This window comes from Streptomyces sp. NPDC090025 (assembly GCF_044748125.1).
Taxonomy (GTDB): Bacteria; Actinomycetota; Actinomycetes; order Streptomycetales; family Streptomycetaceae; genus Streptomyces.
In genome coordinates, this window is sequence record NZ_JBIVFL010000007.1 from 183,453 (window position 1) to 239,130 (window position 55,678).

50 protein-coding genes and 1 riboswitch (1 of these 51 running past the window's edge) are annotated in these 55,678 nt (G+C 73.1%); of the genes, 14 read left to right on the top strand and 36 right to left on the bottom strand.

What is annotated here, in order from left to right; genetic code table 11:
• From ACIPXM_RS18750 to ACIPXM_RS18760, 3 genes are all read left to right on the top strand, one after another.
• Positions 1 to 601: the 3' portion of a hypothetical protein gene (locus tag ACIPXM_RS18750; RefSeq protein ID WP_401656562.1), read on the top strand. Its footprint begins 269 nt before the window's first position; only the last 601 of its 870 coding nucleotides appear in the window; the start codon falls outside the window, past its left edge; it ends in the stop codon at positions 599 to 601.
• A gap of 36 nt (positions 602 to 637) precedes the next feature.
• Positions 638 to 1,096: an RrF2 family transcriptional regulator gene (locus tag ACIPXM_RS18755; RefSeq protein WP_401656564.1), complete on the top strand. Its 459-nt coding sequence runs from the start codon at positions 638 to 640 to the stop codon at positions 1,094 to 1,096.
• An 88-nt stretch (positions 1,097 to 1,184) separates the two neighbouring features.
• Positions 1,185 to 2,372, top strand: coding sequence for a globin domain-containing protein (locus ACIPXM_RS18760; RefSeq protein WP_401656566.1), 1,188 nt, complete (start codon positions 1,185 to 1,187; stop codon positions 2,370 to 2,372).
• Positions 2,373 to 2,459: 87 nt separating this feature from the next.
• Here the strand turns inward: ACIPXM_RS18760 and ACIPXM_RS18765 are convergent, their stop codons facing one another.
• The 12 genes from ACIPXM_RS18765 to ACIPXM_RS18820 all read right to left on the bottom strand — a co-directional run bounded on the left by ACIPXM_RS18765 (position 2,460) and on the right by ACIPXM_RS18820 (position 14,835).
• Positions 2,460 to 2,831 carry a peptidase inhibitor family I36 protein gene (locus ACIPXM_RS18765; protein WP_401656568.1) on the bottom strand — a complete coding sequence of 124 codons (372 nt, stop codon included), beginning with the start codon at positions 2,829 to 2,831 and terminating at the stop codon, positions 2,460 to 2,462.
• Positions 2,828 to 3,598 (bottom strand): hypothetical protein, encoded by a 771-nt coding sequence (locus tag ACIPXM_RS18770; protein ID WP_401656570.1) that lies wholly within the window; start codon positions 3,596 to 3,598, stop codon positions 2,828 to 2,830. The genes ACIPXM_RS18765 and ACIPXM_RS18770 overlap by 4 nt, the downstream gene beginning before the upstream one ends.
• 405 nt (positions 3,599 to 4,003) lie before the next feature.
• A complete protein-coding gene (locus ACIPXM_RS18775) occupies positions 4,004 to 4,813 on the bottom strand; it encodes a polysaccharide deacetylase family protein (RefSeq protein WP_401656572.1) in 810 nt (269 codons plus the stop codon).
• A 206-nt stretch (positions 4,814 to 5,019) separates the two neighbouring features.
• Entirely contained in the window at positions 5,020 to 5,397 is a 378-nt protein-coding gene (locus ACIPXM_RS18780; RefSeq protein WP_401656574.1) for a hypothetical protein, read from the bottom strand.
• Positions 5,398 to 5,462: 65 nt separating this feature from the next.
• A complete protein-coding gene (locus ACIPXM_RS18785) occupies positions 5,463 to 7,031 on the bottom strand; it encodes an ATP-dependent DNA ligase (protein WP_401656576.1) in 1,569 nt (522 codons plus the stop codon).
• Between the two features lie 148 nt (positions 7,032 to 7,179).
• Positions 7,180 to 8,349, bottom strand: a complete 1,170-nt coding sequence (locus tag ACIPXM_RS18790) for a DUF6397 family protein (RefSeq protein ID WP_401656578.1) — start codon at positions 8,347 to 8,349, stop codon at positions 7,180 to 7,182.
• Between the two features lie 63 nt (positions 8,350 to 8,412).
• Positions 8,413 to 8,823, bottom strand: coding sequence for a roadblock/LC7 domain-containing protein (locus ACIPXM_RS18795; RefSeq protein ID WP_401656580.1), 411 nt, complete (start codon positions 8,821 to 8,823; stop codon positions 8,413 to 8,415).
• Positions 8,824 to 9,124: 301 nt separating this feature from the next.
• Positions 9,125 to 9,802: a GTP-binding protein gene (locus ACIPXM_RS18800; protein WP_401656582.1), complete on the bottom strand. Its 678-nt coding sequence runs from the start codon at positions 9,800 to 9,802 to the stop codon at positions 9,125 to 9,127.
• Positions 9,783 to 10,220 (bottom strand): DUF742 domain-containing protein, encoded by a 438-nt coding sequence (locus ACIPXM_RS18805; protein ID WP_401656584.1) that lies wholly within the window; start codon positions 10,218 to 10,220, stop codon positions 9,783 to 9,785. Before ACIPXM_RS18805 ends, ACIPXM_RS18800 begins: the two co-directional genes overlap by 20 nt.
• Before the next feature lie 21 nt (positions 10,221 to 10,241).
• A complete protein-coding gene (locus tag ACIPXM_RS18810) occupies positions 10,242 to 10,676 on the bottom strand; it encodes a roadblock/LC7 domain-containing protein (RefSeq protein ID WP_401656586.1) in 435 nt (144 codons plus the stop codon).
• Positions 10,673 to 13,753: a nitrate- and nitrite sensing domain-containing protein gene (locus ACIPXM_RS18815; RefSeq protein ID WP_401656588.1), complete on the bottom strand. Its 3,081-nt coding sequence runs from the start codon at positions 13,751 to 13,753 to the stop codon at positions 10,673 to 10,675. The genes ACIPXM_RS18810 and ACIPXM_RS18815 overlap by 4 nt, the downstream gene beginning before the upstream one ends.
• A gap of 167 nt (positions 13,754 to 13,920) precedes the next feature.
• The gene (locus ACIPXM_RS18820; protein ID WP_401656590.1) at positions 13,921 to 14,835 is read right to left on the bottom strand and encodes an MHYT domain-containing protein; all 915 of its coding nucleotides are present in this window, start codon (positions 14,833 to 14,835) and stop codon (positions 13,921 to 13,923) included.
• 205 nt (positions 14,836 to 15,040) lie between these two features.
• On the opposite strand from ACIPXM_RS18820, the gene ACIPXM_RS18825 reads away from it, so the two are divergent.
• The 3 genes from ACIPXM_RS18825 to ACIPXM_RS18835 all read left to right on the top strand — a co-directional run bounded on the left by ACIPXM_RS18825 (position 15,041) and on the right by ACIPXM_RS18835 (position 19,110).
• Positions 15,041 to 15,643 (top strand): class I SAM-dependent methyltransferase, encoded by a 603-nt coding sequence (locus ACIPXM_RS18825; RefSeq protein ID WP_401656592.1) that lies wholly within the window; start codon positions 15,041 to 15,043, stop codon positions 15,641 to 15,643.
• A gap of 270 nt (positions 15,644 to 15,913) precedes the next feature.
• A complete protein-coding gene (locus ACIPXM_RS18830; protein WP_401656594.1) occupies positions 15,914 to 18,112 on the top strand; it encodes a reprolysin-like metallopeptidase in 2,199 nt (732 codons plus the stop codon).
• Positions 18,113 to 18,246: 134 nt separating this feature from the next.
• Positions 18,247 to 19,110 (top strand): hypothetical protein, encoded by an 864-nt coding sequence (locus ACIPXM_RS18835; protein WP_401656596.1) that lies wholly within the window; start codon positions 18,247 to 18,249, stop codon positions 19,108 to 19,110.
• A 57-nt stretch (positions 19,111 to 19,167) separates the two neighbouring features.
• On the opposite strand, the gene ACIPXM_RS18840 is transcribed toward ACIPXM_RS18835, so the two are convergent.
• A complete protein-coding gene (locus tag ACIPXM_RS18840; protein ID WP_401656598.1) occupies positions 19,168 to 19,815 on the bottom strand; it encodes an MOSC domain-containing protein in 648 nt (215 codons plus the stop codon).
• A gap of 58 nt (positions 19,816 to 19,873) precedes the next feature.
• On the bottom strand, positions 19,874 to 20,809 hold the full coding sequence (locus ACIPXM_RS18845; protein WP_401656600.1) for a fatty acid desaturase family protein: 936 nt from the start codon (positions 20,807 to 20,809) through the stop codon (positions 19,874 to 19,876).
• 581 nt (positions 20,810 to 21,390) lie between these two features.
• Between ACIPXM_RS18845 and ACIPXM_RS18850 the strand changes: the two genes are divergently transcribed.
• The gene (locus ACIPXM_RS18850; RefSeq protein ID WP_401656603.1) at positions 21,391 to 24,660 is read left to right on the top strand and encodes a DEAD/DEAH box helicase; all 3,270 of its coding nucleotides are present in this window, start codon (positions 21,391 to 21,393) and stop codon (positions 24,658 to 24,660) included.
• A 53-nt stretch (positions 24,661 to 24,713) separates the two neighbouring features.
• Entirely contained in the window at positions 24,714 to 26,183 is a 1,470-nt protein-coding gene (locus ACIPXM_RS18855; protein WP_401656920.1) for an SWF or SNF family helicase, read from the top strand.
• Positions 26,184 to 26,246: 63 nt separating this feature from the next.
• Here the strand turns inward: ACIPXM_RS18855 and ACIPXM_RS18860 are convergent, their stop codons facing one another.
• A complete protein-coding gene (locus tag ACIPXM_RS18860) occupies positions 26,247 to 27,203 on the bottom strand; it encodes a hypothetical protein (protein ID WP_401656606.1) in 957 nt (318 codons plus the stop codon).
• A 257-nt stretch (positions 27,204 to 27,460) separates the two neighbouring features.
• The gene (locus tag ACIPXM_RS18865; protein ID WP_401656608.1) at positions 27,461 to 28,315 is read right to left on the bottom strand and encodes a bifunctional 5,10-methylenetetrahydrofolate dehydrogenase/5,10-methenyltetrahydrofolate cyclohydrolase; all 855 of its coding nucleotides are present in this window, start codon (positions 28,313 to 28,315) and stop codon (positions 27,461 to 27,463) included.
• A 29-nt stretch (positions 28,316 to 28,344) separates the two neighbouring features.
• A riboswitch (ZMP/ZTP riboswitch) is annotated at positions 28,345 to 28,453 on the bottom strand.
• A gap of 227 nt (positions 28,454 to 28,680) precedes the next feature.
• On the opposite strand from ACIPXM_RS18865, the gene ACIPXM_RS18870 reads away from it, so the two are divergent.
• The 3 genes from ACIPXM_RS18870 to ACIPXM_RS18880 all read left to right on the top strand — a co-directional run bounded on the left by ACIPXM_RS18870 (position 28,681) and on the right by ACIPXM_RS18880 (position 32,317).
• Positions 28,681 to 30,087 (top strand): GAF domain-containing protein, encoded by a 1,407-nt coding sequence (locus ACIPXM_RS18870; RefSeq protein WP_401656611.1) that lies wholly within the window; start codon positions 28,681 to 28,683, stop codon positions 30,085 to 30,087.
• A 67-nt stretch (positions 30,088 to 30,154) separates the two neighbouring features.
• Positions 30,155 to 31,678, top strand: coding sequence for an aldehyde dehydrogenase family protein (locus tag ACIPXM_RS18875; RefSeq protein ID WP_401656613.1), 1,524 nt, complete (start codon positions 30,155 to 30,157; stop codon positions 31,676 to 31,678).
• A 450-nt stretch (positions 31,679 to 32,128) separates the two neighbouring features.
• Positions 32,129 to 32,317, top strand: a complete 189-nt coding sequence (locus ACIPXM_RS18880) for a chaplin (RefSeq protein WP_401656615.1) — start codon at positions 32,129 to 32,131, stop codon at positions 32,315 to 32,317.
• A 104-nt stretch (positions 32,318 to 32,421) separates the two neighbouring features.
• On the opposite strand, the gene ACIPXM_RS18885 is transcribed toward ACIPXM_RS18880, so the two are convergent.
• From ACIPXM_RS18885 to ACIPXM_RS18895, 3 genes are all read right to left on the bottom strand, one after another.
• On the bottom strand, positions 32,422 to 32,766 hold the full coding sequence (locus ACIPXM_RS18885; RefSeq protein WP_401656617.1) for a 4a-hydroxytetrahydrobiopterin dehydratase: 345 nt from the start codon (positions 32,764 to 32,766) through the stop codon (positions 32,422 to 32,424).
• Positions 32,763 to 33,647, bottom strand: a complete 885-nt coding sequence (locus ACIPXM_RS18890) for a phenylalanine 4-monooxygenase (protein WP_401656619.1) — start codon at positions 33,645 to 33,647, stop codon at positions 32,763 to 32,765. The genes ACIPXM_RS18885 and ACIPXM_RS18890 overlap by 4 nt, the downstream gene beginning before the upstream one ends.
• A gap of 247 nt (positions 33,648 to 33,894) precedes the next feature.
• Positions 33,895 to 35,337, bottom strand: coding sequence for an amino acid permease (locus ACIPXM_RS18895; RefSeq protein ID WP_401656621.1), 1,443 nt, complete (start codon positions 35,335 to 35,337; stop codon positions 33,895 to 33,897).
• A 131-nt stretch (positions 35,338 to 35,468) separates the two neighbouring features.
• Between ACIPXM_RS18895 and ACIPXM_RS18900 the strand changes: the two genes are divergently transcribed.
• The gene (locus tag ACIPXM_RS18900; protein ID WP_401656623.1) at positions 35,469 to 36,050 is read left to right on the top strand and encodes a GNAT family N-acetyltransferase; all 582 of its coding nucleotides are present in this window, start codon (positions 35,469 to 35,471) and stop codon (positions 36,048 to 36,050) included.
• Between the two features lie 125 nt (positions 36,051 to 36,175).
• Here ACIPXM_RS18900 and ACIPXM_RS18905 read toward each other — a convergent pair whose 3' ends face one another.
• From ACIPXM_RS18905 to ACIPXM_RS18935, 7 genes are all read right to left on the bottom strand, one after another.
• A complete protein-coding gene (locus ACIPXM_RS18905) occupies positions 36,176 to 36,739 on the bottom strand; it encodes a signal peptidase I (RefSeq protein ID WP_401656625.1) in 564 nt (187 codons plus the stop codon).
• Positions 36,740 to 36,785: 46 nt separating this feature from the next.
• Positions 36,786 to 37,436, bottom strand: a complete 651-nt coding sequence (locus tag ACIPXM_RS18910; RefSeq protein WP_401656627.1) for a hypothetical protein — start codon at positions 37,434 to 37,436, stop codon at positions 36,786 to 36,788.
• 528 nt (positions 37,437 to 37,964) lie between these two features.
• Positions 37,965 to 39,005: an SPFH domain-containing protein gene (locus ACIPXM_RS18915; RefSeq protein WP_401656629.1), complete on the bottom strand. Its 1,041-nt coding sequence runs from the start codon at positions 39,003 to 39,005 to the stop codon at positions 37,965 to 37,967.
• Positions 39,006 to 39,078: 73 nt separating this feature from the next.
• Entirely contained in the window at positions 39,079 to 40,041 is a 963-nt protein-coding gene (locus tag ACIPXM_RS18920) for a peptidoglycan-binding protein (protein WP_401656631.1), read from the bottom strand.
• A gap of 96 nt (positions 40,042 to 40,137) precedes the next feature.
• Positions 40,138 to 40,599 carry an SsgA family sporulation/cell division regulator gene (locus ACIPXM_RS18925; RefSeq protein ID WP_401656633.1) on the bottom strand — a complete coding sequence of 154 codons (462 nt, stop codon included), beginning with the start codon at positions 40,597 to 40,599 and terminating at the stop codon, positions 40,138 to 40,140.
• A 160-nt stretch (positions 40,600 to 40,759) separates the two neighbouring features.
• On the bottom strand, positions 40,760 to 41,443 hold the full coding sequence (locus ACIPXM_RS18930; RefSeq protein ID WP_401656635.1) for a response regulator: 684 nt from the start codon (positions 41,441 to 41,443) through the stop codon (positions 40,760 to 40,762).
• Between the two features lie 99 nt (positions 41,444 to 41,542).
• Positions 41,543 to 42,781, bottom strand: a complete 1,239-nt coding sequence (locus tag ACIPXM_RS18935) for a sensor histidine kinase (protein WP_401656637.1) — start codon at positions 42,779 to 42,781, stop codon at positions 41,543 to 41,545.
• Between the two features lie 306 nt (positions 42,782 to 43,087).
• On the opposite strand from ACIPXM_RS18935, the gene ACIPXM_RS18940 reads away from it, so the two are divergent.
• Complete coding sequence (locus ACIPXM_RS18940; protein ID WP_401656639.1) at positions 43,088 to 43,840, top strand: hypothetical protein; 753 nt, start codon at positions 43,088 to 43,090, stop codon at positions 43,838 to 43,840.
• A 1,119-nt stretch (positions 43,841 to 44,959) separates the two neighbouring features.
• Here the strand turns inward: ACIPXM_RS18940 and ACIPXM_RS18945 are convergent.
• The 7 genes from ACIPXM_RS18945 to ACIPXM_RS18975 form a co-directional block, all read right to left on the bottom strand.
• The gene (locus ACIPXM_RS18945; RefSeq protein ID WP_401656641.1) at positions 44,960 to 46,009 is read right to left on the bottom strand and encodes a hypothetical protein; all 1,050 of its coding nucleotides are present in this window, start codon (positions 46,007 to 46,009) and stop codon (positions 44,960 to 44,962) included.
• A gap of 516 nt (positions 46,010 to 46,525) precedes the next feature.
• Positions 46,526 to 47,083 carry a DUF998 domain-containing protein gene (locus tag ACIPXM_RS18950; protein ID WP_401656643.1) on the bottom strand — a complete coding sequence of 186 codons (558 nt, stop codon included), beginning with the start codon at positions 47,081 to 47,083 and terminating at the stop codon, positions 46,526 to 46,528.
• Positions 47,080 to 47,928, bottom strand: coding sequence for a trypsin-like serine peptidase (locus ACIPXM_RS18955; RefSeq protein ID WP_401656645.1), 849 nt, complete (start codon positions 47,926 to 47,928; stop codon positions 47,080 to 47,082). The genes ACIPXM_RS18950 and ACIPXM_RS18955 overlap by 4 nt, the downstream gene beginning before the upstream one ends.
• Positions 47,925 to 48,878 (bottom strand): hypothetical protein, encoded by a 954-nt coding sequence (locus ACIPXM_RS18960; protein ID WP_401656647.1) that lies wholly within the window; start codon positions 48,876 to 48,878, stop codon positions 47,925 to 47,927. Before ACIPXM_RS18960 ends, ACIPXM_RS18955 begins: the two co-directional genes overlap by 4 nt.
• 255 nt (positions 48,879 to 49,133) lie before the next feature.
• Positions 49,134 to 50,051: a serine hydrolase gene (locus tag ACIPXM_RS18965; RefSeq protein WP_401656649.1), complete on the bottom strand. Its 918-nt coding sequence runs from the start codon at positions 50,049 to 50,051 to the stop codon at positions 49,134 to 49,136.
• Between the two features lie 95 nt (positions 50,052 to 50,146).
• Positions 50,147 to 51,274 (bottom strand): hypothetical protein, encoded by a 1,128-nt coding sequence (locus ACIPXM_RS18970; protein ID WP_401656650.1) that lies wholly within the window; start codon positions 51,272 to 51,274, stop codon positions 50,147 to 50,149.
• A 178-nt stretch (positions 51,275 to 51,452) separates the two neighbouring features.
• Positions 51,453 to 52,190 (bottom strand): C39 family peptidase, encoded by a 738-nt coding sequence (locus ACIPXM_RS18975; RefSeq protein WP_401656652.1) that lies wholly within the window; start codon positions 52,188 to 52,190, stop codon positions 51,453 to 51,455.
• Between the two features lie 268 nt (positions 52,191 to 52,458).
• Here ACIPXM_RS18975 and ACIPXM_RS18980 point away from each other — a divergent pair, with 268 nt between their 5' ends.
• Positions 52,459 to 52,689: a chaplin gene (locus ACIPXM_RS18980; protein WP_401656654.1), complete on the top strand. Its 231-nt coding sequence runs from the start codon at positions 52,459 to 52,461 to the stop codon at positions 52,687 to 52,689.
• Positions 52,690 to 52,780: 91 nt separating this feature from the next.
• Here ACIPXM_RS18980 and ACIPXM_RS18985 read toward each other — a convergent pair whose 3' ends face one another.
• From ACIPXM_RS18985 to ACIPXM_RS18995, 3 genes are all read right to left on the bottom strand, one after another.
• Positions 52,781 to 53,122 carry a 4a-hydroxytetrahydrobiopterin dehydratase gene (locus tag ACIPXM_RS18985; RefSeq protein ID WP_401656656.1) on the bottom strand — a complete coding sequence of 114 codons (342 nt, stop codon included), beginning with the start codon at positions 53,120 to 53,122 and terminating at the stop codon, positions 52,781 to 52,783.
• Positions 53,116 to 54,021, bottom strand: coding sequence for a phenylalanine 4-monooxygenase (locus ACIPXM_RS18990; protein WP_401656658.1), 906 nt, complete (start codon positions 54,019 to 54,021; stop codon positions 53,116 to 53,118). Before ACIPXM_RS18990 ends, ACIPXM_RS18985 begins: the two co-directional genes overlap by 7 nt.
• Positions 54,022 to 54,240: 219 nt before the next feature.
• Complete coding sequence (locus ACIPXM_RS18995) at positions 54,241 to 55,578, bottom strand: amino acid permease (protein ID WP_401656922.1); 1,338 nt, start codon at positions 55,576 to 55,578, stop codon at positions 54,241 to 54,243.
• Between the last annotated feature and the right edge of the window lie 100 nt (positions 55,579 to 55,678).

A 55,678-nucleotide genomic window follows, 5' to 3' on the forward strand; every position in this document is an offset into this window, starting at 1 on the left:
CCGGGACCCGGTGGATCCGGAGCGGGCGGCCGAACTGCTGGTACTTCAGGGGGTGTACGGGGAGGTGGACGACGCCCGGGCCGCGCTCGCCCGGGAACCGGCGCGGGGACCGGCGGAAGGTCGGAGCGGGAAGCGCAGGCCGGGGCGGATCGCGGCGCTGTGGGATCTGAGTCTGCGGATGGCGCGGCTGCTCGGGGTGCTCACGCCGTCGGGCGACGGGGTGGGGCGGTGGCGGCAGCTCGGCCAGTGGGCGCTGTCGGGTGCGGTGTTCCTGGTGGGTCTGGTGGCGCCGCTGGTGTGGCTGCCGTATCTGGCGTACACCTATCGCCGTTCGACGCTCCGGCTGACCGACCGGGCGGCGCTGTTCTACGCGGGTGCGACGGTGCCGCGGCGGAGCACCCGGCTCGATCCGGCGACCATCCTGGCGCTGGGGCGGACGCTGCTGTCGTTGCTCGTACCGGTGGTGGCGGTGGCCTGGGTGGTGTTCACGGACGCGCGGATCGCGGGCGGGCGGTGGCCGGTGCTCGGGATCGCGCTGTTCACGTCGTCGGTGGCGGTCGGCGGCTGGTGGGTGTGGCGGCACTGGGTCAGCCGACCTTAATACGAACTTCACATGCGTCTTTGATACGGTCGACGGGTGCGGCTGACGAAATTCACCGATCTGGCACTGCGGGCCGTGATGCGCCTGGCGGTCTCCGGTCCTGACGACACCCCCACGACCCGCGAGGTGGCGGAGTCGATGGCGGTCCCCCACGCCCATATGGCGAAGGTGGTCACCCGGCTCCAGCATCTGGGGGTCGTGGAGGCCCGGCGCGGCCGGGGCGGCGGGCTCACGCTCACCGACCTGGGGCGGCGCTCCTCGGTCGGCTGGCTGGCCCGGACGCTTGAGGGTGAGGACGAGGTGGTGGCCTGCGAGGGCGATCCGCCGTGTCCGCTGCGGACGGCCTGCCGGCTGCGGGGCGCGCTGCGCGAGGCGCAGGAGGCGTTCTACCGGTCGCTGGACCCGCTGACGGTGGCCGATCTGGTCGGCTCGCCGACGGGGCCGGTGCTCGTGGCGCTCGCCGGCCGTTCCGCCCCGCCCCCACCCCTGCCGTAGGCCGCGAGGGGCTCGACGAACGCCCCGGCAGTCGGGGTGCCCCCCTTCCCTTAAATACGTAGATCATCTACCACTTTGGAGTTCCGTCATGCTGTCCGAGCAGTCCGTACCGGTCGTCCGCGCCACCCTGCCCGCCGTCGGGGGTGCCCTCGACGAGATCACCGAGCGTTTCTACGCGGGGATGTTCGCCGCCCACCCGGAGCTGCTGCGGGACCTGTTCAACCGCGGCAACCAGGCCACCGGCGACCAGCGCAAGGCACTCGCCGGTTCGATCGCCGCCTTCGCGGGCGCGCTGCTCGAACACCCCGGGACCCGCCCGGACGCGATGCTGGCGCGGATCGCGCACAAGCACGCCTCGCTCGGGGTGACCTCGGAGCAGTACAAGGTGGTGCACGAGCACCTGTTCGCCGCGATCGCCGCCGTCCTCGGCGACGCCGTGACGCCGGAGGTCGCGCGGGCCTGGGACGAGGTGTACTGGCTGATGGCGAACGCCCTGATCGCCGTCGAGGCCCGGCTCTACCAGGAGCGGGGAGTCGCCGAGGGCGCGGTGTGGCGGCCGATGGAGATCACCGGGCGGCGGGCCGAGACCGACGACACCGTCTCCTTCACGCTGCGCCCCGCCGACGGCGGCGAGGTCACCGGCTTCCGGCCGGGACAGTATGTGAGCGTGCAGGTCACACTGCCCGACGGTGCGCGGCAGATCCGCCAGTACAGCCTGTCCGCCGCGCCCGGCCGTCCCGAGTGGCGGATCACCGTGAAGCGGGTGGACGGCGACCCGGCGGGCGAGGTGTCCGGCTGGCTGCACTCCGACGCCGCGGCCGGCGATCTGGTCGACGTGTCGGCGCCGTTCGGCGATCTGGTGCTGCCCGAGGGCGAGGGCCCGCTGCTGCTCGCCTCGGCGGGGATCGGCTCGACCCCGATGCTGGCGATGCTGGACCACCTGGCGGCGACCGCCTCCCGCCGTCAGGTCACCGTCGTGCACGCCGACCGCTCCCCCGCCGGACACGCGCACGCCGCCGAACTGCGCCGTCTGGTCGGCGCCTTGCCGCAGGCGTCGCTGCACCTCTGGTACGAGGACCCGGCCGGGTCCGACGCCCGTCAGGGCCGCGCCGATCTCACCGCGCTCGACCTGCCCGCCGGACTCACCGCCTACCTCTGCGGCCCGCTGCCCTTCATGCGCGCGGCCCGCGCCGACCTCCTCGGCGCGGGCGTACCCGCCTCGGACGTGCACTACGAGGTGTTCGGCCCGGACCTGTGGCTGGGCGCGGCGGCCTGACCGGTCCGGCGGGTCCGGGACCGGCCGTCCTCCGGGCGTGCGGCCCGGAGGACGGCGGTCGTACGGCGGTCGTGCGGCTCGCCCGGATCAGCAGCCCATGGTCCAGGTGTGGGAGTCGCCGCGGTCGTTGGCGTTGGCGTCGTAGCCGACCTCCTCGCCGGGAGCCAGACAGATCGTCATGGCGCCGCCCTGCCAGGCGGACTCGTAGACCTTGACGTGGTCCTTGATGCCGGGGCCGGAGAGGCCGTGGTTCGCCCAGGAGGAGTCGGCGTCCGGGATGGACCCCTCCCACCAGCCGTCGTCACCGCTCCAGTTGGTGCGCTGGCCGTCGAAGTTGGCGTCCGTCCAGGCGCAGAAGTGCCCGGAGGGGCAGTCGGCGGCGGTGGCGGGCGCGGTGAGCGCGAGGCCCCCCGCGAGGGTGAGGACGGCGGCGGCGGTGGCTCCGAGGAGTCGCTTCATGAAGGACTGTTGCCTTTCTTCTGGGTGGGGTTCGCGGACAGCTCGGCTGCCCGCAGCAGCGCGCGGGCGCGCAACTGCTCGTAGGTGGCGACCTGGTCGCGGTGCAGGGTGCGCACGGTGGCGAGCTCGGCGGGTTCGAGCCGGGCCCGGACGTCTGCGAGGCCGCTCTCCCGGGTGCAGCGGTCGGCGACCGCCGGGTCGGGGCGCCCGGTCCTGGGGCCTCCGGCGGGTGCGGCGCAGCGGATCCAGCGGTCGAGCGCGGCCCGGTGGGCCGGGTCGTCCTTCATCCGGGCCTGGGCCTCGGCGCGCAGGTTGTCGACGGTGACCTGGGCGCGGAACCAGCGGTGCTGGTCGCCGTAGAGCTCGGCGCGCGCGGTGGCGACGCAGCCGTCGCTGTTGGCGGTGACGGTGAGGCCGGTGGCCAGGGTGAGGGACAGCTCGCGCGGGTCGGCGCCGAACAGGGCGGCCTGCAGCCGGATGTCGGCCGCCGGGGCGTGGGGCGCGGCGGCGGACGGGGGCAGGGCGAGGCCCTGCGCGCCCAGGCAGCTGACCACCAGCTGCTGCTCGGCGGACTTGAGGACGCGGTCCTGTTGCTGCCGGACGACGGCCGACGCGGCGGCGGGCGAACCCGCCGCTCCGGCCGGGCCGGGCGGGGCGGCCGGATCCGGGCGTACGGTGGCGCAACCGGCGAGGACGAGGGCGGCGGCGGCCGTCAGGAGGACGCGACGGGACGCGAAGCGGGTCGCTCGGCGGGGCGCGAGGCGCAAGATTCCCCCTGGTGACGGGCGCGGGCGGCGGTGGCAGGCGGGTGATCACCGCCGTCCGTGGCGATGAATGCCCGGCGCCGTGCCCGCCATGCGACGGCCCGCGCCGACTCACTCGAAGGGGTCGAACGCGCCGGAGCGCGCGCCGCCCGAACGCCGTACGGGCACCCGCGACGCGCGGCCGGGCGGGCCCGGCGGGCGCCTCGCGGGCACGACAAAGCCCCGGTTGGACGGGGGATTCCAACCGGGGCCGATATGCCGTGACGTGGGAAGGGCGGTCACCTCAAGGGGGGGACCTGGGGACGCGGACCCCTTCGGCGTCACACTGGGAAGAACGGGGGAACGTCACCCATTGTTCCGGCGTGCGCCTCCTGCCGGGTGTGAGCCGCCTCACCCCGTTTGCGACGATCAGTCGCCCTTCTTCTCCGGGCGGTAGACCACGCCGGGCTCGGCCTTGCCGGGGGCGAGCAGCTGGGGCACGGTCACGAAGGTGTAGCCCTGGCGCTTGAGCTCGTCGATGATGCCGGGCACGGCGGGGACGGTGCCCTTGTAGATGTCGTGGAGCAGGATGATGCCGTCGCCGTGGGCCTGCTCCAGGACGCGCTTCTGGATGAGGGCGGTGTCCTCGGTGGAGTAGTCCTTGGCGGTGATGCTCCAGAGCACCTGGGCGAGCCCGAGTTCCCGGCTCACGTCGGAGACGGTGTCGTCGGTGCGGCCCTGCGGCGGTCGCATCAGGGTGGGCTTGCGGCCGGTTATCTTCGCGATCGCGTCCTGGGTGCGGGACAGCTCCTCGCGGACCTCCTTGGCGTCGAGATCGGTGAGGATCTCGTGGCTCCAGGTGTGGTTGGCGACCTCGTGGCCCTCGTCCGAGATGCGCTTGACGACCTGCGGGTAGCGGTCGACGTGCTTGCTGCCGAGCAGGAAGAAGGTGGCCGGGACCTTCTTCTCCTTGAGGACGTCGAGGAGGTGCGGGGTGTCCTTGCCGGGGCCCGCGTCGAAGGTGAGCGCGATGCACTTCGCCTTGGCGCAGTCCACGGCCGGGGCCGCCGCGCCGCCCTTGGCCTGTGCCGCCGAACCGTTCGCCGGTTCCGCCTTGCCGCGGGCCTCGCCGGGGGTGACCGCGTCGGTCGAGCAGCCGGCGAGGGTGGCGACGAGCGCCGCCGCGGCGACCAGGGCGAGGGCAGGCCCCCGACGCCGGCCGGACGTGGTTCGGAACATGTGCGACAACCCGCTTTCCTCGACAGTGGTACGACCGCGGGGAGCCCACGCCTGGTCATGGCGGGGCCCTGCGGCACAGCGAGAACTCTACACACGGTGTATAGCCCTGTCCGACACGGGGCTGTGTGCGGCTGCGAACGCGGGCGTACGCGATCCCGGTGCGGCGCGCACGGCGCCGCACCGGGATCGGCACAGGCCGCCGCCGGTCAGCGGGCGGCGAGCAGCAGCCTGGCCTCGGTCTCCTGGTCGCCGGAGACGGACTGCAGGGACTGGATGGCGAAGGTGTGCCCCAGGACCTTCTCGACCTCGTCGACGGCCCGGTAGCCGCCGGTGAGCAGCGCGCCGACCATGCCCTGGAGAGGCACCGGCGGGGTCTGCTCGTGCCGTCCGGCGGCGGTGTCGAAGGTGGCCATCCAGACGGTGGTGGCGGGTGCGGTGGCGGCCTTCGGGCCGGGCGTCGTCGTGTCCTCGAGCTGGTAGGCATGGTCGAGGACCTCGAAGACGGCCCGGGCGTCCTCGCGGCTGCAATCGCTCAGCTGGACGGTGACATCACTGTCGATGTGCAAGTCGTACACGTCGCTCATCTCCTCGTGCGCCTGCTCCCAGCATCTCCCCGCGCGGGGGTCACGGGCCACCGCTAGGCCGTGTGTCAGGCGGCGTCCGGGCCCGGCCTGCCGGTGGCGAGGACCGTCTCCACGGTGTCCGCCTCGGCCGCCGGTTTGTCCGGGCGGTGGCGGACGACCCGGGCGAAGCGGAGGGTGACCCCTGCGGGGTAGCGGGTGGAGCGCTGCAGCCCGTCATGGGCGATCTCGACGACGAGCTCGGGCCGCACCCGGACGGTATGACCGTCGTCGGCGACGGCCAGTTCGCCCAGGCGCTCGGTCTGCCAGCGGAGCATCTCGTCGGTGAGGCCCTTGAAGGTCTTGCCCAGCATGACGAAGCCGCCGTCGGCGGCGCGGGCGCCGAGGTGGAGGTTGGACAGCAGCCCGGTCCGGCGGCCGTGGCCGCGCTCGGCGGCCAGGATCACCAGGTCCAGGGTGTGCACCGGCTTCACCTTGAGCCAGGCGCGCCCGCGTCGGCCCGCGACATAGGGCGCGCCCAGGGCCTTCACCAGGACGCCTTCGTGGCCCCGGTCGAGGGTGTCCCGGAAGAACCGCTCGCCCGCCGCGACCGCGGCCGGGTCCGCCGGATCGTCGACCACCGTCCGCCCGACCCGCAGCCGAGCGGGCAGCAGCCGGGCCAGGACGGCGTGCCGCTCGTGTCCCGGCCGGTCGACCAGGACCTCGCCGTCGGCCGCGAGCACGTCGAAGAAGACCGGCGTCAGCGGCACGGCGGCCCGGGCGGTGGGCACGTCGACCCGGGAACCGACCCGGGAGGCGATGTCCTGGAACGGCAGCGGCCGCCCACTGCCGGAATCCACGGCGATCACCTCGCCGTCCAGGACCAGCAGGTCGCCCGCGATCTCCCGGGCGACGGCGACCACCTCGGGCAGCCGGTCCGTGATGTCGTCGAGGGAACGGGTGTAGACCCGCACCTCATCGCCGCGCCGGTGCACCTGGATCCGGATGCCGTCCAGCTTCTCCTCCACCGCGCAAGGACCGAGCGCCGCCACCGCCTCGGCGACCCCGCCCGCCGTGTGCGCGAGCATCGGCTGCACCGGCGCCCCGACCCGCAGGGTGAACTCCTTGAGAGCGGCCGGTCCTTCGGCGAGCACCGCCCGGGCCACCCGGGGCAGCGACCCGTCGAGCATCACGGCCCGCCGCAGCTCCTCCGGCGGCACCGCCGCGGCGCGCGCCACGCCTTCCAGGGCGACCGCGTCGAGCGCCCCCTGCCTGACCTCGCCGGACAGCAGCCGGACCAGGAACTCCTGCTCCGGCAGCGTGGCCGCCGCCATCAGGTCATGGACCAGGGCCAGCCTGCGGGCCTGCGACCCGGCACCGGAGACCGCGGCGAGCTCGCTCATCGCCGTGTCCGTGGCGGTGAGCGTGAGCACCGGTCCGGCCGCTGGCGGCACCGCCGGGGGCAGCACGTTCTTGAGCACGCTCCAGCCGACCCCGATCCGGCCCTGGGGCAGCCGCCCGGAGAGGTAGGCGATGACGAGCGGGCTCTCCTCGGGCTCGGCCTCCGTGAACAGCTCGGCGAGCAGTCCGGTCTTCCGTGACCGCGCCGAGGTGTCGGCGACCTGCCCCGACACCTCCGCGACTCGGGCAAGGAGCATGCGCCCATCGTGCCCGCGCCCCCGCCGCCCCGCACCCCGGCGCCCGAGCCGGAGCCGGAGCCGGAGTCAGATCCCGAGCCAGAACCCGGGTCACCCGGCCGCCAGGCCCGTACCGCCGTCGACCCGGTCGGCCACCGGCCCCGTACCGTCATCGCTCCCCCGTGGGCACCGCCCCCTTCCGCCCGCGCAGCCGGTCCAGGAGTGTCCGCCGGACCCGCCGCCCGGGCGGCCGACCGGCACCCGTCGGGCGGAGGGGTACGGATGCGGGCCGGACGACGGGGGTGGGGAAGCGAACGGGGAAGGGGAGGGGGATGGGCGTGGAGGTGGAGGTGGAGGTGGCGGCGGGCCGGGTGGCTCCGGTGGTCCCAGCGGCCCGCACGAGCGCCCCATTCGCCCCGGGGGGCCTCGTGCGTCGGGCGCGGGCCTCGGTCAGGGCGATCCCCAGACTCAGCCGGTGCCACAGGAGCTCGTCGGGGTCGTCGGCGAGCAGCAGCCGCTCGGCCGTCTCCCGGGCCGCCGCGGCGGTGGGCCACCAGCTCGGCGGGCCGGGCCGGAGCTCATCGAGCCTGCTCCGCTCCTGGGGGTCGTCGACGATCTCGGCCACCTGAACCCCGTCGAGTACGGAGGCGATCGCGGCCGCGCGGGCCCAGGGGTCCCGGGTCGCCCGCAGCAGCAGGCCGAGCCGACGGGCCCGCCAGTTCCGGGCCCGAAAGTCCACCCGCGGGTCGTCGGCCTTGATCCGCACGTCCAACGGCAGCCGTCCGCTCAGCAGTCGGGGGTTGTTCAGGGCGAACTCGGCCAGCTCGGCCGCCGGATAGAGCCAGACGACGGCCCGGTAGCGATTGACGTAGCAGCGCACCGGGGTGAAGTGGCCGGTCCTGGCGAGCCGGGTGAACCGGTGCCCGGTGACACCGAGGATCTCGGCGCCCTCCCTCGTACCGACCGCTCGCACCCGCTCGCGCAGTCCGTCCGGGAAGTCAGGGGCGGCTCTGAGCCGGTCGATCTCGCTCCGGAGCACCCGGCGCCGCACCGAGGCGCCCGGTCCCGGGCCCGCCCCCGGATCCGGTCCCGGTGCCGAGCCGGCCCCGGGATCCGGGGCCGGTTCCGGTGCCGAATCCGGTGCCGGACCGGGTGCTGGCACCGTGCGGACGAGTCCCAGCTCCACGGCGAGCCGGAACTCCTCCCGTCGCAGCCTCAGTTCGCGTGCGGCGCGCGCCGGGACCACCGCCGCGTCCTCCGCGAGCCGTTCGGCGGCGCCGGCCGCCCCTTCCGTACCGTGCGTGATCATGTGGTCGGTCTCCCCCGTGTGTCGTGACATGCGAACACCATCGGTGACGACCGTAACGCACAGTGACGAACTCTCGCTCGCCCTGTGGATAACTCAGAATTCGCCCGCGTCGCCGCCCGGCTGACGGGCCGACACGCCCAGGTGCTCGCCGACCCGGTTCACCAGCAGCGTCATCTCGTAGGCGACGTGGCCGACATCGGCCTCCGCGGCGCTCAGCACGCACAGGCAGCTGCCCTCGCCCGCCGCCGTCACGAACATCAGCGCCTCGTCGAACTCCACCATCGTCTGCCGGGCCCGGCCCGCGTTGAAGTGGCGTCCCGAGCCGCGCGCCAGGCTGTGCAGCCCCGAGGAGACCGCGGCCAGGTGCTCGGCGTCCTCCCGGGCCAGACCGCTGCTCGCGCCGGTCACCAGGCCGTCGTTCGACAGCACCAGCGCGTGTTGTATCGAGGCGACCCGGCGGGTCAGGTCGTCGAGGAGCCAGTCGAGTTCCTTGTCAAGGGCCATGCGTGATCCTCCCCCTGTGTGGTGCGTCCCCGTTCACCCCGTGGTCCCCGCGGCCCGGGGGGCGCGTGTGCGCGGCCGGTCCCCGCACGGCTGTACCGGTCGACCGCCTTCCGGTCAGCCTTACGCACTGTCGTGAGCAGGGCAAGCATCTGTCGACATCCGCGTGCCGGACACGGCGGCGCACCGTCCGGTACCGGACACTCCCGGGCCGGGCCGGGCGCGCCGCGCCCGCGGCCTGCGCGAACGGCACCGGACGGGCTTCGGACTGTGGCCGACCACCGGCACTCCCCACCGACCGCCCTCAGCCCACCGTGTCCAGAAGCCGTCGGGTGTGCATCCGGCCCGCGTACTCGACGAGCCTGATCAGCACTTCCTTGCCCGAGTCGCGGTCCCGCGCGTCGCACAGCACCACCGGTGTGCCACGGTCCAGGTCGAGGGCGCGCGAGACGTCGTGGGCCCCGTAGGTGCGCGCGCCGGGGAAGCAGTTCACGGCGACCACGAACGGGATCGCGCGGTGCTCGAAGTAGTCGACCGCCGGGAAACAGTCCTCCAGACGCCGGGTGTCGGCGAGCACGACGGCGCCCAGGGCGCCCTGCGAGAGGTCGTCCCAGAGAAACCAGAAGCGGTCCTGGCCCGGCGTGCCGAAGAGGTAGAGCGAGAGCCCGGCGCGGATGGTGATGCGGCCGAAGTCCATCGCCACGGTCGTGGTGGTCTTCTGGTCGACTCCCCCGGTGTCGTCCACCGACTCCCCGGCGCGGCTGAGCTGTTCCTCGGTGCGCAGCGGGCGGATCTCGCTGACGGCGCCGACCAGGGTGGTCTTGCCGACGCCGAAGCCGCCCGCGACCAGGATCTTCAGCGCGAGGGCGGTGGAGTCCAGGTCGCCCGCCGGGTCCCCGGATGAAGTGTCCCTGAAGGAGGCTTCCCTGGAGGTGGCGTCCCTGGTGCCGGTCGCGGTGTTCTCAGAGCGCTCGTAGGCCATCGATGACTTCCCTCAGGATCCGTTCGTCAGGGAGCTGCGCGGGCGGCACGGGTCTGCTGACCTTCACCAGGCCCGCTTCGAGGAGGTCGCCGAGGAGGACCCGGACCACCCCGACGGGGAGGTCGGCGTCCGCGGCGAGTTCGGCCACCGACTGGGTCTCGGCGCGGCACTGGGCGAGCAGGGCCCGGTGTTCGGGGCCGAGCAGGGACTCCTCGGCCCCGCCCGGCGGGTCGTCGTCGACGACGACGAGCGCGATGAGGTCGAACCGAACGTTGCTCGGCCCTGGTTTGGTCCGGCCGCCGGTCATGGCGTACGGCCGGACGAGCGGCCCGGCCTCGGCGTCGTACCACTGACTGCCCGGTACGGACGGCTGACCGCCCGGTGCGGGCGGGCCTTCGCCGGTGCTGTCCTGGTTCATGGGTTCTCCGGGGGTCTCCGGTCAGCCCGCGGCCGGCGGGGTCATCGTCAGCCGGGGCGGGGTGTGCAGGTGCTCGCCGACCCGCTTGACCAGGCGGGCCATCTCGTACGCGATGAGGCCGATGTCCGCCTGGGCGCCGCTGAGGACGGCCAGGCAGGAGCCGTCGCCCGCGGCGGCGACGAAGAGGAAGCCGTCGTCCATCTCGACCATGGTCTGGCGCACGCCGCCGGTGTGGAACTGCCGTCCGGCGCCCTTCGCGAGGCTGTGGAACCCGGACGCGATCGCCGCCAGGTGCTCGGCGTCCTCCCGGCTGAGGCCGCTGGAGGCGCCCACGGCGAGGCCGTCGTTGGAGAGCACCACGGTGTGGCGGACCTCGCGGACGCGGGTGACGAGGTCGTCCAGGAGCCAGTCGAGTTCGCCGGAGCGGTGGTGGGAGATCCTCTCGTGGTCGATCATTCGTCGTCTCCTTCAGGGGCGGGGGTCAGGGGCCTCGGTACGGATGCGGGTGCGGGTGCCGCTGGATCTGTGCGGGGGGCGGGGGTGGCGCGGTGCTGGCCGTAGCCGGTGCCGAGGGGCCTGCGGACTCCGGCGGGTACGGAGGGTACGGAGGGTTCGGCGGCTCCGGTGCCGTGCTGCGGGCCGCCGCCGCGCCGCCAGCCCTCGTGGTAGGCCGTCATCCGGTCCCTGACCTGCTCGGGAGTCCGTTCCGGGGTCCGCTCGGCGGTCGTGGCACCCGGGGTTCCGTGCACGGCCGCACGGTCGGTGAGGGGCGTGGGTACGGGCGCGGGCGCCACGCGCAGTTGCGGGACCAGGCTCGCCTGGCGGACCCGGCGCGGCAGATCCGTGCCGCCGAACGCGTCGCTCGCACCCGACGGCGCAGGGGCGACGGCCTGGCCCTGCGGCGGGGCCGGTGGCAGGCCGCGCGGGCCGCGCTGGCGCAGCGCCGTGACCCCGGCCGGGGGCCGGTCGGGCTCGTTGGGCGTCCCGGGGGCGGGAGGACGGGGCGGGCGCGGGGCGCCGGGGGCCCGTCCGTCCTGCTCGGCGGCCGCTGCCCCTGAAGGCGGCAGCGGGGACGGGGCCCGGGGGGTCTGACGGCGGTCGTGGCCCGCGCTCCGGGACGGGTCGGGGCGGTCGCCGGGGGCGGTCGCCGTGGCGACCGGCCGGCCGGGGTGCGACGCCGACCGCGGCGGGGCGCCGAGCCCCGCCCGTACCGCTGCCGCCTGGGTCGTCAGCACGTCGTGCGGCCCGGTGAGTTCGGCCGGTGTGGCCGGTGTGGCCGGATCAGGCTGGTCGGACGGCTCGGCCCCGGCGGTCCGTGCCGCTGTCCCCGCGGTGTCGGCGCGGCCGGGCGGGAGGGCGCTCTGCAGGAGGTCGGTCGGGATGAGGACGACCGCGGTGGTGCCGCCGTACGGGGAGGTGCGCAGGTGCACCTTGATGTCGTGGCGGGAGGAGAGGCGGCTGACCACGAAGAGGCCGAGCCGGTCGCTGTCGAAGAGGTCGAGGGCCTCGGACTGGGCGATGCGGGTGTTGGCCTCGGCGAGGCTGTCCTTGCCCATGCCGAGGCCGCGGTCCTCGATCTCCAGGGCGTAGCCGATGCCGACCGGTTCGCCGCTGATCCGCACCTTGGTGTGCGGCGGGGAGAACTGGGCGGCGTTCTCCACGAGTTCGGCGAGCAGATGGGTGAGGTCGGCGACGGCGCCGCCGACGACCGAGGTCTCGGGGAGCGGGCGGACCTCCACGCGCGCGTAGTCCTCGATCTCGGACACGGCGGCGCGTACGACGTTGGTCAGGGGTACGGGCATCCGCCAGGCGCGGCCGGGCGCGGCGCCGGAGAGGATGATCAGGCTCTCGGCGTGGCGGCGCATCCGGGTGGTGAGGTGGTCGAGCCGGAACAGGTCGCCGAGTTCGTTGGGGTCGTCGGCGCGGCGCTCCATGCTGTCGAGCAGGTTGAGCTGACGGTGCACCAGGACCTGGCTGCGGCGGGCGAGGTTGACGAAGACGCCGGAGATGCCGCTGGCCAGCTCGGCGCGTTCGACGGCGGCGGAGAGCGCGGCCCGGTGGACGGTGGTGAGGGCTTCGCCGACCTGGCCGATCTCGTCCTGCGGTGCGGGTCCCGGGGGTGCCTCGGCCTGGACGTCGATCTCCGCGCCGACGCGCAGCCGGCTCATGGCGGCGGGAAGTTTACGGCGGGCGATCTCCAGAGCGGTGTTCCGCAGGCTGATCAGTTCGACGACCAGGCCGCGGCCGATCCGCACGGAGATGACGAGGGAGGCGGCGACGGCGGCGAGGCCGAGCAGCACGGCGGCGCCGCCCGCGCTGAACGCTCCCCCGCCGAACGGGTCGTGGCGCGCAGCCGCCGTCTCGTGGGCGCTCGCCTCGATCGCGTCGAGTCCCTCGCTCACGAACGCGTGGGCGGCGTCCCATTCGCCGGAGGTGACGGCCTGCGCGGCCCGGCGGCCGGGGTCCGCGCCGCGCACCCGGTCCTCGGCCGCACTGAGCTGCCGGTAGGCGGGCTGGGCGGCGAGGGTGCGCCAGGCCGCGCGCTGGGCGGCGGGCAGGTCGGCGGTGGCGGAGTCGGTGAGGGTGCGACGGGCCTCGACGGCGCCGCCGAAGGCGCGCTGGCGCTCGTCGTCGAACGAACCGGTGAGCTGGGCGGCGCCGAGCAGGGTGTCCTCGCGGGCGAGGAGTTCGGCGGCGCGGCCGAATTCGAGCAGCACGCGCGCGTCGGCGCCGGAACCGGCGTCCTCGATGCCCGCGAGCGCGCCGCCGACGCCGAATCCGGCCGTGACGGTGGCGGTGTACTCGGTGTAGAGCTGGTCCACGTCGCCATGGCCCTCGACGGCCGCGGTACGGAGCCGGGCGAGGCCCTCGGCCCTGCCGACGAACGCGGCCACCCGGGTGGCGACCTCCCGGGGCAGGCCGCCGTTGTCGCCGACGGTGTGCCGGGCGTCGAGCCGTAGCCGGGCGACGGCGGTGTCGGTGGCGCGGATCCGGTCCTTGAGCTCGGCGGCGCGGGCGGTGCCGGGTGCGGCGGCCTGCCGTACGACGGCCCGGCGTTCGTCCTGGAGCGCGCGGACGGCCCGTACGACGGGCTGCCTGACCTCGGTGTCGACGGACTGCAGATGGCGCAGTTCGGCCATGTCCTGGGCGGTGGTGACGGTGGCGAAGCCCCAGAGGGCGAGCAGGGACACCACCGGGACCATGAGCAGCGAGACGATCTTGGCACGGACGGTACGGGGGCGCAGGGCGCCGAGGCCGAGGCGGAGCGGGTGGCGGGGTCCGGTCCGTACGGGAGCCGGAACGCGGTCCGGTGCCACCGGCTCGCCGTACGCCGGGGCGGTGGCCGCCCGGCCCGTACCCCCGAGACCGACATCAACGCCGTCAACGCCGTCAACGCCGCCGTCCGTGTCGGCCGGCCGTTGCCGGGACGCCTGTTCGTCGGCGGGCGACCCGGCGTGCGCACGGCGCCCGCGCGCCGCCGACGGCGGCTGGGCGGGGGCCCCGGTGCCCGGGGTCCTGCGGGGAGTTCGCATGGCCTCCTCGTTCCTTGGTTCACGGACCCGTGGGAGCGGCGGGGTCCGTCGGTGCGCTGTGGGTGTGCGGGGCGGGCTCCGAGCTCGTACCGGGGTGGCGGGCGCGGGCGGTGGGGACGGGCCGCCCGGCGCGGGCCGCCGGTGCGTCGCGGTCGGGTCGGGTCGGGTCAGGGGGCGGGTGCGGGGCGGGGGCCGGTGTCGGCGTCGTGGACCGGGCCCGAGGGGTAGGCGTAGGCGGGCGGCGGGGTGTCGAGGTGGCCGGGGGCGGGGTCCGGTTCCGGGTGGAAGCCCGGGGGTGCGACGTCCACCGCGCGGTCGTCGGGTTCGGTGAGGCGCTCGGCCGAGGCGTACGCGGCGCGCTCGCTCGCGGTGGGCGACAGCGCCACGAAGGCGGAGGTGATGAAGAGGTAGGAGCCGAGGCCGACGGCGAGCGGGAAGATGAACTGCATGACGCTGGTGCCGGGCAGCGCGGCGGGCGACGGGGTGACCTCGACCCGTACGGCGAACATCCCGGTGTAGTGCATGCTGCTCACCGCCGCGCCCATGACCAGGGACGCGAGGGCGACGGCGGCCGGGGCGTGGATGTTGAGCGCCGCCCAGAGCGCGGCGGTCGCGGCGACGACGGCGATGACCACGGACAGGGCGACGAGCAGCGGGTCGTAGTGGACCTGGCCGTGCAGCCGGAGCGCGGCCATGCCCATGTAGTGCATGCTCGCGACGCCGACGCCGGTGGTCAGACCGCCGATCAGGAGCGATCGGACCCGGTCGCGGCCGTAGCCGACGGCGAAGACGCCGACCCCGACGACGACCATCGCGATGAGCAGGCTGAGGAGGGTGAGGGGGACGTCGTAGCGGATGTCGGTCCCGGTGACGCCGAAGCCGAGCATCGCGACGAAGTGCATCGTCCAGATGCCGGTGCCGATCGCGGAGGCGGCGGTGAGCAGCCAGTTGCGCCGCGAGCGGCCGGTCGCGTCGAGCGCGCGTACGGTGCAGCGCAGCCCGAGGGCGGCGCCGATGCAGGCCATCGCGTACGACAGCACAGGTGTCAGCCAGCCGTAGGCGGCGTGGTCGAGGTGTCCCATGGCTCAGGGACGCTAGTCCGCCCCAGGGGGCGCATCGGGGGCGCATTTCGAAAGCTGATGGAATATGACACAGAGATGTTCCCGAACGATCACCACGGTCTCGAACGTGCGCGCAGTTCGTTCACTCACGTGGGCGATGGGCAAGGCGCGACGGGCGGCACATCCACTCGCGTGGGTGACCATGCGCGGGGGGATCATGGGGCACATGAGCGATGACCCCACTCAGGTACGAGAGTTCTTCGGCGCCCGCGCGGCCCGCTGGGACAGCAGGTTCCCCGACGACGGTCCGGTCTACGCCGCCGCCGTCGCCGACATCGGGCTGCGCGCGGGCGACGCCGTCCTGGACGCGGGCTGCGGCACCGGGCGCGCGCTGCCCGCGCTGCGGGCGGCGGTCGGCCCGGCGGGCATGGTGATCGGCGCGGACCTGACCCCGGAGATGCTGGCCGAGGCCGTGCGGGCGGGTCGCGACGGGGCTGCGACGCTGCTGCTCACGGACGTCGCCCGGCTGCCGCTGCGCGACGGCGCCCTCGACGCCGTGTTCGGCGCGGGCCTGATCTCGCATCTCGCCGCCCCCGCCGAAGACCTCCGCGAGCTGGCCCGGGTGGTGCGCCCGGGCGGCCGCCTGGCGCTGTTCCACCCGATCGGACGCGCCGCCCTCGCCGCCCGGCACGGCCGCCGGATCACCGACGGGGACCTGCGGGCCGAGCCCAACCTCCGTCCGCTCCTGGCCGGTTCGGGCTGGGAGCTCGGCTCGTACACGGATGAGGACGACCGCTACCTGGCCGTCGCCGTGCGGCGCACGGAGTGACAGTGGCGACGATCAGGTGATCGCACCAACGCCGTGAGGAACTGTTCTGACGAACTGATCTGACGACCCGACAGGTCGTACGCGACCGCCTGGTGCGGCCGGGTACGGACCCGTCCGCACCGGACAGGACCGCACCGGACCGGACCGCCCGGCGCGGTAGGGCCGCCCGGGGCGGTAGGACCGCTCGGGGCTCGCCGGCTCAGTCCGAACTCGTCACCCAGTACGGATCAGCACGACTCCGTACGACTCAGCACGGCAGGAAGGCGACAGATGGCCCGCAACAGAAGGACGGGCGCGGCGGCGCTCGGGGCGATGGTGCTCGGCGTCACCGCGATCACCGGCTTCGCGCCCGTCCAGGACGGGGCGGAACGGGAGGGACAGGGCAGGGCCCCGGACCGTGCGACGGTACGGGCGGCCGTCGCCGCGGGTGTGTTCAGCAAGGACGCGGGCGCGCGGGGCGGGTCGACGGCGCGGGGCGACGACACGCGGGCGGCGACGCCGTGGGACGTGGGCGACGCCGCGGAGGACTTCGGCGCGGACTATGTGCGCCACCGGGTGGCCCGGGTGCTGCCCGCGGCGCTCGCGCCGGTGTGCAGCGACGGCTACGGCCAGGAAGTGACGTTTCCGCTGTTCGACGACGTGACCGTGCAGGCGGTCGAGACGAAGCGGAGCATGGTCGGTGCCACGCTCGTCTGGCACGGCACGGTGACCGGCACCAATGACCAGGACGTGGTGCTCACCCTGGAGGGCGGCTGCGACCGGAGCCCGGGCAACGAGATCCTGAGCGGGCAGTTCATGCTGGGCGGCGACCTGTACGCGGTGGAGCCGCTGGGCAAGGGCCGGGTCCTGGTCACCCAGACCAGCCCGCTCACGGACGAGGACGAGCCGCCGACGATGGCGCCGCCGCGCGTCCTCCCCGCCTGGGCCCGTCAGCAGCAGGCGCAGGTGGCCGCCGCCGACGCGGCCGCGGCGAAGGCCGTGCTGTCCTCGCCCGAGGCCGAGCGCGCGGCGGCCGCCGCGGCGGCCTGCAAGGGCGGCGCCAACAACGCGCTGGTGGACGTGTTCGTCGGCTACACCCCCGGCGCCCGCACCGAGGCGGGCGGCGACGCGCAGATCCGGTCCTCGGCGGCCCGGGGCGTCGCGCTCGCCAACGAGGCGTTCGCGGAGAGCGGGGTGCGGGTGCGGGTCCGGCTGGTCGGCACCGCGCTCGCCAGCGTCTCCGCGTCCCTCGACGGCGTCACCAACGCCCTGCTGAGCGCGGTCGCCACGCCCAACGACGGCATCGCCGACAACCTGCCGCAGCTGCGCGACCAGTACGGCGCCGACCTGGTCTCGGTGATCGCCGCCGGGCGGGCGGCCGGCGGCCTCGGCTACACCCCGCCGAACCCCGGTCCGTCCACGGCCGCCTGGGGCTACTCCGTGGTCGGCCAGAGCGCCGTGCCGCGCTTCTCGATGGGCCACGAGATCGGCCACAACCTGAGCGCCGACCACGACCGGGTGACGCAGCCGGTGCAGAACGAGAACGGCGCGACCGGCTACTTCCCCGCGAAGGGCGACTGGTCGACGGTCATGGCGTACGAGTCGAGCTGCCGCAAGGCCACCAAGGGCGCGTGCACCCGGATCAACCGTTTCTCCAACCCCAAGCAGTCCTACCGCGGTGACCCGCTCGGCATCGCGATCGGCAAGCCCGACTCGGCCGACAGCACCGATGTGCTCAGCAGGACCGGCAAGGCCGTCTCCGCCTACCGGAAGGCGAAGACCAGCGACGCGCTGTGCGCGGTGACCACGTCCGTCGCCCCGAAGGGCGCGGGCACGGTCACGGCAGGGACCCCGGGCCCGTACCCGACCGGGACCAGTTCGACGTACAACGCCGCGGCGGCCAAGGGGTACGTGTTCTCCGGCTGGAAGCTCGACGGGAAGGCCGCGAAGGGCGGCGCGACCGGCTTCCGGGTGCCGTCGGGCGACCACACCCTGGTCGCCGAGTTCAAGAAGGGCGCCACGCCGACGTCCAAGGTGAGCACGAAGACCTCCGGCAAGGGCACGGTGAAGAAGGCCCCGGCCAAGCGCGCCGAACTGGAGGGCGCCGACCTGCTCTACCAGGCCGTCCCCGCGCCCGGCTGGGACTTCGCGGGCTGGGTCCTGGACGGTTCGAGCGCCGGTGACGACGACTCCCTCGCGCTCGACGTCGGCACCGCCGACATGCAGCTCACGGCGCTCTTCGAGCAGAAGCGGCACAAGCTGACCGTGGTCGAGCAGGGCAAGGGCACGGTCTCGCTCTCCCAGGACGGCCCCTACTCGGACGGCGACACCGTGGAGGCGACGGCGGTGCCCGCGCCGGGCTGGGCGTTCAAGGACTGGCTGCTGGACGGCGAGCCGTACGGCGGCGACGAGGAGCGCAGCAAGGGTGAGACGGCGATCAGCTTCGAGGAGGAGGGTCACACGCTGACGGCGATCTTCGAACGGGGGTGAGGGCCGAGCGGTGCGGCTCCTCCTGTGCGGGAGGGGCCGCACCGCTCACGCGCGGAACGAAGGCCCCCTCCCCCCCTCGACGGTGAAGCTACTCACTGGTTAGGGTGCGCCGACAGCCAGATGGGGAGGGTGACGTGGGCGGTGACGTCGAGGGTGGTGCGGTCGGCGGCGGTGCGGGTGGGGGCGAGGAAGCCGACGCGCTGTTCGTGCTGACCGCCGCGCTGCTCACGCCCGCGCGGTTCCCCAGTGTGCTCGGGGACGACTATCCGGCGGCGTGCGCGCGGTTGCGGATCGCGCCGCTCGACGAGGGGTACGGGCTGATCCTCGGGCAGGACGGGAGCGGGGCGCGGTGGACCGTCGTCGTCGATGACGTGTCGCTGGTCGCCGTCGCCATCTCCTCCTGGGACTGCGGGATGGCGTACGACCTGTCCCCCGACGAGCGGTCCATGGTCTGCGCGCTGCCCGGCTGGCCGCTCGAAGTCGCCGTCGCCGCGCCCGATCTGCCCGCGCCGCACGACCCCGAGCCCGAGGAGGGCGATCTCGCGCCGCTCGCGCCGCCGGACAACGCGGAGTGGGGGCCGGCCCAGCGGCGGCTCGGTGCCGACATGGTGGCGTTGCAGTGGAACGCCTGGCGGGAGCAGATGGAGCAGGACGAGGACAAGGGCGAGGGCGGGAACGGGGACGGGGACGGGGACGGAAAGAGTGAGACGGCGGCGGACGGGCTCCAGCCGCACGTCGGGGTCCGGCGCGCCCTCGCCGACCTCGACGGCTATCTGACGAGCGCGCCGCCCGTCGGCCGGGTCCGGTCGGGTTTCACCGGCGGTGAGGCCCGGATGCTGCGGGCCGACGGGCCCGGCTGGTCGCTGGTCGCCCGGACCGACGACATGGCGTTCGTGCTGCTCGACGACGAGCCGAACGAGGTCCTTCCGGTGTCACGCGGGCCGAAGCTCCCCGCGCTCCTCGAAGCGCTCGACGCCATCGCCGTACGCCCCAGCTGACGGCCCGACCCACCCCAACCGTCCGTCCGCCCGCCCGTCCGTGCGTCCGTGCGTCCGTCAGACGTATTCCAGCGGCCGGTGCGGACCCGCCGGGAACTCGGCCCGGATCGGGTCGCCCGGGCGGATCTCGCCGCCGCTCAGGACCACCGACATGACGCCCGCCTTGCGGACGATGTTCCCGTCCTCGTCGCGCCCGACGACCTGCTTCAGCAGCCCGTGCTGGAAGTTGTCGATCTGCGCGCACGGATTGCGCAGCCCGGTCAGCTCGACGACCGCCTCCGCGCCGATCCGCAGCACCGTGCCGGTGGGCAGCGCGAGCAGGTCGACGCCGGTGGTGGTGACGTTCTCGCCGAGGTCGCCCGGCGCCACCTCGAATCCGGCCGCCGCCACCTCGTCGAAGAGCTCCGTGTGGATGAGGTGCACCTGGCGCAGGTTGGGCACCGTCGGGTCCTTGGCGACCCGGGAGCGGTGCTTGACGGTGACTCCGGCGTGCGCGTCGTCGGCGACGCCGAGCCCGGCGAGCAGCGTGATCGCGGGCCGGTTCAGCTTGCTGAACTCGTGCACGCCGCTGCTGCTCACCGCGGTGACCGAGCCGACGACCGCCTCAGCCGCATCGGCCGCCCCGGCCACCCGGGCCGCCTCCACGCCCTCCACCGCCTCCGTCTGCCGCGCGTCCGCCCGTTCCACCGTCGTACCGCCGCTCATCCGTCGCACTCCCCCCATCGCGCGGGACCACCCCGTGCGGCCCCCACCACCGGCGACCCTACGCGACGCCCTCGCCGCGCAGCGGAGCCCCCACCTCGTGGAGATGGCCGAGCGCCTGCCGGTACGAGTCGACGAAGCCGGTCTCCGTGTACGGGATGCCCAGCGCCGCGCAGTGCGCGCGCACCGCCGGCTGCGCGAGCCGCAGGTGCGGGCGCGGCATGCTGGGGAACAGGTGGTGTTCCACCTGGTAGTTCAGACCGCCGAGGAACCAGTCGGTCAGGGCGCCGCCACGGATGTTGCGCGAGGTCAGCACCTGTCGGCGCAGATGGCCCCAGGAGTCGCCGTCCGGGTGGGTGTCGGGCGTCTCCATGCCCTTGTGGTTCGGCGCGAAGGCCATGCCCAGGTGCACGCCGAGCAGCATCTGGTGCAGCAGCGCGAAGACCAGTGCCTGGAGCGGGCTCAGCAGGGTGAGCAGCAGGGCCGCGTAGCCGACGAGGTGGGCGGACAGCAGCGCGCCCTCGACGAGGCGTTCGCGGCGGGTGCGGTACGGGCCGGTGCGCGAGAGCAGCGCCTGGACGCCGTACACCTTCAGCGCGATGCCCTCCAGGGTGGTCAGCGGGAAGAACAGCCATGCCTGGTGGCGGGTGAGCCAGCCGCGCAGGCCGGTGCGGCCGGTGGTCTGGTGGGCGGCGAAGACCAGGATGTCGGCGGCGACGTCCGGGTCCTTGTCGAGGTGGTTGGGGTGGGCGTGGTGACGGTTGTGCTTGTCGTTCCACCACTCACGGCTCATGCCGAGCAGCAGATTGGCGTGCACGAGCTGGAGGACCCGGCCGAGCCCCCGGTGGTCGGTCACCTGGGCGTGGCCCGCGTCGTGGCCGATGAACGCGATCCGGGCGGAGAGCAGCCCGAGCGGCAGCGCGAGGAACAGCGCCCACCAGGAGGGACCGATCAGCGCGAGTCCGGCGACGACGGCCACGATCCCGAGCAGGTTCACGGCGATGTCCCGGGCGTACCAGCCGGGGCGGCGGTCGAGCAGCCCCTGCTCCTTGATCGTGCGCAGCAGCGGCGTGAACTCGCTGCCGCCGCCCGCCCGTCGGGCCTGGCCGCGCGGAACCCCTGCGGGTGTCGGAGCCGATGTCGGTGTCGATGTCGGTGTCGATGTCGGTGTCGATGTCGGTGTCGATGTCGGTGTCGATGTCGGCGCGAGAAGTGTGGCGGAGTGCTGGGACATGCGGTCTCCGTGGTCCGTCGGAACGTCGTTGGAACGTCGCCGAAAGGTCGTTGAAAGATCGTCAAAAGACAGGCGGGCGAAAGGGCGTCGAAGGCGGTGCGAGCGGCCGTCGGACGGGGCCTCTTCGGCTACCCGAAACGTACGGAGAAGTGATCGGCCGCAGCCATGGCGGCACCACCCGCACCCGTTCGGGGGTGGCCCGGGGGCCTGGGGTGGGGTCTTCCCCACCCCGGACAGGACCCCCGTCCACCGTGACGGGGATCACGGCGTGGAAGCGGGCGCGGAGGCGCGGGCGTGGAGTACCCTCGGCCGCTCGCCCTTGGTAGTCAAATTTGAGGAATGCGTTGTCGCTGTCGCAGTCTCCCTCGCCCTCGTTCTCTGACTCTGACCCGCTGACCGATTCCCTGCCGGGTCCGTCGCCCGACGCTCTCGCCCGACGCTCCGTCGTCTTCATCCCCGCCGAGGCCCCGCGCGCGGGCCGGTTCGCCTTCTGGTCACCGGACGACCCCACCCCCGCCCTCGCCCCCTCCCCCGCCCTCACCGGCTCCCCGTCCGCCGAGCCCGATGACCAGCTGACCGTCCTCGTCGAGGGCGCGGCCGAACATGGGGCCGGGGACAAGGAGGGACAGGGGGACGACGAGGAGGTGCGGCCGCTGGTCGTGTCCGCCGTCACCCTGCCCGTACGAGAAGCGCTCCCCGTGCTCGCCCGCGCGCGGTTCGCCGACGACGCCACGCCCTCGGCGGCCTTCTGGGGCGCCGCCACCCTCTTCGCACTCGATCTGGTCGCGCGCGGGCTGCTGCTCCCCGGCCTCACCGCGGGCGACCTGGACGCCTGGCGGGTCGGGCCGCTGGGCGCCGACGAGGTGGCCGCGCTGCGGGACCTCGCCGCGTCGATGCCGCCGTCCGCGCACGCCGTACCGCTGCCGGAGCGTGCCGAGGACGGCGGGTTCCTGCTGCCCGAACCGGAGCGGCTGCTGCGGACGTTCGCCGACGCCGTCGCCGACGTGCTGCCCCGCACCCCGGCCGCCCCGCTCGCGGCGGGCGGGCCCGCCTTCGCCGCCGACGAGCACCACGCGCCGCGGCCCCTGCCCGAGCACCGGCCGTGGGCGGCGGACGTGGCCGCCGGACATGACGCGGGGGTACGGCTCTCGCTGCGCATCGAGCTCGTACCGGCCCACGGCGGCGACGACCGTACGCCCGCGCCGGAACTCCCCACGACCGGATCCCCGACGACCGGATACCCCGCCTCCGGACCCCACGGGGCCGGATCCCACGGGGCCGCATCCCCCACGCTCGGATCCCCCTCCGGCGACGACCTGGCCGCGCCCACCTTCCGGGCCGTCCTCCAACTGCACGCCGTGGCCGACCCGACGCTCGTCGCGGACGCCGCCGCCGTATGGAGCGGTACGGCTCCGGGCGCTCCCGGCGACGCTCCGGGAGGCGGTACGGCCCACGGCCCCGCCACCGCCTTCGGACCGCGCGCCCGAATGGACGCGCTGCTCGCGCTGCGGCGGGCGGCGCGCGCCTGGTCGGCGCTGACGCCGCTGCTCACGGCCGCCGTGCCGGACGCGGTCGACCTCGCCGACGAGGAGGTCGCCGAACTCCTCGGGCCCGCCGCCCGCGCCCTGGCCGCCACCGGCGTACCGGTCCACTGGCCGCGCGAACTCGCCCACCGGCTCACCGCGCACGCCGTGATCGGCCCGCGCGACACACCGGACGGACCGGACTCACCGGACGCTCCGGGCACGCACGACGGGTCCCGCGACCGGGGCGACGCGCTGCCCTCCTTCCTCTCCGCCGACACTCTGCTCGCGTTCAACTGGCGGTACGCGATCGGCGACCAGGAACTGACCCGCGCCGAGCTCGACCTGCTGGCCGAGGCCGGACGGCCGTTGGTCCGGCTGCGCGACCAGTGGGTGCTCGTCGATCCCGAGGAGCTGCGCCGCAACCGGGCGCAGCAGGACCGCGTGCTCACCCCGCTCGACGCGCTCGGGGCCGCGCTCACCGGCACCGCCGAGGTGGACGGGCGGGCGGTCGAGGTCCGGGCCACCGGCTGGCTGGAACAGCTCAGGGCCCGCCTCGCCGACCCCGAACGGACGGAGGGCGCAGAGGGCACAGAGGACCCCTCGGCACCACGGAGTGAGCGGTCGGCGAAAAAGCAGCCCGTCCCCCAACCCGCCGCGCTGGCCGCGACCCTGCGCGACTACCAGCTGCGCGGCCTGCGCTGGCTGGACCGGATGACCTCGCTCGGGCTCGGCGCCTGCCTCGCCGACGACATGGGCCTGGGCAAGACCATCACCCTCATCGCACTGCATCTGCACCGGCAGTCCGACCCGTCGACCGCGGGACCCACCCTGGTGGTCTGTCCGACCTCCCTGATGGGCAACTGGCAGCGCGAGATCGAACGCTTCGCGCCGGGCACGCCGGTGCGCCGCTTCCACGGCGCGGCCCGCGGCCTGGACGCGCTCGCCGACGGCGAGGTCGTGCTCACCACCTATGGCACCATGCGGCTCGACGCGTCCCGGCTGGCCGCCGTGACCTGGGGTCTGGTCGTCGCGGACGAGGCGCAGCACGTCAAGAACCCGTACGCGGCGACCGCCCGCGCGCTGCGCGCGGTCTGTGTGAAGGCGCGGGCGCGGGTCGCGCTGACCGGCACGCCGGTCGAGAACAATCTGTCCGAGCTGTGGGCGATCCTCGACTGGACGACCCCGGGGCTCCTCGGCGGCCTCGGCGCGTTCCGTACCCGGTACGCGAGCGCCGTCGAGGGCGGCGGCGATCCGGCCGCGGCGAGCCGACTCGCCGCACTGGTCGGCCCGTTCCTGCTGCGCCGCCGCAAGTCCGACCCGGGCATCGCGCCCGAGCTGCCGCCGAAGACCGAGACCGACCGGGCCGTCTCCCTCACCAAGGAGCAGGCCGGCCTGTACGAGGCGGTGGTCCGCGAGACACTCGCCGCGATCGCCGAGGCGGACGGGATGGAGCGGCGCGGCCTGGTGGTGAAACTGCTCACCGGACTCAAGCAGATCTGCAACCACCCGGCGCAGTACCTGAAGGAGAACAAGCCCCGGATCGAAGGACGTTCGGGGAAGCTGGAGCTGCTCGACGAGCTCCTCGACACGATCCTCGCGGAGCGGGCGAGCGTGCTCGTCTTCACCCAGTACGTGGGGATGGCACGGTTGTTGGAGCGGCATCTGGCGGCGCGGGGCGTGGCCACCCAGTTCCTGCACGGCGGTACGCCGGTCGCGGAGCGGGAGTCGATGGTCGCCCGGTTCCAGGCGGGCGAGGTGCCGGTGTTCCTGCTGTCCCTGAAGGCGGCCGGAACGGGCCTCAACCTCACCCGCGCCGAGCACGTCGTGCACTACGACCGCTGGTGGAACCCGGCCGTGGAGGCGCAGGCCACCGACCGGGCGTACCGGATCGGGCAGACCCGGCCGGTGCAGGTGCACCGGCTGATCGCGGAGGGCACCGTCGAGGACCGGATCGCGGCGATGCTGGACCGCAAGCGGGCCCTGGCCGACGCGGTGCTCGGCGGCGCGGGCGAGGCGGCGCTCACCGAACTGACCGACGCCGAACTGGCCGAACTGGTGGGGCTGCGGCGGACGGAGGAGACCGCGTGAGGACGACGTACGGAGGGAACGGGAGCGACGGCCGGAGCGAGTGGAGCCACGCGATGCGCGAGGACGGGCACGGGCACGGGGACGGGGACGGGGAGACGGTGGAGCTCGACGAGGTGCGGACGTTCGCGGCGCTGCCGCCGGTGGCGGGCGGGGCGTTCGCCAGGACCTGGTGGGGCCGGGCATGGCTCAAGGCCCTGGAGGAAACCGCCCTGGACGGGCAGCAGTTGAAGCAGGGGCGGCGGCACGCGCGGGCCGGGGCGGTCGGCGCGGTGTCGGTGCGGCCCGGCCGGATCACGGCCGTGGTGCGGGACCCGGACGGCACGGCGTACCGCAGCGATGTCCTCTTCCAGGAGCTGTCGGAGGCGGACTGGGACCGGTTGATCGGCCTCGCGGCGCAGAGCGCCGGGCACATCGCCGCGCTGCTCGACCGGGAGATGCCGCCGCACCTGGTGGAGGACGCGGCGGAGGCCGGACTCGACCTGCTGCCGGGCATCGGCGATCTGGAGCCGGAGTGCGGCTGCGAGGCATGGGACCACTGTCCGCACACTTCCGCGCTCTGCTACCAGGTGGCGCGGCTGCTCGACGAGGACCCGTTCGTGCTGCTGCTCATGCGCGGGCGCGGCGAACGGGCCGTGATCGAGGCGCTGCAGGAGCGGAGCACGGCGGCTTCCGGGTCGGCGGGCGCGGCGGTGCCGGGCGGCGGGTCCGCCGCTCCGGTGGGCGCTCCGGCGGGTGTTCCGGCGGCGGAGGTGTTCGCGGCGGGCGGCATCCTGCCGCCGCTGCCCGCCCCGCCGGCCGTCCCCCAGGCCCCGGGCGAGCCGCCGTCCCTCGACACGGAGACGGACCCGGAGCCGGGCGTCGACCCGACGGCCCTGGAGTTCCTGGCGGCGGACGCGGCGGTACGGGCGCGCCGGATGCTGGCGGCGTGGGCCGGGCCCGGGACTCCGAGTGAAGCAGGGGCAGGATCCGGGGCGGGAGCCGGGTCCGGGTCCGGGTCCGGGTCAGGATCCGGGACGGGGGCGGGGGCCGTCGAGCCGGTGCTGACCGGTGCGCAGGACGCGGTACGGCTCGCCGCCGCTTCCCCCGGGCCCGCCTCCTGGGTCGCGGCGCGGCTCGCGAAGGGCTCGGGGCGGTCCCGTGCCGAGCTTGATCACGCGGTACGGGCCTGGCGGCTCGGCGGCGCGGCCGGTCTCGCGGTCCTGGAGGAGGAGCAGGCCCCGGGCCCCGAGGCGCTGCGGCGCGCGGAGGCCCAACTGGCCACCGCCTGGGAGGCGGAGGAGCGTCCCGCGCTCACGCGGACGGGGCCGGCTCGCTGGGACATGACCGGCGGGGCGGCCGAGGGCGGTGCGGGGGCCGGTGCGGTCGACGCCGAGCCCGCCCGGCCCGCCCGCCAGTTGCGGCTCGGTGGGGACGGGCGCTGGTGGCCGTACCGTACGACCGGCCCGGACGGCGCCTGGGTCCCGGCCGGTCCGCCGGACCACGACCCGGCGGCGGCGCTGGCGGGAGCGGGCGAGCCGGACTGAGGCCGAAGTGCCGTGGGGCCGGGGGCCGTTGCAAGGCGGCGGCCCCTGGTCACCGCGCTCCGCTCACCGCAGCGGCGCGGTCAGCTTCCGGCCGCTCGACGACGGGGCGGCGAGGCTGCACGCGACCACCTTGTCCCCGAGCAGATAACTGGTCCGGTACGGGTACTGCACGAAGGTCGCCCACCGGGTGCCGAACGGCTGGGCCAGGGCCCGCAGTCGCAGCGGCGCCTTGCACAGGGCGGCGGCCGCGTCCCGTACCGCCGTGTCGTCGGCGTACCGGCCGGTCAGCCGCAGCCGGGCGACCAGCTGGGCGTCGTGCGGGGCGGTGCAGGAGCGGCGGACCACGGTGCCCGGCGCGGCCCGGTCGATGTCGAAGCAGGCGCCGACCCGCAGCACGTCGTAGGGCACGGCGGCCGGGGTGGCGATGGGCGTGGCGGGCCGGTGGCCCACCGTGTGGTGCGGCCGCGGTGCCCCGGTGGCGGGGGTGGTCGCCCCGGCGGTTCCGGCCGGGGTGAGCGGGCTCGCCGGAACCGCCGCGTCCGTGCGGTCGGCGCGGTCTCCCGACGGTGGCGCGGTGGTGCGGGCGGTGGCGGGCGGGGTGGTGCGCGGCGCGGTCGGCGACGGGTTCCCTCGGTGCCCGGCGGCCGGATTCCCCGGGACACGGGAGGGGGTGGTCGCGGCCGCCGGTGGAGTCGGGGTGCCCGTGGGGGCGGCGGACGCGTCGGACGCCGTGGGCCCGGCGGCGGGGGCGGCCGCGGGCACCCGCCGGTCGCCGTCGCCTGAGCCACCGCCGGAGCCGCCGCGTGCGGTGACGGTCACGGAGAGGGCGAGGGCGGCGGCGAGCGCGGCGACCGGGAGGACGGCCGCGCCCGGCCGCAGGGCGGCGACGCCCGGCCTTCGCGACGGCCTGGCGTCACGGGCCGGGCGGGCATCTGGGCCACCGGGGGCACCCTGGGGGTCGTGCGCGGGGTGCGCACCGTGGGGGTCGCGGGACGGGGAATCCGTCGGCGGGCGGAACATACGGAACAGGTTCACCCGTCAACCGCCCGCGTGGCGAGGGTTACCGGTGGGTCGGGTCCCGCCCGTACAGAACCGTGACATTCCCGCCGCAGGTACGAGACCCTCACCCGGCCCCGTCGCCCGGTACGGGCGCACGTCGGCAACCGCTCCCGCGTCCGCTTCGGCACCCGGTCCCGCGTCCGCTCCGGCAGCCACCCCGGCGTCCGCTTCGGCTTCCGTCGCCGACGGCTCCCTCACCCGTGCCCCCTTCGTCCCGGTTACAGCCCGAGCTGGCGCTCGGCGGCGTCGACGGTCTGCGCGAGCAGCACGGCGATGGTCATCGGGCCGACGCCACCGGGCACGGGGGTGATGAGCGAGGCGCGCTCGGCCGCACCGGCGAAGTGCACGTCGCCGACGTTGCCCGGGTTGTAGCCCGCGTCGATCACGACGGCGCCCGGCTTGATGTCCTCGCCCTTGATGAACTCCGGCTTGCCCACGGCGGCGACGAGGATGTCGGCCTCACGGACGGCGGCGGAGAGGTCGGTGGTGCGCGAGTGGCAGTAGGTGACGGTGGCGTCGCGGCCGAGGAGCAGCAGTCCGGCGGGCTTGCCCAGGATCGCGCTGCGCCCGACCACCACGGCCCGCTTGCCGCTGAGCTCGACGTCGTACGCGTCGAGCAGCCGCATGATGCCGCCGGGGGTGCAGGAGACGAAGCCGGGGAGGCCGAAGCCCATGGCGGCGAAGGACGCCATGGTGACGCCGTCGACGTCCTTCTCCGGCGCGATGGCCTCGAACGCGGCGCGCTCGTCGATGTGCGGGCCGACCGGGTGCTGGAGCAGGATGCCGTGGACCTCGGGGTCCTCGGAGAGCGCGGTGATCGCCGCGACGAGCTCCTCGGTGGTGGTCTCGGCGGGCAGTTCGACGTGCTTGGAACGGATTCCGGCCTTCGCGCAGCGGTTCTGCTTCATCTTCACGTACGTGACCGACGCGGGGTCCGCGCCGACCAGGACGGTCGCGAGGCAAGGCGTCACACCGGTGCGGCGGGTGATCTCGGCGGCGCGGGCGGCGGTCTCCTCGCCGGTGCGGCGGGCGAGCGCGGTGCCGTCCATGAGGCGTGCGGTGCTGGTGGACATGGGCCACTCCTGAGCGTCGACTTCGACCGGTTGATCGCCCAGGCGCACGGCAGTGGTACGGCCCCGCGGGGTGTGCGCGGCACGTACGGACCGCTCCCCGGTGGTGATCCACCTCAAGCGCCAGTCACGGCCCGGCTCCACTGTACGGGACGGCCCCGGCGCCGGTCAGGGCCGGGTCGGCGCGAACCTGGGCGGGATCTGGGCGGGATCTGAGCGGGATCGGCGGAGCGGGTGGAAAGGCGGCCGGGGTACGGAACCGGTCACGGCGCGTATGCGTGGCTGCGCGATCGCTTGTCGGGGGGCCGCGCGGCCCCGACGATGACGCGGGGTGCCGGACAACGGACAACGGACAGCGGACGGCGGCGATGGCGATGACGGCGGTGACGGTGGCGGAGCAGGTCTCGGATTCGGCGGCGGGACAGGTCTCGGGACAGGTCTCGGGGTCGGCGGCGGGACAGGTCTCGGGGTCGGCGGCGGGACAGGTCTCGGGGTCGGCGGCGGAGGTGCGGCGGGCGCACGAGGAGTTCACCGGGGGGCCCGCGGCGCCGTCCGGGCGCCCCTCCCCGCCCTCTCCCCCGGTGCGGCAGCTGGTCGCGGAGTCCTGGCGGCGTTCGGTACGGGCGCGGGTGAGCCCGGACGGCGCGGCGCGGGTCGAGCTGGACGAGGAGGAGCTGGCGGCGCACCGTGCGGCGCATCCGCTGGCGGCGGCGATGCCGCTGGTCAGGGAGCTGATGGGGGCGTACGCGCGGGACGGCGAGCATCTGATCGCGGTATGCGACGCGGGTGGCCGGATGCTGTGGGTGGAGGGGCATCCGGGGACGCTGCGGAAGGCCCGGGCGATGAATTTCGTGGCGGGCGCGCGCTGGTCGGAGTCGGCGGCCGGGACGAACGCGCCGGGGACGGCGCTCGCAGTGGGCCGCCCGGTGCAGGTGTGCGCGGCGGAGCATTTCCAGCGGCCGGTGCAGGCGTGGACGTGCGCGGCGGCGCCGATCCTGGAGCCGCGCACGGGCCGGGTGCTCGGCGCGGTCGACATCACCGGCGGGGACGGCCTGGCGCATCCGCACAGCCTGGCGTTCGTGCAGGCGGTGGCGCGGGCCGCCGAGTCGCAGCTGGCGCTGGCCGCGCCCGTGCCGCCGCCGGGTGCGGGGCGTCTGGTGGCGCTCGGCCGGGACGAGGCGCTGCTCGAACTGCCGGGGCGGCGGCTGCGGTTGAGCCGTCGGCACAGCGAGATCCTGGTGATCCTGGCGCACCGGCCCGACGGGGTGGGCGGCGACGAGTTGCTGACGTTGCTGTACGAGGACGAGTCGGTGACGCCGGTGACCCTGCGGGCGGAACTGTCTCGGCTGCGCGGGCTGCTGGGGCCGGAGACGCTGGCGTCGCGCCCGTACCGGCTGGCGGAGGGGGTGACGGCGGACTTCCTGACGGTGGACCGGCGGCTCGCCTCGGGGGCGCTGGCGGGGGCGCTGGGCGACTATCCGGGCCCGCTGCTGCCGGGGTCGCGGGCGCCCGGGGTGGTACGGCTGCGGGAACGGCTGGCGGGGCGGCTGCGGGCGGCCCTGGTGGACCGGGGCGATCCCGGGCTGCTGGCGGACTGGGCGTACAGCGTGTGGGGCGAGGACGACCTGGTGGTGTGGCGGGCGCTGGCCTCGGCCGTACCGGCGTCCCAGGCGCCCGCCGTCCGGGCGAGGTTCGCCGCGCTGGATGCCGAACTCGCGGCGGGGCCGGGCGGTTTGGCGGGTCGTGGCCGGGCACGCAACGGGGTTGCAACGTAGCGGGGCGGACCCTCGGCGGTGACGCCGGCCAGGGACGGCCGGTGCGCTCCGAGGGAGGTCCCTGCCCATGACCCGTTATGCCGCGCCCGGCACCGAAGGCTCGCTGATGACGTACCAGAGCCGCTACGACCACTGGATCGGGGGCGAGTTCGTCGCTCCGGTCCGTGGCCAGTACTTCGAGAACCCGAGCCCGGTGGACGGGCGTCCGTTCACCGAGGTGGCGCGCGGCACGGCGGAGGACGTGGAGCTGGCGCTGGACGCGGCGCACGCGGCGGCCCCGGCGTGGGGGCGGCTTTCGGCCGCCGAGCGGGCGCAGGTGCTGCTGCGGATCGCGGACCGGATGGAGCAGAACCTGGAGGCGCTCGCGGTCGCCGACAGCTGGGACAACGGCAAGCCGGTGCGCGAGACGCTGGCGGCGGACATCCCGCTGGCGATCGACCACTTCCGCTACTTCGCGGGCGCGCTGCGGGCGCAGGAGGGCGCGCTCAGCCAGCTGGACGACGACACCGTGGCGTACCACTTCCACGAGCCGCTGGGTGTGGTCGCGCAGATCATCCCGTGGAACTTCCCGATCCTGATGGCGGTGTGGAAGCTGGCCCCGGCGCTGGCGGCGGGCAACGCGGTCGTCCTGAAGCCGGCCGAGCAGACCCCGGTCTCGGTGCACTTCTGGATGAGCCTGGTGGCGGATCTGCTGCCGCCGGGCGTCCTCAACATCGTGAACGGCTTCGGCGAGGAGGCGGGGAAGCCGCTGGCGTCGTCGCCGCGGGTCGCGAAGATCGCCTTCACCGGTGAGACGACGACCGGGCGCCTGATCATGCAGTACGCGTCCGAGAACCTGAAGCCGGTCACCCTGGAGCTGGGCGGCAAGTCGCCGAACCTGTTCTTCGCCGACGTGTGGGCGGCGGACGACGACTTCCGCGACAAGGCGCTGGAGGGCTTCACGATGTTCGCCCTCAACCAGGGCGAGGTGTGCACCTGTCCGTCCCGCGCGCTGATCCAGGGCAGCATCTACCGCGAGTTCCTGGAGGCGGCGGTCGCCCGTACCGAACTCATCGTCCCCGGGCACCCGTTGGACACCGACACGATGATCGGCGCCCAGGCGTCGGCGGAGCAGCTGCGGAAGATCCTCTCGTACGTGGAGATCGGCCAGCAGGAGGGCGCGAAGGTCCTGACGGGTGGTCAGCAGGTCGACCACGGTGGCGACCTGGCGGGCGGCTACTACGTCCAGCCGACCATCTTCGAGGGCGACAACCACATGCGGATCTTCCAGGAGGAGATCTTCGGCCCGGTCGTCGCGGTGACCGCCTTCACCGACTTCGACGACGCCATGCGCACGGCGAACGACACCCTGTACGGCCTGGGCGCGGGCGTCTGGACCCGTGACATGACCACCGCCTACCGCGCGGGCCGGACGATCCAGGCGGGCCGCGTCTGGACGAACTGCTACCACGCGTACCCGGCGCACGCGGCGTTCGGCGGGTACAAGCAGTCGGGGGTGGGCCGGGAGACCCACAAGATGATGCTGGACCACTACCAGCAGACGAAGAACCTTTATTGCAGCTATTCCCCGAAGGCAGTTGGGTTCTTCTAGAGCGCCAAGCCGAGCTCCCGGAAGGAAAATTACCCTCCCGGAGTCAGCCCGGTAGCGTCACCCTTCGACATGGTGTCGTCACGCCAAGCGCGGAAAAGGGTCGCTCAGTCGCGCCTCCCGGACCGGTCACGGACCAAGCTCCCATCCGGTGAGGACGGCGGTCGCCTTCGGGAGCTCGCGCAGTCATCGGAGGTCACTCGGCACCGGACGCGGCGAGGTCACGGTCACCGGGGACGACGACCCCCGTGCCCAGGTCGCCGGAGACCTCTCCATCTCGTACGAGCCGCTCCGCGGCGCGGACGGGACACCCACCACCGCGAGGAACGCGACGGCCGGGCTCGCCACCGGGCGGACACGCCGATCATCAGATGAATGCCGATGTGGCGACCCTCGCGAGAGGTGTAATCCGCTTCGACGTCCCCTCACCATCCCCCAAGGAGTGACATGCGAATGCGAACTGCGATCGCCGCCGCCGCACTGGCCGCGGCAGCCGTCCTCGGCGCCACCGGCTCCGCCGCCGCCGCCCCGAGCGTCCCGTCCGACATCGAGATCGGCCCCCTCCCGCTGCCCATCCACATCCCGATCAGGATCTGCCAGGGCGGCGTCCCCGTCGTCGGTACCGTCTGCATCAACCCCTGACCCAGGCAGGCGGCCACAACCGCTGCCGTCGGTTCCGCCCGGCCCGTACCAGCGCCGGGCGGGACCGGCGGCGGCGACGCCGGTGCCGCACCTGCTGCCGCCCCTCAGGGGGTTGGCGCGGCCCCGCACTGGGCGGCCAGACACCCGAGCACCGCGGCCGCCGCCGTGTCTCGCACGGTGATCCGGTCACCCGCGTCGTGCGTGGTGAGGGCGAACGTCACCGTGTCGTACAGGATGGTCACGCGGGCGTGGTGGTCCGTCATGTCCTCTGCGGCGGCCACGGCCGCGTACAGGACGGGGACGTCCGCCCGGAGAACCGTGAAGGAGGCGACGAGGTGCCCGTCTACGGCTCGCCAGTGGGGCAGCCGGCCGAGCGCGGCTGCCAGCTCGGCACCGGTGAGCGGTTCGGGCACACGCGGGTCGAGCCGGTTCGGCACGGGCGCGGTCACCACCGCTGGTCCGCGGTCACGCCCAGGCGGTCGCCGGTGTCGCCGTCGACTCCGGCGCAGAACGCCCCCACGAAGTCCTCGAGTTCCTCGAAGGCGTAGGCCGCGAAGAGGACGGACTGGTACTCGGTCACGTCATACGGCACGGTCACCATCCGACGCACGTCCAGCGGGCATATGTATGCCTGGCGGAACTGCTGGAGCTCACCGTAGGAGGACAGCAGGCTCGCCCCGTAGGCCATGGGCGACCCCGGATCCCCCAGCAGCCCGTACTCCAGGGTGAACCAGAACACCCGGGAGACGGCCTTGAGGGACTCCCTGGTCTCGGCGCGCCGCGCCGCCGCACCGAACTGTCGGTACAGATCGGCGAACCGGGGGCTGGCGAGCGTGGCTCCGTGGCCGAGGACCTCGTGCACCATGTCCGGCTCGGGTGAAAACAGCGGGCTGGCATAGTGCCGGATGAACTGGGTGGACTGGAAGACCGAGTCCGCCAGGGTGCCGTAGAAGTCCTGGAGCGGCACGATGCCGGCCGCCGGCGCGAAGGAGAAGCCGGTCAGCTCCCGCAGCCGCCGCGAGGACTCGGCCAGCTGGGGGACGCGGTCGGTCGGCAGGGCCAGGCCCTCCATCGCCTCCCGCACCTCGGCCGTCGCGTACTTCCGCCACAGCGGGGCCAGGGCGTGGGTGATCTGGTTCCAGCACGCGTGGTCCTGGGGCGTGTACGCGATGTGGGGCGGCTCGGCGCCGGGCAGGTGGCCGTGCGCGGCCTCGGCAATGACGGCACGGTGGGTGAGGTAGGCCGCGTCGTCGTGCCCGGGGTAGCCGGATGGCAGTTCGAAGGCGGGGGCCGGGACGATCGGAGCGGGCATCGGGGCGTGCGTGGACACGGGGGGCCTTCCGTTGGGTTCTTCGGCTTCACAGTCCGCGCGCCGGGGGCGCTGCAGCGGACGCTCGTGACCGATGCTCGCCAAGAGGAGCGGGCCGATCGTTGACGCGCTGACCGCCGAATGCGAACGGACGCGCGGACGTGTCCAGAGCATCCGGAACACGGAAGCCGCCCTGCCACCGGGCTCGTGGCCCGGCCCGGCAAGGCGGCTCTCCGTGTACGTATGCGTCTTCTGTGCACCTCCGCGCCTACGGCCACTCCGGGCGGGGGAGGTCGTCGACGTGGCGGAGCCGACGTCGCTCACGCACACCGGCCACGGCAAGGACCAGTGCTGCCGTGCCACCCGTCCACAGCACCTGCGGGCGGCTGCCCTCATCCGCCAACATGAGTACCAGCACCGCCGCCATTGCGGCCAGCGCCGCCCATGTCAGGTACGGGAAGCCCCACATCCGCAGGGCCACAGGCCCTGACGCCTCATGCTCCAGGCGGCGGCGCAGCCGCAGCTGGGAGAGGGCGATCAGGATCCACACGAACAGTACGATCGCGCCGACCGCGTTCAACATGCACATGAAGACGGTGTCCGGCCACAGCAGGTTGAGGACCACTGAGAGGAAGCCGAAGGCGACCGAGACGAGTACCGCGCGCCGCGGCACCCCCGCCCCGGAAACCCTTACGAGGCCACCGGGTGCCTCGCCGCGGTCCGCCAACGAGAAGAGCATGCGCGAGGAGGAGTACAGGTTCGCGTTCAGGGCAGAGAGCAGGGCGGTGAACACCACGACGTCCATGACGCGACCCGCGGATTCGATGCCGACGGCGTCGAGGACGGCCACGTACGGGCTCTGGCCGGGGATGAGGGAGTCCCACGGCAGGAGCATGACGATGAGCACCATCGAGCCCAGGTAGAAGACCATGATCCGCCACACCGCGCTGCGTACGGCCCTCGCCACGGAGCGGGCCGGATCGTCGGACTCGGCGGCGGCGATGGTGACCATCTCCAGGCCGCCGAAGGCGAAGACGACGGCGAGGACACCGGCGACCACGCCCTCCCAGCCGTTGGGGAGGAATCCGCCGCGCCCGGTCAGGTTGGCCAGGCCCACCGGATCGGTGTGGGGCAGCAGGCCGAGGACCGCCAGTACGGCCAGCACCAGGAACGCGACGATCGCGAGGACCTTCACCGCCGCGAACCAGAACTCGAACTCGCCGAAGTTCCGGACCGAAGCGAGGTTGCCGGCCGTGAAGACGACCATGAACAGCAGCATCCAGGCCCACTGGGGGACCCCCGGGAGCCAGCCGTGGGCGATCTTCGCCGCGCCCGTGGCCTCAACCGCGAGCACGACCACGAGCAGGATCCAGTAGAGCCAGCCCACCGTGAACCCGGCCCATCGCCCCAGGGCCCGCTCCGCGTGTACGGAGAAGGAGCCCGAGGAGGGCATGGCCGCCGACATTTCGCCCAGCATCCGCATCACGAGCATGCCGAGGGCGCCGGCGAAGAGGTACGAGAGGATGATGCCGGGGCCGGCGACGGCGATACCGCCGCCCGAGCCGACGAACAGGCCGGCGCCGATCGCACCGCCGAGCCCGAGCATGGTCAGGTGGCGCTGCTTCAGCCCGTGGCCGAGCGGTAGTTCCGGTTGGGGAGGTACGGCTGTTTCGGACGGAAGGCCGACCCGGTGAATGTCAGTGTGGGGCATTACCGCAGCCTCACCCATTATCCGACCGCCGGACAAACCGCTGCCGGGACGGCATGAATTCTGTCTACGGAAGTACTCTCGAACGCATCGCGCGACGCCGCTTCTGTTAATGACCCAGCAGGTAATTTCTGATGCCATCGGGCGTCCGACCGGGCGCACTCCCCCGCCATCAGAAAGGCACGGCCGTGCCCCTTTCCTCCGTCACCTTCCGCCACGCGACGGCCTCGGACGTCCCCGCTCTGGTCGATCTGGTGGAGTCCGCGTACCGCGGTGACGCCAGCCGGGCCGGCTGGACCACCGAGGCGGACTTCCTCGACGGCCGGCGGACCGACCCGCAGGGCATCCGCGAGATACTCGACAGCCCGCACGGCACGCTGCTCGTAGCCGAACGGTCCGGCGAGCTCATGGCCTGCTGCCACGTCGAGCAGCGCGGCGACCACGCCTACTTCGGGATGTTCGCGGTCCGGCCCCGGCTCCAGGGCGCGGGGCTCGGCAAGCGGGTCATCGCGGAGGCGGAGCAGTGGGCCCGCGAGGCGGGGGCGGGCGAGATGCACATGACGGTGATCCAGGTGCGCGAAGAGCTCATCGCCTTCTACGAGCGGCGCGGCTACGTCCGTACGGGCCGGCTGACCCCCTTCCCGTACGGAGACGAGCGCTTCGGCCTCCCCAAGCGCGGCGACCTCGCTTTCGAGCTGCTCACCAAGGCCCTGTGAGGGGATGAAACGCCCGCCGGGCACCTGGTCGTCCTGGTGTGCTCGTCCTGGTGCCCGGCGGCTGGGGGCGCGTACACGAGTACGGGCCCGGAACGGTGTTTCCGTTCCGGGCCCGTATCGGTTTGTCAGATGCGCACGCGGCGGCCGAGGGTCTCCCGGCATCCGGCGAGCAACACCGTGTACAGCAGTACGGCCGCGACCAGGAACACCCAGTCGCCGTTGTCCAGCCACAGCAGGCCGGTTCCGACCACCGGCACGACGGCCGTGACCACGCCCCGCAGCCGGTCAGGGGTGACCGGCTGCGGGTCGGGGTCCCGGTTCGCGTCGCCCTTGGTGACGAAGGTGTCGAAGTTCTGCCGCTTGACGGCCCGGTGGGTGGTGGACCGGCCGCCGTGCGCGGTGTCGGCGAACGAGATGACGGCTCCCGCCCCCACCTCCGTTGCCCTCACCTGGCGCACAGCGACCACGTCACCCCGGCTGAGCGCCGGCTCCATCGAGCCGGAGACCACGACCGACGGACTCCAGCCGAGGGTGAGGGTGGCGAGGGGCATGCACATCAGCGTCGTCACCATCGTGACCGCGGTGCGGCAGGCCGACACGCGCAGGACCTGCCACCAGTTCTCGGTGTCTTCGCCCGGGGCACGGCCGTCTCCGTTCGCCCGGCGCACCCACCGCCACTGATTTCCCATGGCCAACCTCACCTTCGCGGACTGTCCTGCCGGCTATCCGCCCCGACTACTTCGGGACGTCGGACAGCTCGGCACCGATGATGAAACCGATCTTGCTGCTGCGGGCGGAGTCCGGGGCGTCCTTGTCCAGGTACCAGGTGATCTGGAGCATCTGCTCCTCGTCCTGCCCCTGCATGACGGTGACGCCGTCGACGACCTGGACGCGGCCCTTGTTCGCGGCGGCCTCCGCGTACCACTCGGCGAGGGTCTTCACCTGGGCGGGGGCCGGCGCCGCCTGCCCGGGGGCACTCTTCTCACCGGTGATCCCGAAGCCGACGTGGAGGTGCTGGGCGAGGTCCGACTTCGCGACGTCGGACTGACCTTCGGCGGTGATGTCCTTCAGCAGGATCTGGCCTTCGGCGGCCCGGTCCTCGGCGGTGTTCTTGAACGTGTAGGTGACGTTGGCGAACTGGCCGTCCGCATTCTCGCTCGGCAGCACGCCCTCCACCTTCACGACGGAGTCGGTTCCGAGGTCGCTGGTGACGTCGTACTTCGACCACGTGCCCGAGCCGATCTCGTTGCCGTGGTTCCAGGCGGAGGCCTGGACGGTGGCGTGCGTCGCGCCGAGGACCATCGCGCCGGAGGCCAGCACACCGACCGGAATGGCGGCGAGCTTCGACCAGCGCTTCGCGCGGCCCGCGGAAATTACCTTACCCATGATGTATCTCCTGGTAATTGTTCGAGTTTCTGATGAGTGTCGGCCCCGCCTTTCCAGCCGGGCTGACAACAAAGATCAAACCCATCGGCGCCCGTCCGATTGTGAATGCGATGATGGGGATTGCGATCAACTTGTGTGTTCGCGACTTTTTCGTCTCACGGAAACGCGGGCAGCCCCCTCGTCGCCGGGGAAAGGACCCGGTGACGAGGGGGCTGCGACGCACGGAAGTCCAGCGGGCTGGGCGGCCCCCCTACCTCCCGCCGTGCAGGGCGAGCGCTGCGAGGACATCGGCCATGGCTTCGATGCGCCCGAGGGCACAGGAGAAGTCCGCCTCACAGGCGCGTACGTCCGCGGCCCGCAGCCCGGTCGGAGCGGCGTCCGCGGCCGCCGTCCGGCCCGGACAGAGCCCGTTGGCGGCCGCGTCGAGCCGTACGGCGCATGGGTGCTTCCTTGTGAGGGGGGCCGTGGGATGAGCGATCAACGATGAGGGATGAGGGCCTTGCCGGTCGGCCCGACAGCGGGCGGACCTCAACTCCGGGCTTCGGGCGAGGCGACCGCGTAAGTACGGGCGGAGTAGAAGGCCACGGTCAGTTCGCGGACGAAGGTCTGGCGCTCGCGGGCGCTCCATGTGGCACCGTCCTCGGCCGTCAGACGGCGGACCGTGGCGTCCACCGCCTCGACCACCTCGTCCAGGGTGCTCTCGCGGTGCCTGGCCTCCAGGGCCGCCAGTCTCCGCCGGAGCATCGGCTCCGCCACGGAGGCCGCGTAGTCGAGTCGCGCGATCTGGACGGAGTACACGTCGATGCCGGCCGGCCGGAGCTCCGCGTGGAGCGTGCGCGTGAGTTCGCCCGCCAGGCGGCCGCCGTCGCGCAGCGAGGGCTCCCCCTCCCGGACGGGGTCGCACGGCAGGGAGGACACCAGGCGCGCCGTCACCGCCTCGACGCGTTCTTTGACGTACGCCTCGTGGTCGTTGACGGCGTACAGGGCTCGGGTGGTGTTGCCCATGTGCCATACGACGAGCAGGACCACGTCGAGCGGGGTGCCGTCGCGGTCGGCGACCGCCTCGATCCGGCTGCGCCAGTGACGGAAGCGCACGTCGACCGTACGCCGCCGTCGCAGTGGACTCGCCCACCACAGCCCGGTACGCCGCAGTGTCCCGTGGTAGCTGCCGCCGTTGTGCAGGACCACCGCCGTGCCCGTCGGCACCCGTACGAGGCCGGCCAGGCAGAACGCGGCCGACAGTACGCACACCGCGGCGAGCCAAACCGCCGGCTGCTCGGGCAGGGTGCCACGCGCGGGCGGGTGGGCCAGGTCACCCAGCAGCTGGGGCGGGAGCAGCTCCGCGCAATACGGCACACGGCCGATGGCGGCCAGGAGGAACGCGGCGGTCAGGAGGCCTGCGGCCACAGCCACCGCGCACCAGCCCGGCAGGGCGGCGGCAGGGCGCTCCCGAAGTTCCGGATCGGCGCGAGGCACGCGGAGCGTGTCGTGGGGGGCGGTGGCCGGACGGATCGTCGAGGTCTTGGTGTCGATCCGTGGCCACGGCTGCTTGAGTCGCTGGGTGTCCACCTGCTCGCCTTCGTGGTCGGTCGGGGTCGGGGTCGGGGTCGATCGCGGCGGCGCGGACCGGGGCGGAGACCCGTCAGGAGAAGAGCCGCCGCCAGGTCTCGGGACCCGGGTAGCCGTCGGCGTCGGCGCCCGTCCAGCCCTGGGCCCGCTGGAACGCCTCCACGTTGCGCCGGTCCGCCCCGCTCCATCCCGGCCCCGGCCCCTCCCGGTAGTACCGGCCGTAGCCCTTGGCCACGAGCCGCTCGCCGAGGCGGGTGATGTGCGCGCCGTGCCGGCCCGGTCCGAAGGACCCGGCTCCCGGGAAGGCGGCGGAGCCGGAGCCGCCCGGCTCCGTTGCACCGTCCTCGACGACGTTCCGGTAGCGGTACGGGACGTACGCGCCGGAGTGCGAGTAGTAGGCGTAGGGGTTGGTGCGCTTGACGGTGCGGGGCCGGGTCTGCTCGTAGGCGACGTACGCCGTACCGTTCGCGTTCGCCCAGCCGGCGAACAGGACCACGTGGGAACCGGCCCCGGGGTTCGAGGCGTTGTGGAACAGCAGGATGTCTCCCGGCCGCAGCTCGTCCTTGGATATCCGGACCCCCTGGGCGGCGAGGCTGCCGGTCCACTCGCTCCCGTCGAGCCTCCACGCCATGGAGACGAATCCGGAGCAGTCCTGCCGGTATCCGTCGCGCCAGGTGGAGTTCATGCTGTAGGGGACCCGCTGGTCCACCCAGCCCTGCGCGCGGCGCAGGATCTCGCTGCGGCTGATCGCGGAGGCGGAGGTGCGGCCGGCCGTCTGGTCGTGTACGACGGACGCGGCGGTCGCCGGCGCTGCCGCGACGGACCCGGCCTGTTCCTGCCCGGTGGCGGCGGTAGCCTGCTCCGCGGCGATCCCGGTCAGGGAAACCCCGCCGAGGGTCACCAGGGCGGCCGCGCGCCGGTGCGCCGGTGCCGCGTACCGCCACCCCTGTCGCCGGTAGGCGTTGCGATGTCGCGCACAGCCGGGGCAGGCGCAGTCGGTCTCGGGGGACATCTCGGTGAAAGTGGGGACGGTCATCCTGCTTCTCTCTGTGTACCGGGAACTGCTGCCGCGGGTCTCGCCCGGCCCCGTGGGGGGAGGGCCGGGAGAGGTTCGGTGTGCTCTGCGGAGTGCTCAGTCGGTGAGCAGCCGGCACAGGAGTCCGTCGATGTCCATGTGCCGGGACTCCGATCCGGGCGGCACCATGGAGGTCACGACCTTGCGCCAGAGGACGATGTGGTGGTGGTCTGCCACGAGCGCGCAGCGGTCGATTCCGTTGTCGAGGTAGAGATGGACGCGCTCCGGACGGCCTTCGCGCGCGCCCTGTGTCCACACCTTGACGTCGCCGGCGCCAACCGTTTCCGCGCTGTCCTCCAGCAGGAGGTCACGGGCGAACACCCACTGCCCGATGCTCTCGCCGTGTACGAGGAACTCCAGCGTGACCTCGTACGGTGCGGACGAGTGGTACATCGCGCGGGCCGTCACCGGGATCCGCTCGTCGGCGACCCACGCCTCCATGGGAAAGACCAGCTCGGCGGTACCCGGTACCGGCGCCTTCGGCAGGCCGTCTCCGGCGCGAGCGGTTATCGGTTCCATCCACCTGGTCCCTACAGCGTGCGGACCGTCACGGAGGAATTGCTCCGGCGGAATCGCCCGCACGACGGCGGGTCGAATACGCACGACTCTGCCGGGGTGGAACGGGACGGATGCGAGTGCGCAGGCAGCGGAAGCGGTTCACTCCCGTTGCGCCTCGGGGCTAACGCTCTTCGCCGGTGGTGCCGCCCACCAGGCCCGCCTGGTAGGCGAGGATCGCCGCCTGGGTCCGGTTCTCCAGCTTGAGGGCCGCCAGCAGCCTGGACACGTAGGCGCGGACCGTGCCCTCCGTCAGGTACATGCGCTGCGCGATCTGCGCGTTGGAGTACCCCTGGGCGAGGTGGACGAGGACCTCTTCCTGCTGCTTGCTGAGGCCCTCCAGGCGGCGCCGCTGTTCGATGGACAGCCGCGCCACGGCGCCCGGGCTCTTCGGTGCGGCGATCAGCCGCGCGGCCGAGGCCGGGGCGAGCACGACGCCGCCCTCCGTGACGAGCCGCACGGCTCCGAGGACCTGCTCGGGCGGGGCGTCCTTGAGCAGGTAGCCGCCCGCCCCGGCCTGCATCGCCTCCCTCACGCCCTCGCTCGTGTCGAACGTGGTGAGGACGAGCACTTTGGGCGGGTTCGGCAGAGCGGCGAGCTGTCGGGTCAGGGTGATCCCGTCCATGCCGGGCATGCGCAGATCGGTCACGACGACGTCCGGCGCCAGGTCGTGGGTCCGGGCGAGGGCTTCGGCGCCGTCGCAGGCCTCGCCGACGACCTCGATGTCCTCGGCGGCGTTCAGCAGCGCGCGCAGTCCGAACCGTACGAGTGGTTCGTCGTCCGCCACCAGCACCCGGATCACGTCCACGTTCCGCTCCTCTCCGAGGCTTTCACCCGTGGCCTGTGCCACGGGGCCCGTTCAGTGCCCGAGCGTGTCACGTACGGCAATGACCGAATGGCAGAACGATCAACAACTTTTGTGAACGGCTGCGAGGGTCCGGCCCGCCCTCGACGGGACCGACAGTGCGACCTCCCAGCCGCCCGCGGCGGTGGGCCCCGCTTCGACGGTGCCACCGAGCAGCGTGGCGCGCTCACGCAGTCCGACCAGGCCGAATCCGCCGCCGGGGGCGGGCGGCCCGGGACGGGGCGCGCTCCGCGGGGCGGTGTTGGTGACGCGTGCCACGACCGCGTCCGCCCTGACTTCGACGGACGCCTCGGCGGTCGCGCCGGGGGCGTGCTTGAGCACGTTGGTGAGCGACTCCTGGACCGTGCGGTACACCGTCAGCGCGATCTCCTCCGGCACGCGGCCCACCTCTTCCCGGTCCGTCTCGCGGTTCTGCCGGAGGGTGACGTCCAGGCCGGACGCCCGTACCTGGTCCACCAGGGAGTCCAGATCGGCGAGCCGACGCCCTGCGATCACCGAGCCGTCACCGCCGCGCAGCGCGCCCAGGACCTGGCGCAGATCACCCATGGCCGTGCGCGCCGTGTCACCGATGGCGCGGGCCAGCTCCTTGCTCTGCGGGCGTACTCCCTGGACCATCTCGATCGCCCCGGCGTGCATGGCGGTGATCGCGATGCGGTGGCCGAGGATGTCGTGCATCTCCCGGGCCAGCCGCATCCGCTCCTCCGCCTGGACCTCGGCCTTCACCTGCGCGATGCGCTGCTCGCGTTCCGCGCGCAGGGCGACCAGGGTGCGTTCGTACGCGTTGGCACCCAGACCGCAGACCAGGGGGACGGTGAGCAGCACGGACGAGATGAGGAAGTTCTGCACCCAGCCGCCGCCGAGCCGGCCCGGCACCATCCAGGTCAGGGGCAGGTACGCCGCCCAGCAGCCGACGATGGCCGGCAGCCGGCGCCGACCCTGGTACTTGGCCAGGGAGTAGAAGGCGAAGTACACCGCGATCCGGGTGCCGTCGAGGGCCAGCCCGAGAAGCGACAGGACCGCCACCGCCAGCGGAGCCCGGCGGCGCTCCAGGAACGAAGCCGCCACCAGCAGCGCGACCCCCATGGCCGGGGCCACTCCGTGGATCAGGCCGGGTTCCCGCAGCACGGCGACGCACACCCCGTCGACCGCCAGTACGGTGGCCAGCAGGACGTCTCCACAGGTCCACCGCGGTGCCCGGGCCAGGGGACGGAGCAGCGCCAGGTAGCAGCGCTCGAAGGCGTCGGGGACGGCTTTGGAGGTTCGGGGGTTTCGGGGCGGCATGTCCCATATATTCGCACAAATGATGGTACGCGTGTCCGCGCAAGGCCCGATCCCCATGTCACGGCCGCCCTGCAGGGGCCGGGACCGCCGAACGTTGATCAGCCGCCTCTTTCCCCGCCATTTCACTGGCCGGGAACCAGCAGATGATGATCGCTGCCGCGCGGGCGGAGTTCACGGAAGTCGGCACGCCTCCTCCTGAGCATGGCCAAAAGGGCGCATGCACCGCATGCCCTTCGCATTCGAGCCGGAAAGGCAGGCAGGCCAGTGGAACGCGACCACGAGCCGTCCGACCATCCCCGTGGCCCCGTGCAGCAGACGGCAGCCGGGCCCGCGGTCGCCCCGGGCGCCCTCGCCGCTCGGCAGGACCACCGCGACGGCACCGAGCCGGCACCGGTCCACCACGACCGCGCCGCCCCCGAACCGGTCCGGCACGACACCACAGCGCGCTTCATCGCCTCTTCCCGAGCGGTTCTGCGCCAGTCGCTGGCGATGCTGGAGGGTCTGATCGACCACCTCGAACACATGGCGTCGAACGAGGCGGCCCTGGCCGCGGACCTGAAGGCGGCCGAGCAGGCCCTGCTGAGGTCCCTCGGCGAGCGCGACCGGCTGGTGAGCGCCCACCACGAGGCCGTGGCCGCCCGGCTGCGCGCCGAAGCGGAGTACGGCCGGGCAAACGGCCGCGCGGCGGAACTCGCCGCCGACCTGCGGGACGCGGAATCGACCAAGGGACGGGCCCTGGAGGAGCTCCACGAGGCGCGCCGGACGACCGAGGCGCTGCAACGCCGGCACGAGGACCTCCACACGCAGGCGAGGAAGGAGACGGCCCAGGCCTTGGCTGTCGCGGAGAGGCGCCACCAGGAGTTGGCCGCCGCGAGGAGCGTCCACGCCCAGGAGATCATGCAGGTCAGCAGGGGCTACCAGGTGGAGATCGACAGCCTCCGCCGCGCCCTCGAAGGCGAGCGGTCGCAGGGCGCCCACCCCGCGAGCCCCGCACGTCAGCCGGACGTCGAGCACCCCGCGGCCACCACCCGCACCGTCCTCGGCCCGATCGGCCCATGAGGGCGCCCCGTCACGGCGGATCGTCCTCGTCCTGAGGTGGGCACCACGGTGGCGGGCGCCTCCTCGCGCACCTCCCGGATTGACTTCTGCGAGCCCCTTCGTCGCCATTCGGCGGTCGTGCAACGCGTAGCTTTCAGGAATCCCTGCGGCCGTACCCGCGGCCGACGTCCAACCCACGGGCATGCCGAAAGCTTGCCCGCATCCAATCTCCGCCACTACAGCACAACTACGGGCCAGGCAGGCACCAGCCAGACGGAGATCCGGACCGTTTCCGGACCAGCCTCCGCCCGAGAGTCTCACTTCCTGCCGTTTCCCCTGGTCAGCGTAGGTGCAGCCGCTGTACCACCAGCAGACCAAGAACATGCTGGTGTCGTACTCGCCGAAGAAGCTCGGCTTCTTCTAGAGCACGAAAAGAGGCGCCTGACCTGGGCTTTCGCCGGTCAGGCGCCTCTCACTCGTCGTAGACATCCGAAGGAATCGTTTGCGAGGAAACTCCCAGTTCATCCCACCGGTACACCCCCGCTGACCAGTGCTTCCGAACCAGTCACGGACCAGAACTCCGGGGCGCGGACACGCCGTGCCGACCTCGCCACGTGTCGCGGCTGCCGGGCGGCCACGCCGATCTCACTGGGAGACAGAATGAGCGAGGTCACGAAACCGTAGCCCCCTCCAAGTACAGAAAATGCAAATGCCAACTTCAGATTTCTTCACCCGAACAATGGACCGTCAAGGTATCGAGCCATCGCCCGCGACTTCCCCCGACGGCCCGCCAGGCCGGTCGGCGACCGCTTGGACGGTATCGCTCTCCGCGACAGTGAATGCCGGGGCCCCTGGTGCCCAGTTCGCATGCTTTGCGGGCATGTTGAGTCATGAGTTGAGTGCCCTCTCGGATCGCGGAACGTTGTGATCATTCCAGCCCGAGGAGCGAGATGTTCGCTTTCGTGCATCTCGACGACAGCTTTCGCCCTCGCACACTGAAACCCCGTGGCCGGCCTCACGATCCGCGCCGTCCGGCCCGTTCTGAGACTGCGGCAGTTCCATCGGTCCGATCGCTCGCCCACCCTGAGTGGCCACGAGGCCGGAGGAGCGACCGTCACTCACACGCGTGTGCTCCGGAGATCAGGCCGCGGGGGGCTCCTCCAGGTCCCAGGGCTCAAGGGTCTCCAGGAACTCCTGCGTCAACTCGTCCATCGTGACGTCGGTGGACCGGGCCGGGGCGGTCACGGCCGGTCCGCCCTTGCCCAGTCGGACGACGACGTCGAGCTTCTTGACCTTGGCGTTCTCGGCCAGCTTGGCGAGGTTGACGGTGACCTCGGTCAGCTCGCCGTTCTTCAGGGCGAAGTCGGCGGTGGCCTTCTCGTCGGACAGCTCCTTGAGGTCCTTCGCCGAGGGCAGCTCCGGCACGGGAGAGAAATGCTTGGCGAACGGCCGCACCTTGTCGGTGAGTTCGGTGAGCAGGGTCCTCACCTGTGCGGTCGCGGTGATGTGATCGACGCCGTCCCGCTCTCCGAGGTCCGTGAGCTCGACCTCGCGCTTCAGGACACCGCGCAGCGCCTCGTCGAACTTGCGCCCAGTGGGGGCGTCCATGGTGGAGTCGACATCAACCGGGAGGTCAGCGGCGTCCCGGAGGTCCGCGTTGGAGACCTTGATCCACTGTCCGTCGAGGAGGGGACGGAGGGCAGTGGCGTCTTCCGGCAGGTCCTCGGCCGACAGGGCCAGGCCGGCCTTCGCGGCGAGCGCCTTCACATCGGCCCGAAGGTAGGAGTGATCGCCGATCACGCGGTACTCCGCCAAGTCCATAGCGGCGCTGGAGACCTTCACGGCTATGCCGGTGATGTCCTCCCCCTCGGATTCCTTCAGCGGTTTCCTCGACTGGACGGACATCGAGATATGGAGGTCCGCGAGGAGCTCGGCGACCTCGGTGGGCATCTCGTCGCCCGGGGCGCCCGCCGTGGCCTGGGCGTCCAGGGCCTTGATCGTGGCGGCGTCCGTGTCCAGGTCGAACTCGACGGAGAGCGCGCGCTGCTCGCCGAGCCGCTCGACGGCCCGCCCGATCTTCTGTGCCGCGGAGAGCTCCTTGACGGGGCCGCACGCCGCGGATCCCGCCAGTACGGTGCCGGCCAGCGCTGTGGCGACAAGGGCCTTACGGCTGCAAGGAACAAGGGTCATGGTTCAGGCTTTCTCGTACGGGAGATCGGATGTGGGGGACGGAATCTTTGGTGCGACCTGGCGTCAGGGGTGGCGCGACACGACCTTGACGGGGCAGTGGCATCGCGGTCGACGGTGCTCCGTGCACGGCAGGCCGCTTCCGCGGGGCGGACGGTGCGGATACGGACCGGGACGCCTGCCGCCGTCGGGCCACACGTGGGCCGTCGGGCCACGTGTGGACCAGCAGACGTCCCGGCCACGTCCCAGCATTCGGAAGATCGCACTGACGAAGGTGAACTGACCGGTCACCGATTGTTGTCGATGGACGAACGACTCGTCAGATCTCGTGGAACGGCAGCCTGTCAGCAGCATCAGACGGAGGTACCGCCGCAGCATCGCGTGCGGACGGATACTCACTCAGCGCGACGCCTGCGAGCCAGACGGCGGTCAGGAGGACGTGGGCGCGCTGGAAGAGCCCGGCGCCCGCCCCGTCCGCCCACTGGTAGAGAATCAGGACGGCGAGGACCAATGCCGTCTTCAGGACGATGGCCGTCGTGTGCCAGTGCCGGTCGCGCAGACCGCGCGCGGCCAGCGCCCCGCGGTCATCGCGAGCAGGACCGCGACGTCGGCGGCACCGCTGAGCAGCACGTGTGCGAGGGTCCTCGGCGACATCCCGGCCTGCTGTTCGGTGAGTCGGCACGCCACGTCGACCGAGGGCGCGCAGTCCATCGGGGCGAGGACGGCGAACAGGCAGGTGGAGACGCCGAAGAGGGCGAGGGCGATCCAGCGGATCCGTGCCCAGGCCCCGTCCGCCCGGCTCCGCGCCCGGCAGAGGCCGATCACGCCGCCCACGGTGAAGAGCGCACCCGCCAGCGCGTCGCCGGTGGCGAACACCCATCGGTACGGCCGCCCCATCGCCTCCAGTTCGCTGAGGAAACCGGAGACCGGGTCCAGCCCCGTCGCGACGAAGAACTCCACCGGCCAGACGTTGTACAGCACCGCCCCGACGACGAGGCAGATGGTGACGGCGCCACGCCGGTCCGACGGCGAAGCCGCCTCGGACCGACGTACGAGTGACGGTTCCTGGTGTGTCATGCCGGGGCCGGTCCTCGGTCGTGGGTCGCGGTGTCGAACAGCCGAAGCGCGTCGTCGCCGATCAGCGGGCTGTACGACACCCTGTCGTTCGGCCCGCCGTTGTCCGTTCCGCCGGTCACACCGACGACGTCACCCGTCGTGCCGTCGAAACCGAGCAGCCACGGACCGCCGGAGACCCCGCTGACATAGCCCCCGCACGCCATGCGCAGCTGCCGGAACCCGGGCAGCCGCGTGCTGGTGACCTGGCACTTCACGGGCCGGTCCTCCGGGTCCTCGCGTCGTGAGGGATAGCCGATGACGCTCACGTCCTCGTTGTCGTACGCGGGTGTGCGACGCAGCCGCTGGGCGCCGGTGACAGCCTCCACCGGCCGGCCGGAGCGGTCGGGTCTGAGGCGGACGAACATGAGGTCGTGGTCCGCCGACGGGCTGTGCGTCGCGCCGCGCCGGTAGCGCGGGTCGCGCCACACCTTGTCGACGACCCAGGTCCCGTACGGCTGGTGCGCCGCGTCGCGCTCGCCGTCGTACCCGGGGACGAAGGCCGCACGTCCGGGCTCGATACCGCAATGGGCGGCGGTGATGACGGTGTCGCCATGGGGGCTGTGCACGACGGTTCCCGTACAGCTGTGGGTCGAGATGTCCCGGCCCAGGGTGAAGAACGCGCCCACTCCGGGCACGCCGTCGATGTGCTCTCCGGTCACCCGGTCCTTGCCGCTCAGGGGGCCGTCGAGGGCAGGAACGGCGGTGACGTCCGGTGTCGTGGCGCACGCCGCGAGGACGAGGGCCGCGAGGACGGTGCCCGCCGGTACGCGCGCGTGCCGACGGGCACCCTGAGGACGGGGGCTCATCCCAGGCCCGCTCGCTCGCCCAGGAGCGTGACGGGCTCGGCGAGGGTGGTCTCCACGCCGAGGCCCGCCTTGGTCACCCTGGCGTAGCGGGAGAGCCTGCCGTCCGGGCGGCGGACCACCAGGTCGTCGCGGCCGCCCTTGCCGGCGTCGTGGTTGCCCGCCGTGACCAGGGAGTCCGCCCATCGGGGGTCCTTGCCGGGCAGGTCGGTCCGCTTGCCGACGCCGTTGCGGGGGACGTCCTCGTGCAGGCTGACGCGCCCGTCGTTCCAGCGGACCATCAGGTCGTTCGGGGTGGTGTCACCAGTGCCGTCGAAGTGACCTGCGGAGATCCCCGCTACGGGCCGCCAGGCGTCGTCGGCCTCGTGCAGCCGGTCCTGGTCGTGGAAGCCCTTGGCATCCACGGTGTAGCGGGTGATCTCGCCGTCGGTCCACAGGACGACCAGGTCGTCACTGGTCTTTCCGGCCTTGAACCGGCCGGACGTCAGGCCGACCACGTTGCGCTTCCACACGGCCTCGTCACCGCTCGGCAGGGCCAGCTTGATCTCCTCCTTCAGCCCCCGCACCGGGGTGACGTTCTTGAAGAGGGACACTTCGCCGCCCTTCCAGCGCACGAAGAGGTCGTTGCTCGTGGATCCGGTGAAGTTGCCCGCGACGATCGATGTGGCGTCCTTCCACCGCTTGTCCGCCGCCGGGTCGACAAGTTGGACCGTCTTCTCGAACGTGCCCTTGGCGTCGCTGACATGGAGGGTGATCGCACCGCTCCGCCAGCACGTCACCAGGTCGTCGGTCCGGGCGCCGCCGGACTTGTCGGAGTGGAAGAATCCCGAGCTGACGACCCGGGAGTAGATCCAGGGACCGTCCTCGACCGCGTCGCCCGCGGTCAGGTCGGCGCCGTGGCCGACCTTGGGGTGGCCGCACGCGTACGTGTCGATCGGTGCGACGCCCTGCACGTCGTGATCCACTGCCACGCTCGGCGAAGCCGACACCACACCGGCGAGGGAAAGAGTCGCGACTCCCGTAAGAAGGGAAACATAACGACAGTTGCGCATGGGAGAGCCTTTCAGGGGAGAACCCGACTCGACGCCCCGGATAAAGAGGGCGATGGATACCTTAGGAAAGGGGACATTCGCTTTTGTTGACGTAAGGCACGCGGAAAGGCACGTGCAGACCGGCTGGGCCTCCGGCCGTCCGCCGACAGTGCTCCGTCAGCGCGCTGCCAGCGCGTCGGCCGCCGCCGTGGCGGCGTGCTCGACCAGGTCGATACCGGCGTCCCGGGTGCTCTGACCATCGGTGAGGACCGCCACGAGGAGGGTGTGCCCTTCGCGTTCCACCATGCCGATGCTGTTGACGACCCACAGCCCGGTGGGCTCCCGGGGCAGCCAGCCGTTCTTCAGCGCCACCGCGCCTTCGGGGGACGCCGCCGCGGCTATCCCCCAACGCTGGTCGTCGGCGACAGTGCTCATCAGCGTCCGCAGGTACGTCCGGGACTCCGCGGTCAGCGGCGATTCCTCGGTGAAGATCCGCCTCAGCAGGGTCAGTTGGTCCTGGACAGTAGTGCGGGTGAGCCCCCACACCCCCCGCTGCCCGGCATGCTCCGGGCTGAGGCCGAGCCGTCCGTTGGCCGCGTCGAAGCCCTCGCGCCGGCCTATCTCGACCCACAGCCGCTGGGCGGCGTCGTTGTCGCTGCGTCGGATCATCGCGGCGGCGAGGTCCCGCTGCTCGGCCGTCAGCACGACTCCCTCGTCCTGAGCCCGCAGCAGCAGCGCGGCCAGGATGTCGGCCTTGATGACGCTGGCGGAGACGAACCGTCCCTGCGTCTCCCCGTGCACGACCGATTCGCCCGAGGTGAGGTCCTCGACGGCGATCACGTACCGACCGCCGTGCGCGTCGATCGCCTCGAGTGCCGTGCGCGCCGCGCGCCGACGGCCCGCGGCATCGGCGGGGGCCGGGGCGGCGGAGGCCGTTGCGGCGAGCGTGCCCGGCGTCGGCGCGGGCGGCGGGGCCGGCCGTGGCGACCGGCCCGTGGAGCCTCCGGCCTGGTACAGCACCAGCCAGGCACAGACGGCGATGACGAGTGCTACGCCCAGCGGCGAGAGCAGGGCGAGGGCGGAGCGAGCCTTCACGGCAGGGGCTTTCCGTTCGGGGACAGCGGGCGGAGCGGTACGAGGAGGGGCACCCGGAACAGGGCGGGCCGGAGCGGGACGGGCCTCGGCCGTGGTCACCGGGTGGCGGCGCCCGGCTCGGCGGCCGGGTCCCGCGGGTCACGCACCGGTGGGGGAACCGCTCTCCACGAGGGGCAGGCGGGCAGGGCGGCGAGTTCCGGCGTCCTGAGCACGTAGCTGGTCGTCCCGCCCCGCTGCGCGGGGTCCTTCGAGGGGCCTGCGGCCGCGTAGGTGACCAGCAACGATCCACCGGACGCGACGACACCCCCGTACGCGGGCGTCAGGGTCGTACGGGAATGACCGCGCAGGTCCGCGGCCCACACGGCCCGGCCGCCGACCCAGGTGATCAGGTCACCGGCCAGTTCCATCTGGTCGATGTGCTCCCCTTCCGCGGCCCTGGCGACGAGGGCCGGTTCCCGCCAGCCCGGACGCCAGGCGTAGAGGATCTGGTAGTCGGTCGAGACCCAGGCCCAGGTCCTGCCGTCGCCCGCCACATGGGCGGTGTCGCGGAGGGCCGCGATCACCGGCGGAAGGCGGACCGGTTCGCCGGTCCGCAGCGAGACGGCCCGCACGACCGGTGGCCGGCCCGGGCCGGTCTGGCTCCGCCAGCCGAGCGTGTCCCCGGCGAGGAAGACCGGGCTCAGGCTGCCCGTACGGACGACGGAGTCCGCGCGGGCCGCCAGGTCGTAGACGTGGACGGCGGTTCTGCCGCCGCGCGAGGCGCCTTCGGTCCACGCCGCCCTGCCGCCGTGCGCCTGGACGAACAGGAAGGGACCGGGCACGGTCCTGTCGTGCCGCCGGAACAGGAAGGGCCGGGTGTCGGCCGCCGAGTCCCAGGCGTGGATCTCCCAGTCGTCCGGGTTCGCCGCGTCGTGGGCGACCTCGTAGACGAGCCAGCGGCCGTCGAAGCGCACGCTGCCGTACTGGGCGACCCTTCCGGAGGGCGTCGGGTCCAGAGTGTGGATCACTCGCCGAGGCCGGCCGGGCGTGGCGAGCCGCACCAGCTCGGACCGTCCCCGACCGGTCTCGACCGCGAACACCGTGGAGCCGTCGGGACCGAGCGCCACCGCGCGGCGGTCGAGGCCCGGGGGCGACGGGTGGCGCCGCTGCTCCGCCGCGGCGCGCCACCCGTCGGGCCGCGGGACCTGGCAGAAGTCACCGGGGCCCAGCCTGGGCCCGAGCACGTCCGGGCCGTCCGGCCGGGACTGCGCGGACGGCCCGGACGGCGCCGTACCGGGCGGGACCGGGGGCGCTGGCCTGACCGGAGACCGTCCCGTCGGCTCCGGGGTGGCGCCGCCCGGCGCCGGCGCGCATCCGAAGGTGCCCGCCAGCGCCAGAGCGATCAGCCGCAGAGGCAGCCGCCTACCACTGGTAGCCACGGCCGCCCATCATTGTCACGAGCTTGTCGGAGTCGACCGGGGCGTGCCCGGGGACGTCCTTCCAGACGCTGGTGGCGGGGTCCTGGATCTGGGTGTACTTGCCGTGCTCCTTGTAGCCCCGGATGTTGATCCAGTGGAAGATCTCCTTGTTCGGGTGACCCGGCAGATGCGGGCCGTTCACGACCTCCCAGACGTTGCCCGCGATGCCGTCCTTGGTCTCGTTGATGTCGGCCTTGAGCCGCTCCTTGTACCGGGCCTTGTCCTGGGCGGACGGGCTGTAGGCCAGGAACTCGCCCGCGTAGTTGCGCTGGGTGTAGTGCCGCAGCGCGCTGAGCATGTCGTCCCAGGAGGTACCGCCGTTGCCGGGCGTGATGCCGAACCGCTTGGCGAGCGTCTCCTGGCTGACGTCGATGTTCCGCTGCTTGATCGTCATGTGCGCGGTGGCGGGACCGCAGTAGTTGTTGTACTTCTGCGCCTGGAACGTGCGCTCCAGGTAGTCGCGCTCCGGGTACGCCTTCGCCGACCGGGCCTCGCCGATCCCGAGTTCCGCGTCCTTGGCCGCCGATTCCGCCCGGGCCCGCTCGAACGCGGCCGCGCCGACCGGAGCGGTGTCGGCGCCGGGCGACGGCCGGTCCGCCGCGACCGCGGCACCGGTGAGGACCGTTCCGGTGAGCAACGCGCCTGTTCCGGCGGTGGTGATGGCACGTGCGAGGGAATGCATGAGGTACCTCCGTGACGTCGGGTCGCGGTGGTCCGCGACCTCACCGAGGCTAGGGATTTCAAGATCATCATTGGTGAACCCGAGCACTCGCAAAAGATGATCTTGAGGAGGGGCGCAGATCTCGTCATTCCGGAATAAAATGGGTTCTGCTCTCGAAATTGCCCGGTCGTCCGGTGAACCCGACGACCCGGACCCCGCCTGACTCGCTCAGGCGAATGTCACCCGCACTCCTCGGAACTCCGCGTTCCGTGATCGACCTAGGAGTGACATGCGCATCCGAACCGCGATCGTCGCCGTCGCGATAGCGGCGGGCGGCGTCCTCGGCGCCACCGGCCCCGCCCTGGCGGCCCCCGCCACAGCGACCGCCACCACCACGGCAGCGGTCGCCCTCGTCCCCACGGACGACCCGCCCATCGACATCGACATCCCGGGCATCCACATCCCGATCCGCATCTGCACGCCCGTGCCCGTACTGGGCACCGTCTGCCTCGACCCCTGACCGGCACCCGACCGGAGACCGGCGCCGGTACCACGCGGTGACCACCAACACCCGCGCGGTACCGGCGCCGTGCGCCGTCGCCCGTCAGCGGTCAGCGGTTCGGCGGGGCCCCGTACTCGGCGGCCAGGGCACCGAGCACCGCCGCCACCGCCGTGTCCCGCGCGGTGACCCGGTCCCCCGCGTCGTGCGTGGTGAGTTCGAAGGACACCGTGTCGTAGAGGATCGTGACCCGGGCATGGTGGTTCGTCGCGTTCTCGACGGCCGTCACCGCCGCGAACAACGGCCGCACGTTCGTCCGGCCGACGCAGAACTCGGCACGCAGCCGTCCGTCGTCCGCACGCCAGCCCGGCAGGTGGGCGATGGCCGCGGTCAGCTGGGCCTCGGTGAGCGGCTTCGGCGCATGGGTGTCGTACGGGTACGGGGCGCTCACCATCGCTGGTCCGCCGTCACACCGAGACGCGCGCCGGTGTCGCCGTCGACGGCGGCGCAGAACGCGTCGACGAAGTCCTCCAGTTCGTTGAGGGTGTCGGCCTTGAAGAGCACCGACTGGTACTCGGTGACGTCATAGGGAACGGTCGCCATCCGGCGCGCGTCGAGGGGCCGTATGAGCGCCTTCCGGTACTGCTGCATCTCGCCGTACGAGGACAGCAGGCTCGCCCCGTACACCAGCGGCGTGTCCCCCTCCCCCAGCAGCCCGTACTCCATCGTGAACCAGAACACCCGCGAGACCGCCTTGAGGGATTCCCGGGTCTCGGCGCGCCGCGCGGCGCCGCCGAACTGACGGTAGAGGTCGGCGAACCGGGGGCTGGCGAGGGTGGCGCCGTGGCCGAGCACCTCGTGCACCATATCCGGTTCCGGGGAGAACAGCGGGCGGGTGTGGTGACGGACGAACTGGGTGGACTGGAAGACCGAGTCGGCGAGGGTGCCGTAGAACTCCTGGAGCGGCACGATGCCGGCCGCCGGCGCGAACGCGAAGCCCGTCAGCTGCTGCAGGCGGCGCGACGACTCGAGGAGCTGCGGGACGCGGTCCGTCGGCAGGTCCAGAGCCGCCAGGGCCTCCTGGACCTCGGGCCTCGCATGCGTCCGCCACAGCGGCGCGAGGGCCTGGTTGATGTGCTTCCAGCACGCGTGGTCCTGGGGCGTGTAGGCGATGCGGGGCGGCTCGGTGCCGGGCGTGTGCCCGAGGGATGCCCTGGCGATGCCGGCCCGGTGCGCCAGGTAGGCGGGGTCGTCGTGGCCGGGGTAGCCGACGGGGAGCTCGAAGGCGGGCACCGGACCGGTGACGGGCGCGAGGTTGGCGGGCGGGGTGGGCGGGGCGGCTTGCTTGAACACGGGGGCCTCTCGGTGGGTTCTGCTGCTACGCGATCCGGACGCGTGGGGGCGAAACGGACGCTCGTGACCGATGGTCGCCAGACGAACCGGGCCGATCGTTGACGGGGGACGCCGTCGAATGCGAACGGCCCGCGGCATGTCCCGCGGGTCCCCGGAGAGTCGCGTCCGCCCCGCCGGGGACCCCTGGTCCCCGGCGGGGCGGATCCCCGCGGACGGCGGCTACGCCCCGTCGGGGCGGAGGGGGTCGGAACCCCGGGCGGTACGGCGCGGGCCGCGCGCCCACGCGACGCCGACGATCAGCGCGGCAGCGGACCCCGTCCACAGCACCTGCGGACGGCTCGCGTCGTCCAGGAGCATCAGCACCAGCACACCCGCCATCGCGGCCAGCGCCGCCCAGGTCAGACAGGGGAAGCCCCACATGCGCACGGGCAGCCCGCCGGGCGTTCCGCTCTCCAGCGTGCGGCGCAGCCGCAGTTGGGAGAGGGCGATCAGGATCCACACGAACAGCACGATCGCGCCGACCGAGTTCAGCATGTACATGAACACGGTGTCCGGCCAGAGCAGGTTGAGGACCACCGACAGGAAGCCGAAGGCCACCGAGGCGAGCACGGCGCGCCGCGGCACGCCGCCGCCCGAGACCCGGGCGAGGCCCCGGGGCGCGTCGCCACGCCCGGCCAGCGAGTAGAGCATCCGCGAGGAGGAGTAGAGGTTGGCGTTCAGGGCCGAGAGCAGCGCGGTGAACACCACCACGTCCATCAGGCGGCCGGCGGATCCGACACCGACGGAGTCGAGGACGGCGACGTACGGGCTCTGGCCCGGGGCCAGGGAGTCCCACGGCAGCAGCGTGACGATCAGCAGCATCGAGCCGATGTAGAAGACCATGATCCGCCACACCGCGCTGCGCACGGCGCGGGCCACGGACCGGGCCGGGTCGTCGGACTCGGCGGCGGCGATGGTGACCATCTCCAGGCCGCCGAAGGCGAAGACGACCGCGAGCACTCCCGCCACCACACCTTCCCAGCCGTGCGGCAGGAAGCCGCCGTGGCCGGTCAGGTTGGCCATGCCCACCGAACTGGTGCCGGGGAGCAGGCCGAAGACGGCGAGGGTGGCCAGCACGAGGAAGGCGACGATCGCGAAGACCTTCACGGCCGCGAACCAGAACTCGAACTCACCGAAGTTGCGGACCGAGATGAGGTTTCCGGCGGTGAAGACCACCATGAACAGCAGCACCCAGGTCCATTGCGGTACCGCGGGGAGCCAGCCGTGGGCGATCTTGGCGGCGCCGGTGGCCTCCACCGCGAGAACGACGACCAGGAGGAACCAGTAGAGCCAGCCCACCGTGAATCCGGCCCAGCGGCCGAGGGCCCGCTCCGCGTACACGGAGAAGGAGCCCGAGGAGGGGCTGGCCGCCGACATCTCGCCGAGCATCCGCATGACGAGCATGCCGAGCGCTCCGGCGAACAGGTACGACAGGAGGATGCCGGGTCCCGCGACGGCGATGCCGCCGCCGGAACCGACGAACAGGCCCGCGCCGATGGCGCCGCCGAGTCCGAGCATGGTGAGGTGGCGCTGCTTCAGGCCCCGGCTCAGCGGGCGCTCCGGGTCGGCGGACGCGGAGGAATCGGGCTGTATTTCGGCCCGGGATGTTTTCGAAAAG

What these genes read in the sequence shown, in the direction of transcription:
- ACIPXM_RS18760 (WP_401656566.1), top strand. Translation starts at nt 1,185, where the DNA reads ATGCTGTCCGAGCAGTCCGTACCGGTCGTCCGCGCCACCCTGCCCGCC.
- ACIPXM_RS18765 (WP_401656568.1), bottom strand. Translation starts at nt 2,831, where the DNA reads ATGAAGCGACTCCTCGGAGCCACCGCCGCCGCCGTCCTCACCCTCGCG.
- ACIPXM_RS18775 (WP_401656572.1), bottom strand. Translation starts at nt 4,813, where the DNA reads ATGTTCCGAACCACGTCCGGCCGGCGTCGGGGGCCTGCCCTCGCCCTG.
- ACIPXM_RS18780 (WP_401656574.1), bottom strand. Translation starts at nt 5,397, where the DNA reads ATGAGCGACGTGTACGACTTGCACATCGACAGTGATGTCACCGTCCAG.
- ACIPXM_RS18785 (WP_401656576.1), bottom strand. Translation starts at nt 7,031, where the DNA reads ATGCTCCTTGCCCGAGTCGCGGAGGTGTCGGGGCAGGTCGCCGACACC.
- ACIPXM_RS18790 (WP_401656578.1), bottom strand. Translation starts at nt 8,349, where the DNA reads ATGTCACGACACACGGGGGAGACCGACCACATGATCACGCACGGTACG.
- ACIPXM_RS18795 (WP_401656580.1), bottom strand. Translation starts at nt 8,823, where the DNA reads ATGGCCCTTGACAAGGAACTCGACTGGCTCCTCGACGACCTGACCCGC.
- ACIPXM_RS18800 (WP_401656582.1), bottom strand. Translation starts at nt 9,802, where the DNA reads ATGGCCTACGAGCGCTCTGAGAACACCGCGACCGGCACCAGGGACGCC.
- ACIPXM_RS18805 (WP_401656584.1), bottom strand. Translation starts at nt 10,220, where the DNA reads ATGAACCAGGACAGCACCGGCGAAGGCCCGCCCGCACCGGGCGGTCAG.
- ACIPXM_RS18810 (WP_401656586.1), bottom strand. Translation starts at nt 10,676, where the DNA reads ATGATCGACCACGAGAGGATCTCCCACCACCGCTCCGGCGAACTCGAC.
- ACIPXM_RS18815 (WP_401656588.1), bottom strand. Translation starts at nt 13,753, where the DNA reads ATGCGAACTCCCCGCAGGACCCCGGGCACCGGGGCCCCCGCCCAGCCG.
- ACIPXM_RS18820 (WP_401656590.1), bottom strand. Translation starts at nt 14,835, where the DNA reads ATGGGACACCTCGACCACGCCGCCTACGGCTGGCTGACACCTGTGCTG.
- ACIPXM_RS18825 (WP_401656592.1), top strand. Translation starts at nt 15,041, where the DNA reads ATGAGCGATGACCCCACTCAGGTACGAGAGTTCTTCGGCGCCCGCGCG.
- ACIPXM_RS18830 (WP_401656594.1), top strand. Translation starts at nt 15,914, where the DNA reads ATGGCCCGCAACAGAAGGACGGGCGCGGCGGCGCTCGGGGCGATGGTG.
- ACIPXM_RS18840 (WP_401656598.1), bottom strand. Translation starts at nt 19,815, where the DNA reads ATGAGCGGCGGTACGACGGTGGAACGGGCGGACGCGCGGCAGACGGAG.
- ACIPXM_RS18855 (WP_401656920.1), top strand. Translation starts at nt 24,714, where the DNA reads ATGCGCGAGGACGGGCACGGGCACGGGGACGGGGACGGGGAGACGGTG.
- ACIPXM_RS18860 (WP_401656606.1), bottom strand. Translation starts at nt 27,203, where the DNA reads ATGTTCCGCCCGCCGACGGATTCCCCGTCCCGCGACCCCCACGGTGCG.
- ACIPXM_RS18865 (WP_401656608.1), bottom strand. Translation starts at nt 28,315, where the DNA reads ATGTCCACCAGCACCGCACGCCTCATGGACGGCACCGCGCTCGCCCGC.
- ACIPXM_RS18870 (WP_401656611.1), top strand. Translation starts at nt 28,681, where the DNA reads ATGGCGATGACGGCGGTGACGGTGGCGGAGCAGGTCTCGGATTCGGCG.
- ACIPXM_RS18875 (WP_401656613.1), top strand. Translation starts at nt 30,155, where the DNA reads ATGACCCGTTATGCCGCGCCCGGCACCGAAGGCTCGCTGATGACGTAC.
- ACIPXM_RS18880 (WP_401656615.1), top strand. Translation starts at nt 32,129, where the DNA reads ATGCGAACTGCGATCGCCGCCGCCGCACTGGCCGCGGCAGCCGTCCTC.
- ACIPXM_RS18895 (WP_401656621.1), bottom strand. Translation starts at nt 35,337, where the DNA reads ATGCCCCACACTGACATTCACCGGGTCGGCCTTCCGTCCGAAACAGCC.
- ACIPXM_RS18900 (WP_401656623.1), top strand. Translation starts at nt 35,469, where the DNA reads ATGCCATCGGGCGTCCGACCGGGCGCACTCCCCCGCCATCAGAAAGGC.
- ACIPXM_RS18905 (WP_401656625.1), bottom strand. Translation starts at nt 36,739, where the DNA reads ATGGGAAATCAGTGGCGGTGGGTGCGCCGGGCGAACGGAGACGGCCGT.
- ACIPXM_RS18910 (WP_401656627.1), bottom strand. Translation starts at nt 37,436, where the DNA reads ATGGGTAAGGTAATTTCCGCGGGCCGCGCGAAGCGCTGGTCGAAGCTC.
- ACIPXM_RS18920 (WP_401656631.1), bottom strand. Translation starts at nt 40,041, where the DNA reads ATGACCGTCCCCACTTTCACCGAGATGTCCCCCGAGACCGACTGCGCC.
- ACIPXM_RS18925 (WP_401656633.1), bottom strand. Translation starts at nt 40,599, where the DNA reads ATGGAACCGATAACCGCTCGCGCCGGAGACGGCCTGCCGAAGGCGCCG.
- ACIPXM_RS18935 (WP_401656637.1), bottom strand. Translation starts at nt 42,781, where the DNA reads ATGCCGCCCCGAAACCCCCGAACCTCCAAAGCCGTCCCCGACGCCTTC.
- ACIPXM_RS18945 (WP_401656641.1), bottom strand. Translation starts at nt 46,009, where the DNA reads ATGACCCTTGTTCCTTGCAGCCGTAAGGCCCTTGTCGCCACAGCGCTG.
- ACIPXM_RS18950 (WP_401656643.1), bottom strand. Translation starts at nt 47,083, where the DNA reads ATGACACACCAGGAACCGTCACTCGTACGTCGGTCCGAGGCGGCTTCG.
- ACIPXM_RS18955 (WP_401656645.1), bottom strand. Translation starts at nt 47,928, where the DNA reads ATGAGCCCCCGTCCTCAGGGTGCCCGTCGGCACGCGCGCGTACCGGCG.
- ACIPXM_RS18975 (WP_401656652.1), bottom strand. Translation starts at nt 52,190, where the DNA reads ATGCATTCCCTCGCACGTGCCATCACCACCGCCGGAACAGGCGCGTTG.
- ACIPXM_RS18980 (WP_401656654.1), top strand. Translation starts at nt 52,459, where the DNA reads ATGCGCATCCGAACCGCGATCGTCGCCGTCGCGATAGCGGCGGGCGGC.
- ACIPXM_RS18985 (WP_401656656.1), bottom strand. Translation starts at nt 53,122, where the DNA reads ATGGTGAGCGCCCCGTACCCGTACGACACCCATGCGCCGAAGCCGCTC.
- ACIPXM_RS18995 (WP_401656922.1), bottom strand. Translation starts at nt 55,578, where the DNA reads ATGCTCGGACTCGGCGGCGCCATCGGCGCGGGCCTGTTCGTCGGTTCC.